The 46,493-nt window shown below is 73.0% G+C and carries 40 protein-coding genes and 1 pseudogene; 14 read left to right on the top strand and 27 right to left on the bottom strand.

All coding sequences use genetic code 11. The features are described from left to right. Window positions 1–193: 193 nt before the first annotated feature. Window positions 194–571: a nuclear transport factor 2 family protein gene (locus tag Q1K26_RS01170; protein ID WP_300007138.1), complete on the bottom strand. Its 378-nt coding sequence runs from the start codon at window positions 569–571 to the stop codon at window positions 194–196. Window positions 572–722: 151 nt separating this feature from the next. Between Q1K26_RS01170 and Q1K26_RS01165 the strand changes: the two genes are divergently transcribed. Continuing rightward, on the top strand, window positions 723–1,490 hold the full coding sequence (locus tag Q1K26_RS01165) for a glucose 1-dehydrogenase (RefSeq protein ID WP_300007136.1): 768 nt from the start codon (window positions 723–725) through the stop codon (window positions 1,488–1,490). On the opposite strand, the gene Q1K26_RS01160 is transcribed toward Q1K26_RS01165, so the two are convergent. Together Q1K26_RS01160 and Q1K26_RS01155 are read right to left on the bottom strand one after the other, a co-directional pair. Continuing rightward, window positions 1,477–3,228, bottom strand: coding sequence for an FAD-dependent monooxygenase (locus Q1K26_RS01160; protein WP_300007134.1), 1,752 nt, complete (start codon window positions 3,226–3,228; stop codon window positions 1,477–1,479). The genes Q1K26_RS01165 and Q1K26_RS01160 overlap by 14 nt on opposite strands. 7 nt (window positions 3,229–3,235) lie before the next feature. Beyond that, a complete protein-coding gene (locus tag Q1K26_RS01155) occupies window positions 3,236–4,171 on the bottom strand; it encodes a 3-carboxyethylcatechol 2,3-dioxygenase (RefSeq protein WP_300007132.1) in 936 nt (311 codons plus the stop codon). Between the two features lie 128 nt (window positions 4,172–4,299). On the opposite strand from Q1K26_RS01155, the gene Q1K26_RS01150 reads away from it, so the two are divergent. Beyond that, window positions 4,300–6,237: an AMP-binding protein gene (locus Q1K26_RS01150; RefSeq protein ID WP_300007129.1), complete on the top strand. Its 1,938-nt coding sequence runs from the start codon at window positions 4,300–4,302 to the stop codon at window positions 6,235–6,237. Window positions 6,238–6,339: 102 nt separating this feature from the next. On the opposite strand, the gene Q1K26_RS01145 is transcribed toward Q1K26_RS01150, so the two are convergent. Further along, on the bottom strand, window positions 6,340–7,398 hold the full coding sequence (locus Q1K26_RS01145; protein WP_300007127.1) for a hypothetical protein: 1,059 nt from the start codon (window positions 7,396–7,398) through the stop codon (window positions 6,340–6,342). Window positions 7,399–7,550: 152 nt separating this feature from the next. Here Q1K26_RS01145 and Q1K26_RS01140 point away from each other — a divergent pair, with 152 nt between their 5' ends. From Q1K26_RS01140 to Q1K26_RS01120, 5 genes are read left to right on the top strand one after another with little or no spacing between them, the layout of a single operon-like run. Beyond that, the gene (locus Q1K26_RS01140; RefSeq protein ID WP_300007125.1) at window positions 7,551–8,420 is read left to right on the top strand and encodes a TIGR03619 family F420-dependent LLM class oxidoreductase; all 870 of its coding nucleotides are present in this window, start codon (window positions 7,551–7,553) and stop codon (window positions 8,418–8,420) included. Window positions 8,421–8,423: 3 nt separating this feature from the next. Further along, complete coding sequence (locus Q1K26_RS01135) at window positions 8,424–9,512, top strand: Gfo/Idh/MocA family oxidoreductase (protein ID WP_300007123.1); 1,089 nt, start codon at window positions 8,424–8,426, stop codon at window positions 9,510–9,512. Next, window positions 9,512–10,165, top strand: a complete 654-nt coding sequence (locus tag Q1K26_RS01130) for a ThuA domain-containing protein (protein ID WP_300007121.1) — start codon at window positions 9,512–9,514, stop codon at window positions 10,163–10,165. Before Q1K26_RS01135 ends, Q1K26_RS01130 begins: the two co-directional genes overlap by 1 nt. A 4-nt stretch (window positions 10,166–10,169) precedes the next feature. Then, window positions 10,170–11,357, top strand: a complete 1,188-nt coding sequence (locus tag Q1K26_RS01125) for an MFS transporter (protein ID WP_363320398.1) — start codon at window positions 10,170–10,172, stop codon at window positions 11,355–11,357. A 35-nt stretch (window positions 11,358–11,392) separates the two neighbouring features. After that, a complete protein-coding gene (locus Q1K26_RS01120) occupies window positions 11,393–11,638 on the top strand; it encodes a hypothetical protein (protein WP_300007119.1) in 246 nt (81 codons plus the stop codon). A 161-nt stretch (window positions 11,639–11,799) separates the two neighbouring features. Here the strand turns inward: Q1K26_RS01120 and Q1K26_RS01115 are convergent, their stop codons facing one another. From Q1K26_RS01115 to Q1K26_RS01100, 4 genes are read right to left on the bottom strand one after another with little or no spacing between them, the layout of a single operon-like run. Beyond that, window positions 11,800–12,921: an epoxide hydrolase family protein gene (locus Q1K26_RS01115; protein WP_300007118.1), complete on the bottom strand. Its 1,122-nt coding sequence runs from the start codon at window positions 12,919–12,921 to the stop codon at window positions 11,800–11,802. Further along, complete coding sequence (locus Q1K26_RS01110; protein WP_300007116.1) at window positions 12,914–13,657, bottom strand: ABC transporter ATP-binding protein; 744 nt, start codon at window positions 13,655–13,657, stop codon at window positions 12,914–12,916. Before Q1K26_RS01110 ends, Q1K26_RS01115 begins: the two co-directional genes overlap by 8 nt. Beyond that, a complete protein-coding gene (locus tag Q1K26_RS01105) occupies window positions 13,630–14,478 on the bottom strand; it encodes an ABC transporter permease (protein ID WP_300007115.1) in 849 nt (282 codons plus the stop codon). The genes Q1K26_RS01110 and Q1K26_RS01105 overlap by 28 nt, the downstream gene beginning before the upstream one ends. After that, entirely contained in the window at window positions 14,475–15,494 is a 1,020-nt protein-coding gene (locus tag Q1K26_RS01100; protein WP_300007112.1) for an ABC transporter substrate-binding protein, read from the bottom strand. Before Q1K26_RS01100 ends, Q1K26_RS01105 begins: the two co-directional genes overlap by 4 nt. 118 nt (window positions 15,495–15,612) lie before the next feature. On the opposite strand from Q1K26_RS01100, the pseudogene Q1K26_RS28645 reads away from it, so the two are divergent. Continuing rightward, window positions 15,613–16,074: pseudogene (locus tag Q1K26_RS28645) on the top strand (hypothetical protein); the annotation flags it as partial. A 159-nt stretch (window positions 16,075–16,233) separates the two neighbouring features. Here the strand turns inward: Q1K26_RS28645 and Q1K26_RS01095 are convergent. Further along, window positions 16,234–17,001: an SDR family oxidoreductase gene (locus Q1K26_RS01095; protein WP_300007110.1), complete on the bottom strand. Its 768-nt coding sequence runs from the start codon at window positions 16,999–17,001 to the stop codon at window positions 16,234–16,236. A gap of 286 nt (window positions 17,002–17,287) precedes the next feature. On the opposite strand from Q1K26_RS01095, the gene Q1K26_RS01090 reads away from it, so the two are divergent. Next, on the top strand, window positions 17,288–17,539 hold the full coding sequence (locus Q1K26_RS01090) for a hypothetical protein (RefSeq protein ID WP_300007108.1): 252 nt from the start codon (window positions 17,288–17,290) through the stop codon (window positions 17,537–17,539). Window positions 17,540–17,705: 166 nt separating this feature from the next. Here the strand turns inward: Q1K26_RS01090 and Q1K26_RS01085 are convergent, their stop codons facing one another. The 11 genes from Q1K26_RS01085 to Q1K26_RS01035 form a co-directional block, all read right to left on the bottom strand. Then, the gene (locus tag Q1K26_RS01085) at window positions 17,706–18,176 is read right to left on the bottom strand and encodes a hypothetical protein (protein WP_300007107.1); all 471 of its coding nucleotides are present in this window, start codon (window positions 18,174–18,176) and stop codon (window positions 17,706–17,708) included. Continuing rightward, window positions 18,176–20,443, bottom strand: coding sequence for a molybdopterin-dependent oxidoreductase (locus Q1K26_RS01080; RefSeq protein WP_300007106.1), 2,268 nt, complete (start codon window positions 20,441–20,443; stop codon window positions 18,176–18,178). The genes Q1K26_RS01085 and Q1K26_RS01080 overlap by 1 nt, the downstream gene beginning before the upstream one ends. Window positions 20,444–20,556: 113 nt before the next feature. Then, on the bottom strand, window positions 20,557–22,200 hold the full coding sequence (locus tag Q1K26_RS01075) for a helix-turn-helix domain-containing protein (protein ID WP_300007105.1): 1,644 nt from the start codon (window positions 22,198–22,200) through the stop codon (window positions 20,557–20,559). Further along, a complete protein-coding gene (locus Q1K26_RS01070) occupies window positions 22,197–22,829 on the bottom strand; it encodes an MEDS domain-containing protein (RefSeq protein ID WP_300007104.1) in 633 nt (210 codons plus the stop codon). Before Q1K26_RS01070 ends, Q1K26_RS01075 begins: the two co-directional genes overlap by 4 nt. 20 nt (window positions 22,830–22,849) lie before the next feature. Continuing rightward, window positions 22,850–24,265 (bottom strand): aldehyde dehydrogenase family protein, encoded by a 1,416-nt coding sequence (locus tag Q1K26_RS01065; protein ID WP_300007103.1) that lies wholly within the window; start codon window positions 24,263–24,265, stop codon window positions 22,850–22,852. Further along, complete coding sequence (locus tag Q1K26_RS01060) at window positions 24,262–26,256, bottom strand: acetate--CoA ligase family protein (protein WP_300007101.1); 1,995 nt, start codon at window positions 26,254–26,256, stop codon at window positions 24,262–24,264. The genes Q1K26_RS01065 and Q1K26_RS01060 overlap by 4 nt, the downstream gene beginning before the upstream one ends. After that, window positions 26,244–27,113 carry a CoA-transferase gene (locus Q1K26_RS01055; protein WP_300007100.1) on the bottom strand — a complete coding sequence of 290 codons (870 nt, stop codon included), beginning with the start codon at window positions 27,111–27,113 and terminating at the stop codon, window positions 26,244–26,246. The genes Q1K26_RS01060 and Q1K26_RS01055 overlap by 13 nt, the downstream gene beginning before the upstream one ends. After that, window positions 27,110–28,015 (bottom strand): CoA-transferase, encoded by a 906-nt coding sequence (locus Q1K26_RS01050; protein WP_300007098.1) that lies wholly within the window; start codon window positions 28,013–28,015, stop codon window positions 27,110–27,112. Before Q1K26_RS01050 ends, Q1K26_RS01055 begins: the two co-directional genes overlap by 4 nt. Beyond that, complete coding sequence (locus Q1K26_RS01045; protein ID WP_300007096.1) at window positions 28,012–28,818, bottom strand: SDR family NAD(P)-dependent oxidoreductase; 807 nt, start codon at window positions 28,816–28,818, stop codon at window positions 28,012–28,014. The genes Q1K26_RS01050 and Q1K26_RS01045 overlap by 4 nt, the downstream gene beginning before the upstream one ends. Further along, window positions 28,803–29,516 carry an SDR family oxidoreductase gene (locus Q1K26_RS01040; protein WP_300007095.1) on the bottom strand — a complete coding sequence of 238 codons (714 nt, stop codon included), beginning with the start codon at window positions 29,514–29,516 and terminating at the stop codon, window positions 28,803–28,805. Before Q1K26_RS01040 ends, Q1K26_RS01045 begins: the two co-directional genes overlap by 16 nt. Before the next feature lie 23 nt (window positions 29,517–29,539). Next, window positions 29,540–30,853: an FAD-dependent oxidoreductase gene (locus Q1K26_RS01035; RefSeq protein ID WP_300007093.1), complete on the bottom strand. Its 1,314-nt coding sequence runs from the start codon at window positions 30,851–30,853 to the stop codon at window positions 29,540–29,542. A 119-nt stretch (window positions 30,854–30,972) separates the two neighbouring features. Between Q1K26_RS01035 and Q1K26_RS01030 the strand changes: the two genes are divergently transcribed. From Q1K26_RS01030 to Q1K26_RS01015, 4 genes are all read left to right on the top strand, one after another. Then, window positions 30,973–31,746: a phosphosulfolactate synthase gene (locus tag Q1K26_RS01030; protein WP_300007092.1), complete on the top strand. Its 774-nt coding sequence runs from the start codon at window positions 30,973–30,975 to the stop codon at window positions 31,744–31,746. Beyond that, complete coding sequence (locus Q1K26_RS01025; protein ID WP_300007091.1) at window positions 31,743–32,624, top strand: hypothetical protein; 882 nt, start codon at window positions 31,743–31,745, stop codon at window positions 32,622–32,624. Before Q1K26_RS01030 ends, Q1K26_RS01025 begins: the two co-directional genes overlap by 4 nt. Window positions 32,625–32,697: 73 nt before the next feature. Continuing rightward, entirely contained in the window at window positions 32,698–34,029 is a 1,332-nt protein-coding gene (locus Q1K26_RS01020; RefSeq protein ID WP_300007089.1) for an adenylosuccinate lyase family protein, read from the top strand. 11 nt (window positions 34,030–34,040) lie between these two features. After that, complete coding sequence (locus Q1K26_RS01015; RefSeq protein WP_300007087.1) at window positions 34,041–35,030, top strand: pyridoxal-phosphate dependent enzyme; 990 nt, start codon at window positions 34,041–34,043, stop codon at window positions 35,028–35,030. Between the two features lie 335 nt (window positions 35,031–35,365). Here the strand turns inward: Q1K26_RS01015 and Q1K26_RS01010 are convergent, their stop codons facing one another. From Q1K26_RS01010 to Q1K26_RS00990, 5 genes are all read right to left on the bottom strand, one after another. Next, complete coding sequence (locus Q1K26_RS01010; protein ID WP_300007085.1) at window positions 35,366–35,824, bottom strand: GNAT family N-acetyltransferase; 459 nt, start codon at window positions 35,822–35,824, stop codon at window positions 35,366–35,368. A 4-nt stretch (window positions 35,825–35,828) separates the two neighbouring features. Continuing rightward, on the bottom strand, window positions 35,829–37,220 hold the full coding sequence (locus tag Q1K26_RS01005) for a helix-turn-helix domain-containing protein (protein WP_300007083.1): 1,392 nt from the start codon (window positions 37,218–37,220) through the stop codon (window positions 35,829–35,831). Window positions 37,221–37,292: 72 nt separating this feature from the next. Further along, window positions 37,293–39,089, bottom strand: a complete 1,797-nt coding sequence (locus Q1K26_RS01000; RefSeq protein WP_300007082.1) for a helix-turn-helix domain-containing protein — start codon at window positions 39,087–39,089, stop codon at window positions 37,293–37,295. A gap of 55 nt (window positions 39,090–39,144) precedes the next feature. Next, on the bottom strand, window positions 39,145–41,967 hold the full coding sequence (locus Q1K26_RS00995) for an AAA family ATPase (protein WP_300007080.1): 2,823 nt from the start codon (window positions 41,965–41,967) through the stop codon (window positions 39,145–39,147). Then, window positions 41,964–42,800 (bottom strand): mycofactocin-coupled SDR family oxidoreductase, encoded by an 837-nt coding sequence (locus Q1K26_RS00990; RefSeq protein ID WP_300007079.1) that lies wholly within the window; start codon window positions 42,798–42,800, stop codon window positions 41,964–41,966. Before Q1K26_RS00990 ends, Q1K26_RS00995 begins: the two co-directional genes overlap by 4 nt. Before the next feature lie 259 nt (window positions 42,801–43,059). Here Q1K26_RS00990 and Q1K26_RS00985 point away from each other — a divergent pair, with 259 nt between their 5' ends. Next, on the top strand, window positions 43,060–43,971 hold the full coding sequence (locus Q1K26_RS00985) for a haloalkane dehalogenase (protein WP_300007077.1): 912 nt from the start codon (window positions 43,060–43,062) through the stop codon (window positions 43,969–43,971). Between the two features lie 53 nt (window positions 43,972–44,024). On the opposite strand, the gene Q1K26_RS00980 is transcribed toward Q1K26_RS00985, so the two are convergent. Together Q1K26_RS00980 and Q1K26_RS00975 are read right to left on the bottom strand one after the other, a co-directional pair. Then, window positions 44,025–45,095, bottom strand: a complete 1,071-nt coding sequence (locus Q1K26_RS00980) for a hypothetical protein (RefSeq protein ID WP_300007075.1) — start codon at window positions 45,093–45,095, stop codon at window positions 44,025–44,027. Between the two features lie 300 nt (window positions 45,096–45,395). Beyond that, on the bottom strand, window positions 45,396–46,439 hold the full coding sequence (locus tag Q1K26_RS00975; RefSeq protein WP_300007073.1) for a hypothetical protein: 1,044 nt from the start codon (window positions 46,437–46,439) through the stop codon (window positions 45,396–45,398). Window positions 46,440–46,493 lie beyond the last annotated feature (54 nt).

The raw sequence follows: 46,493 nt of genomic DNA, 5'->3' as shown, positions 1-46,493 counted from the left end.
TCGGACACGCGGGACCTCGGTGAGAGTCGATCTTTGGCGGACCGTCTCTTCTACCGAGGTCCCGCACCCAATCTGATCATCTCCGCACCCTCGGCGTGTCGCCCGAGCCGCCCGGCCCCGCTACTGGGAAAGGCTCATTGGCCCCGAGAGGGCCCATGTGCGCCGGTGAAAACATCCGCCCGGCGCTTTCCGATCAGGCGAAGAAGTCGTCGAACGCATCCTGCTCGAACGGGTTCTGCCAGACCTCGACGATCTTGCCGTCCCGAATGTGGTAGACGTTCATGTGGCGCCATTCCAGGCGCCGGTCCGCGCATTCCACCCGCATCGTGTAGATCCCGACGGCGTGCGCGTCGGAGCCCAGGACGTCGTGAGCCTCGATGGTCAGGGTGCCACCGGTCAGCTCCCGCACCCTCGCCCCGAACACGCCCCGCCCGTGCAGGTCACCCGCGAGCCTGCTGCGGCCGGGGACGTGCACCACCAGGTCGTCCGCCGCCACGTCGGCGAACGCGGCCGCATCGCCCGCGGCGATGGCGTCCAGCGCCACCCTGAGCACCTTCTCGTTGGCGTGCATGCGTTGTCCTCCGCCTCATCGGATTCCCGTCGCCGGGCAGCCTCGCCCACCGGGTCGGCTCCCGGCATCGGGTGGGCGGGGCAGTCCTGCCTGGCCGATTTCTCCCCGCGGGACGAAGACGACGGGTTCCGGCGCTTCCTACCCTGGCGCTGTGGAAGGCAGGTTGGCGGGCAGGGTCGCGCTGGTCACCGGCGCCGGATCCGGCATCGGGCTCGCTGCGGCGGAGCTGTTCGCGGCCGAGGGTGCCGCGGTGGCGGTGCTCGACGTCGACGGCGACGCGGCCGGGCGCACCGCGACCCGGATCGTCGCGGCCGGCGGTGAGGCCGTCGCGGTCGCGGCGGACGTGACGGTGGCCGCCGAGGTCGACGCGGCGGTCACGCGGACCGTGGGCGAGCTCGGGCGGCTCGACGTGCTCTACAACAACGCCGCGATCGACGTCGCGGGTTCCGTCGTCGACGGGGTGGAGGAGGACTGGGACCGCTGCCTCGCGGTGAACGCGCGGGGCGTGTTCCTGTGCTCGCGCGCCGCCGTCCCGCACCTGCCGGCCGGCGGCGCGGTCGTGAACCAGGCGTCGGTCGTCGCGCTGATCGGCGTGCGCGACCTCGCGGCCTACACCGCGTCGAAGGGCGCGGTGGTCGCGCTGACCCGGTCGATGGCCGTCGACCTGGCGCCGCGGGGGATCCGGGTCAACGCCATCTGCCCCGGCGCGGTCCACACCCCGATGCTGGACCTGGTGCTGGGCCGCCGCGGCCGCGGTGACGTCGGTGCCGGCATGGTCGCGACCCTTCCGAACTACCCGCTCGGCCGGGTGGGGCAGGTCGAGGACATCGCCGCGCTTGCCCTGTTCCTCGCGAGCGACGAGTCGGCGTTCCTGACCGGCTCGATCGTGACGGCCGACGGGGGCGTCACGGCGCGGTAGTCCCGAGAACACGACAGAGCGCGTTCTCGACCAGGTGTAGCGCCTCGTCCTCGTCCCACATCGCCTCGCCGTGCCGCCAGGCGACGTGGCCGTCGGGGCGGACGAGCAGCGCGCCGGCCTCGTGGATCTCCCGGATCCGCGCCCAGTCGCAGTACGGGTCGGCGGCCCCGCCACTGCCGATGACCACGCTGCTCAGGAACGGCAGGGCGAGCTTCCGCACCGCATGCGCCCAGGCGCCGCCGGCGAGGCCGGTGACGAGGCAGAACCTGCCCCTGCCCACGAGGTCGAGGGTCGAGACCCGGTGCCCGTTCCGGTCGACCAGCCAGCAGTGCGGGAGCTTCGCCCCCGGCCGGGTGCTGGGCTGCAGGTGGAGCTGCCGGTCACGCGGCCAGTGCTCCTCGCCGGCATCGGGGTCGGCGAGGACGGCCCCGGACGCGTAGCGCTGGTTGAGCTCGACGCCCTGGGCGTTGAACTCGTAGTTCTTCAGCTCCAGCGCCTCGGCCAGGGCTTCCCGGACGGCGACGCCCGCGGGGCCCGGGTCACGGAGCTTCGCGAGGCCCGCGGCGACGGGGTCCGCCTCGCCGGTGGTGCGGAAGCACTCGTTGAGCGGGCCGTAGTCCAGGCGGGACTGGTTCGCGCGGGCCACCACCTGTTGCCCGACCGGCACGCGTTCGAGCGAGTAGGAGTCCAGCAGCGACTCGTGGGCGCGGCCCTGGATCACGTACGCGAGCTTCCAGGCGAGGTTGAACGCGTCCTGGATGGACGTGTTGGAGCCCAGGCCGCTGCTCGGCGGGTGACGGTGGACGGCGTCGCCGCCGCAGAAGACCCGGCCCGAGGAGTAGGAGGTGGCGCAGGCCTGGTTGACGTACCAGGTCGACGTGGCCGCGACGTCGACCTCCAGGCCGGGGTCGCCGACCATGGCGCGAATCTTGGCCGTGACCGCGTCCTCCGCGAGGTCCGGCTCGCCGGCCGCGAGGTCGTAGCCCCAGCCGGCGATCCAGGTGTGCCACGGCCGCACGGCGCGCAGGATGCCCATGCCGATCTCGCCGACGCTGGTGCCGGGGGTCATGATCCAGTACAGGATGCTGGGCCGGTGCTCGACATGGCGGCGCAGGTCGGCGTGGAACAGCACGTAGGCGGTACCGGCGCGGGCGAGATGGCCCTCCAGTTCGAGGCCGAGGTCGGCCACGATCCGTGACCGGGCACCGTCGGCTCCGATGAGGTACCGGGCCCGGACGCGGTACTCCCGCCCGGACAGGCTGTCGCGCAGGTCGACGGTCACCCCGGCCCCGTCCTGGGTGTGCGCGAGGTACTCGGTGTCGAACGCGACCGTGGCGCCGCGCGCGGCGGCGTTCCCCAGGAGCACGGGTTCCAGATAGGTCTGGGGGATGTCCAACAGGGGGCACGGGCTGCCCTGGACGTACTCCCCGTGCCGGTCCTCACCGGTGCCCCACGTGCGCAGCCGTGCGATCTCCTCGCCCGCGAGGCTCGTGGCGAACGGTGTGTCGCCCATGAGCCCCCACGGGGTGGCGTACCGCGTCGCCTCCTCCTCCACACCGAGATCACGCAGCACCTCGACCGTGCGCTGGTTGGTGATGTGCGCGCGGGGCGTGGGGGCGAGCCAGCTCGACCGGGTGACCGCATGGACGCGGACGCCGTAGGTGGCCAGGGCCAGCGCCGCGGCGGACCCGGTCGGCCCCGTCCCCACGACGAGGACGTCGGTCTCGAAGTCGGTCATCGCTTCCTCAGCCGGTCAGCGCCGCAGTGGTGACGCCGAAACCGGCGATCCACTCCGGGATCGGGCGATAGAACGACGTCTCGACCCGGTACGGGCCGACCGCGCCGAGGGCGGCGTACGCGGCGATCCAGGTGCGGACCTCGTGGCCGGAACGGCCGGCGTGGGCCGTGACGTCCTCGTTCGACCAGCTGTCGATCTCCGCCCAGCCGGCTTCGGCGAGCAGGCCCATCAACCGCCGGTCCCAGTCCGGGTTGAGCGGGGTGAGCGTGGTCGTGCCGGCGGCGAAGTCCCGCCCCGCGGCGGAGACGCTCTGCTGGCGGACCTCCCGCTGTTCCCGCGTCGGGTTGCGCCCGGCGATCAGCCGCTCGGCCACCTCGGGCTGGGCCCCCTCCAGCCGCGGCACGGGTGGGTCGTGCGACAGGCCACCTGACCCGATCACCAGCACCCTGCGCCCCAGGCCTGCAGCCGCGCGGCCGAGCGCCGCGCCGAGCATCCGTGAGCGCGAGACCGGGCCGAGGGGCTCGGCGACGGAGTTGACGAACACCGGGACGAGCGGCACCGCGTCGATGCGGCCGAAGAGGATCTCCAGCGGCTGCGCGAACCCGTGGTCGACGTGCATCCGCTCCGAGCAGGCCAGGTCGATGCCCTCGGCCAGCACCCCGCGCAGCAGCGACATGGCGGCGTCCCGGTCCACCGGCAGCGGGCCGGCCGCGGTGCCCCAGTCCCCGACCGAGGTGGCGCCGGTGCCCAGGCAGAACGGCGGCATCAGGTCGTGGAAGAAGCCGTTGTAGTGGTCCGGCCCGAGCAGCAGCACCAGCTCGGGATCGAACCCGCCGATGAACCGCCGGGCCGCCGCGAACGCCTGCTCGACCGCGGCGGTCACCTCGTCGCCCGGGTCGTTCACACCCATCAGCGGCGAGTGGGACACCGTACACAGGGCCATGGCCGTCACCCGTCGAGTATTTCCCCGGCCCGCCGTGGGGAACTCCCCTCGGCGGGAGGAGACCGGGCCCGCGCTTCGTCCGTCCGGGACCAGGTGAACGGCCACCGACCTGCTTACTCTCGGCGGTCGTGAGCATCGAGGACGCCTGCTGGGAGCCGTCGGCCGCGGCCGTCGAGCACGCGAACGTGACCCGCCTGATGCGCCGGTTCGGGGCGGCGACCATCGGGGAGCTGCACGCGCGGTCGGTCGAGGATCCGGCCGCGTTCTGGCGGGCCGTGATCGACGACCTGTCCATCGCGTTCGTCCGGCCGCCGGAGACGATCCTCGACGTGTCCGCGGGCCCGGAGTGGGCCCGGTGGTTCACCGGCGGCCTGGTGAACGTCGCGCACGCCGGCGTCCACCGGCACGCCCACGGGGACCGGGCCGACCACCCCGCCGTGGACTGGGAGGGCGAGGACGGCACCAGCCGCCGGCTCACCTACCGGGAGCTGGACGGCCTGGTGCAGCGCCTCGCCGGTGGCCTGCACGCCCTCGGGTTGCGGGCCGGTGACCGGGTCGGGCTGTACCTGCCGATGATCCCCGAGGCGGTCGTGACGTTCCTGGCGTGCGCCTCGCTCGGGCTGGTCACGGTGCCGATCTTCAGCGGGTTCGCCGCGGACGCGGTGGCGACCCGATTGCGAGACGCGGGCGCCCGGGTGCTGGTCACTGCCGACGGCGTGCGGCGCCGCGGCAAGGAACACCCGATGAAGCAGCTCGCCGACGCCGCAGCCGACTCCGCAGGTGCACACACCGTGCTCGTGGTGCAGTGCCTCGACGTGCCCGTGCCGTGGCGCGCCGGCCGAGACCTGTGGTGGCACGACGTCGTCGCGTACGGGGTGCCGCGGGCGCCCGTCCCGCTGGACCCCGAGGCGCCGCTGCTGATCGCCTACACCTCCGGGACGACGGGCCGCCCGAAGGGCGTGGTGCACGTGCACGGCGGGTTCCTCGTCAAGGCTGTCGAGGAGTACGCCTACCAGCTCGACGTGCACGCCGAGGACCGCGTGCACTGGGTGACGGACATGGGCTGGATCGTGGGGCCGTGGCAGGCCACGGCGGTGCTCGCCCTCGGCGCGACACTCGTGCTGTACGAGGGCGCCCCGGACCACCCCGCGCCCGACCGGCTGTGGCGACTCGTCGAGGGCCAGGGCGTCACGATGCTCGGGCTCTCACCGACCCTGCTGCGCGCGCTGCGCGCCCACGGCGACTCCTGGCCCGGCGGGCACGATCTCTCCACGCTGCGGGTGCTGTGCTCGACGGGGGAGCCGATCGACCCCGACTCCCACCGCTGGCTCGCGGAGACGATCGGCGGCGGCCGCTGCCCGGTGATCAACATATCCGGGGGTACGGAGGTCGGCGCCTGCTTCCTGTCCCCGCACCCGGTGGCGCCGATGCGGCCCGTGAGCCTGCAAGGTCCCGCGCTCGGCATGGACGTCGACATCTGGGACGACGACGGGCACCCCGTCGGTCCGGGCGAGGTCGGGCACCTGGTGTGCAAGCAGCCGTGGCCCGCCATGACGCGCGGCTTCTGGAACGACCGGGAGCGGTACCTGGAGACCTACTGGAGCCGCTTCCCCGGCGTCTGGTTCCACGGCGACTGGGCCCGACGCGACGCCGACGGCCACTGGTACGTGCTCGGCCGCTCCGACGACACGATCAACGTCGCCGGCAAGCGGCTGGGGCCGGCCGAGGTCGAGTCGGTGCTCACCGCCCACGACGCCGTCGTCGAGGCGGCCGCCGTGGGCATGGACGACGAGCTCAAGGGCCAGGCCCTGTGGTGCTTCTGCGTGATCCACCCGGATCGCCCGGCCGACGAGGCCCTGCGGAAGGAGCTCCTCGACCTCGTCGTCGAGCGGCTGGGGAGCCCGTTCCGCCCGGGGGCGCTGCGGTTCGTGACGGCCCTGCCGAAGACGCGGTCGGCGAAGGTGATGCGCCGTGCGGTGCAGGCGGTCGCGGGCGGAACGGACCCCGGAGACCTGTCGTCCCTGGAGGACGAGACGACGCTGGACGCGATCCGAAACGCCCGCTGACGATGCCGCCGACCGCACACAGTTCGGAGTGACCGCACACAGGTTCTGCCATGTGCGGACCCCCGAAACTGTGTGCCGTGCCGGTCACCAGCGCAGCGCGCGCTAGCCGCGGCCCTCCAGGCGCGTGCGGGCCAGCGCGGCGCCCTGCACCATGGCCTCGACCTTCTTGCGGGCCGGCACCCGCTTTATGTTGCCCAGGCCGCAGTCCATCGTGACGCTGAGCCGTTCCGGGTCGACCACGCCGCTGTCGAGGACCCGCATGATGTCGTCGGCGACCTCCTCCGGCGTCTCGGTCACCGAGGACTTGACGTCGATCAACCCCACGCCGAGATCGAGGTCCTTCGGGAAGCCCTTGAGCGCGGGCAGGTCGGCGAACTGGCGGCGCTTGCACTCGATCTCGATCTGGTCGAACCCGGCGTCGAAGCCGAGCGGGAACATGTCCTTGCCCTTGTCGGCGAGCACCCCGGGGTTGCCGCCCTGGTTGCCGTAGCAGATGTGCCAGACCGTGTACGCGTCGACACCTTCGAGGGTTCGCCGCCACACCTCGAGGTGCCAGGGCTCCGGTTCGAAGTAGGGCCACGGCTCGTGCAGGGTGAACTGGTCGCAGCCCCGGCGGGACAGGTCGCGCAGCTCGTCGTTGTAGACCTCGGCCATCGCCATGGCCATCTTCTTCGGGTCCTGGTAGTAGTGGTCGGTGACCGCGACCGACTGGGTCAGCGGCCCGATGATGCCGAGCTTCACCGGCTTGGTGGCCCATTGCTTGACGGTGTCGAGCACCGGCCGCAGCATCGGCCGCACCCATTTGATGTCCCCGACCACGGTCGGGGCGTGGAACATCTTGTAGAGCTCGACGACAATCGGCTCGCCGTAGCGCTTGAAACCGGCAGCGCGGTGCGGCACGAACTGGAAGTGCTGGTGGTACTCGTAGTCGGTGTCGAACTCCTGGTACTGCTGGCCGTCGCTGACGATGTCGACGCCGGCCCGCTCCTGCTCCAGCACGGCCTGCGAGACGGCCATCTCGTAGAGCGTGCGCTTGTCGAAGTCGACGAAGTCGGGCTCCTCGAACTCGCCGAGTACCTTTCCGTGCAGGAAAGGTGCCCGCGGATAGGAGCCGATGATGGCGGTGGGGAAGAGAATGTCCTCGGTGCCGACGCGTACCATTTTTGTGCTCCTGTCTCGGCGTGGCCCAGCGAATGGCCGAGCGTAGGATTCGGCGCCGCACGCCGCGTCGCCTCGCGCGTACGAACCGGCCGCCGGATCCTGTCCTGCTCGGTCAGTGCGGACGCACCTGATCGTGGGCGAGGCTGCCCAGCATGAGGTTCGGTGTCGCGATCTTCGCAACCGGCGACGGGATGGACGTCACCGATATCGGCCGCGCCACCGAGGAGCGCGGCTTCGAATCGCTGTTCCTGCCCGAGCACACGCACATCCCCACGAGCAGGCTCAGCCCGTGGCGGGGCGGCGCAGAGTTGCCGCGGGAGTACAAGAGCACGCTCGACCCGTTCGTCGCGCTCGCCGCGGTGGCGGCCGTCACCGGATCGCTGCGGCTCGGGACCGGCGTGGCGCTCGTCGCGCAGCGCGACCCGATCCTGCTGGCCAAGGAGGTGGCCACCCTCGACGTGCTCTCCGGCGGCCGCGTGCTGCTCGGCGTCGGCGGGGGCTGGAACCTCGAGGAGATGCGCCACCACGGCACCGACCCGCGCACCCGCTGGACGCTGCTGCGGGAGCGCGTCCTCGCCATGCGCCAGATCTGGGGCAACGACGTCGCGGAGTTCCACGGTGCGCTCGTCGACCTCGACCCGCTCTGGCAGTGGCCCAAGCCCGTCCAGAAGCCCTGTCCGCCGGTGCTGGTCGGTGGCAACTCGCCGGGCACGCTGCGCCGGGTCCTCGACTACGGCGACGGCTGGATCCCGCTGTGGCGCGGCGACACGGCGGCGTTCGGGGCGCAGCTGCGCGAGCTGGGCCGCCTCGCCGCCGAGCGGGACGTGCCCCGGCCGTCGGTGACCGTGTTCGGTGCGCCCCCCGACGCGGCGACGCTCGACGTGCTGGCCGGGCTCGGCGTCGAGCGGTGCCTGTTCTGGCTGCCCACCGGGGGCCCGGCCGAGGTCGTGCCCGAGCTGGACCGGCTCGCCGCCCTGGTCGCGGGCCACCTGACCGCCGGCCGCCCGATCGGGGAGCGCTGAGCCGTGGACCGCGTCGGCGTCGGCGTCATCGGCTGCGGGTTCATCAGCGCCGCCTACCTCACCGCGGCCCGGTCGTTCCCGATCCTCGACGTGCGCGCCGTCGCCGACCGGGAGCCGGCGGCGGCGCGGGCCCGTGGCACGGAGTTCGGCGTGCCGGCGCGGAGCGTCGAGGACCTGCTGGCCGACCCGGCGATCGAGATCATCGTCAATCTGACGGTGCCCGCCGCCCACGTCGAGGTGGGGCTGCGCGCCGTCGCGGCCGGCAAGCACGTCCACTCGGAGAAGCCGTTGGGCGTCGAGGTGGCCCAGGCGCGGAAGCTCGTCGAGGCGGCGGAGGCGGCGGGGGTCCGGCTCGGCTGTGCCCCCGACACGTTCCTCGGCGGCGGGCACCAGACCGCCCGGATGCTCCTGGACGCCGGGGCGATCGGCCGCCCGCTCGCGGGCACGGCGTTCTGGATGGGGCCCGGTCACGAGCGCTGGCACCCGAACCCCGGCTTCTACTACCAGCGGGGCGGCGGCCCGATGCTCGACATGGGGCCGTACTACGTCACCGATCTGGTGAACCTGCTCGGCCCGGTGCGGCGCGTGGCCGGCGTGACAGCGAGGGCGCGGGACACCCGGCAGGTCATGAGCGGGCCGCTGGCGGGCTCGACGGTGCCGGTGGAGGTGGCGACGCACGTGGCCGGCACGTGCGAGTTCGTCTCCGGGGCCGTCGTCACGGTCGTGATGAGCTTCGACGTCGCCCGCCACCGGCACCGGCCGATCGAGCTGTACGGGACCGACGGCGCGCTGGCTGTGCCGGACCCGAACCGGTTCGGCGGCCGCATCGAGCTGGCCGCCGCAGCCGACGACTGGCACGAGGTCCCGACCGAGCACGGCTTCACCGACGGCGACCACCGCGGCATCGGCGTCGCCGACCTCGCTTACGCGCTGCGGTCGGGGCGGCCGCACAGGGCGAGCGGCGCGCTGGCGTTGCACGTGCTGGAGGTGCTGGAGGCGTTCGGCCGCTCGTCGGAGTCCGGTACCCACGTCGACATCGTCAGCCGGGTCGAGCGACCGGCCGTGATGGACCCGGACCGGCTGGAGGTGTGATGCGGGAGGCGCTGATCGTCTGGGGCGGGTGGAGCGGCCACGAACCGGAGCGCGGGGCGCACATCGTGGCCGGGATGCTGGCCGAGGAGGGGTTCGGCGTCCGGGTCGAGGAGGGCACCGAGGCGCTGGCCGACCCGGCCCTCGATGTGCTCAGCCTGATCGTCCCGGTGCACACGATGTCGACGATCGAACCCGAGGAGCTGGACAACCTCTGCCGGGCGGTCGAGGGCGGTGTGGGCCTGGGCGGCTACCACGGCTGCCTCTGCGACGCCTTCCGCGCGGCCACCCGCTACCAGTTCGTCTGCGGCGGACAGTTCGTCGCCCACCCCGGTGGGATCATCGACTACACGGTCACCGTGACGGCCCCGGACGACCCCGTCATGGCCGGGATCGGGGACTTCCCGTACCGCTCCGAGCAGTACTACATGCACGTCGACCCGTCGAACGAGGTGCTGGCGACCACCACGTTCACCGGCGAGCACGCGCCGTGGATCGACGGGGTGGTCATGCCCGTGGTGTGGAAGCGGCGCCACGGATCCGGCCGGGTCTTCTTCTCCTCGCTGGGGCACTTCGTGTCGGAGTTCGACGTGCCGCAGATGCGCACGATCCTGCGGCGCGGCCTGGTGTGGGCCGCCGCGGGAGACCGGACGTAGGCGGGTGGGGTCCGCGTCCGGCGGGAGCACGCCGCCGGCGACGGTGCCCGGCCGGTCCGCCCTGCGCACGCTCGCCCTCGCCTCCCTTCGTCAGCAGCTACGACCGCTTCGCGATGGCGCCGTTGCTGCTGGTGATCGCCGCCGACATGCGGGTGTCGCTGGGCTCGGTGGCGGCCGCGGCGGGTGGGTACTACCTGGCCTACGGGCTCACGCAGCCGGTCTGGGGTCTGCTGAGCGAGCGCGGGGCCGCGTCGCCACGATGCGGCTGGGCCTGCTCGGGGCCGCTGTCGCCGGGCTCGCCTCGGCGGCGGCCCCGGACCTCGGCACGTTGGCGGTCACCCGCGGCGTGACCGGGGGCTGCTTCTCCGCGGTGATCCCGGCCGCGCTGGTCTACGTCGGGGACTCCTGGCCCGCGGCGGACCGGCAGCGGCCGTTGAGCGACGTGCTGGCGGCGACCTCGCTCGGCACCACCGGCGGCACGCTGGGCGCCGGCCTGCTCGCCCAGTTCAGCACCTGGCGCGCGGCGTTCGCAGTGGCCGCGCTGGCGGGCGCCGGGTTGTGGGTGGCGTTGCGCCGCCTGCCCGAACCGGTCGGGCAGCGCTCGGCCGAGCGTCCGGCACGGCTCCTGCGCCGCGTGCTCACCACACCGTGGGCCCTCGTCGTGCTCGCGGTGGCGGCCGTCGAGGGCGTCGTCCTGGTGGGGGCGTTCGTCTACCTCGCGCCCGCTCTGCAGTCCACCGGGGTGGCGGTCGGGGTCGCCGGCGCGGTGGCCGGCGTCTTCGGCGTCGGGGTGCTGGGCGGGGCGCAGGTGGTGAAGGTGCTGGTCGGGCGGCTGACGGCGGCCCGGCTGCTCGCGATCGGCGGGATCTCGATCCTGCTCGGCTGGGCCGTGCTGGCGTTCGGGATCGGGGTCGGCACCGTGCTGGGCGCCGGGGTGCTGCTCGGCCTCGGCTGGGCGTTCTTCCACTCCACGATGCAGAGCTGGGCCACCGACGTGGTGCCCACCGCGCGGGCGACCGCGGTGTCGCTGTTCGTGGCGGCGCTGTTCGTCGGGGGCGCGGCCGGCACGGCGCTCGTCGCGCCGCTGGCCGACCGGCACGCCTTCGGGGCGATCTTCCTGATCGCGATGGTGCTGGCCGCGCCGCTGACGGCCGTGGCCGCTGGGGCCCGGTCCCGGTACGCGCGGCGCTGAGCACGCCGCACTGGTGCCGGGTCCGCAGGTGTGCTGTGCTCGCACCCATCGATCCCGTCGCCGCGGTCCGCCGGCGCGGCGCCGTCCTGCAGTCGGCCCGCGGCCCGACCGCGAGCCTGGCCGAGCTCGTCGCGGGCGGACCGATCCGGGGCAGCTGGTGGGCCCATCCCGACAGCCACGAGATCGTCGAGGCGATCAACCGGGCGCGTTCCTCGACGGTGATCGACGCTACCCGCCTGGTGCGGGGCAAGGTGACGCTCGTGCACCGCCGGCTCCGGTGACCGCTGGCCCGGCTCGCGGACCGGTTCGACCGCGGTGCCCTCGACGCGATCCGGGAGCACACGGCCTCGGGTGCGCGCCGCGTCACGATCCCCTCCGCCCCCGGACCGTGAGATGGCCACCAGGGCTGTCGGGCGGCCGCTGGATCGCGCTGGTTGCCATCTCACGCGGCGAAGAACTCCCGGAGGTCGGTGACCAGCAGCTCCGGCTGCTCCAGGGCGGCGAAGTGCCCGCCGCGGGGCATGTCGGTCCAGCGCACGAGGTCGTAGCGGCGCGCGGCCCAGCGTCGCGTGGTCTTGATGATCTCCTTCGGGAAGGCCGCGACCGCGGTGGGCACGCGCACCGGGCCGGGCGTCACCTTCCGGAAGCTCTCCCGGTAGAGCCGGGCCGACGAGGTGGCCGAGGCGGTGACCCAGTAGAGCATCACGTTGTCGATCAGCTCGTCGCGGCCGATCGCGTTCTCCGGGTGGCCGTCGCAGTCCGACCAGCTCCGGTACTTCTCCAGGATCCATGCCGCCTGCCCGGCGGGGGAGTCGGTCAGGCCGTAGCCGACGGTCTGCGGCCGGGTGCTCTGCAGGATCGAGTAGCCGATCTCGTCCGCGTCGTACCGGCGGCGGGCGTCGAGGGCCTCCCGGGCCGCGGCGTCGAGGCGGTCGGGATCGGCCAGGTCGGCCGGATCGGGCGGTGCGATCGGCATGGTGAGGTGGATGCCCGCGAGCCGGCCGGGGTGGCGTTCGCCCAGCGCCGAGGTGACGAACGCGCCCCAGTCCCCGCCGTGGGCGCCGAAGCGCGGGTAGCCCAGCCGATCCATCAGCGCGGCCCAGGCGTCCGCGATCCGCTCCACGCCCCAGCCCGTCTTCGGGGGCTTGCCGGAGAACCCGAACCCCGGCAGCGACGGGCACACGACGTGGAACGTCTCGCGCAGCGGCTCGATCACCCGCGCGAACTCGGTGACCGATCCCGGCCAGCCGTGCGTCAGCAGCAGCGGCAGCGCGCCGGGCGCCTCGGACCGGGCGTGTACGAAGTGGATGTCGATGCCGTCGATCGGGGTGGTGAACTGGTCGAAGCGGTTGAGGGCCGCCTCGCGGGCCCGCCAGTCGTACCCGTCGGCCCAGTAGGCGCAGAACTCCTGCAGGTAGCCCAGCGGGGTGCCGTGGCTCCAGTCGTCGACCGGTTCACGGTCGGGCCAGCGGGTGGCCCGCAACCGCCGCCGCAGGTCGTCGAGCACCTCGTCGGCCACATCGATACGGAAGGGGTCGACACGGAAGTCCCGGGTCTCACCCATCTCCCACCCCCAGTTCGGCGAGCAGCCGCGTCCGTAGCGCGAGCAGTTCGGGATGGGCGACGTCCCGCGGCCGTGGCACATCGATCCGCACCTCGTGCGCGATCGTCCCACCCGCCATCACCAGCACCCGGTCGCCGAGCAGCAGCGCCTCCCCGACGTCGTGGGTGACCAGCAGGACGGCCGGGCCGTGCCGCGCCCACAGGTCGGCCACCAGGCGCTGCGCCGTCAGGCGGGTCAGCGCGTCGAGCGCGCCGAACGGCTCGTCCAGTAGCAGCAGGTCGGGTTCCCGTACCAGCGCCCTGGCCAGCGACACCCGCTGCGCCTCGCCACCGGACAGCGTCCGCGGCCAGGCGTCCGCGAGGTGTGCGAGCCCGACCTCGGCCAGCGCGGCCTCCGCCCGACGGCGCCCGGCTTCCCGCGGCATCCCGAGGATCACGTTGCGCCACACTGTCTTCCACGGCAGCAGGCGCGGGGACTGGAAGGCGACGGCCCGGCGCGGGGTGACCAGGACGTCACCGTCGATCTCGGGGTCGAGACCGGCCAGGATGCGCAGCAGCGTGCTCTTGCCACAGCCGCTCTCGCCGAGCAGCGCCACGAACTCGCCGCGCGCGATCCGCAGGTGCAGCCCGTCGATGACCGCCCGGTCGCCGAAGCGCCGGTGGAGCCCGTGGACCTCGGCCGCCGGCTCCGCCGCGTCACCGGACACGGTCAGGTCCCGCTGAAGGCCTGCTGCCATGACAGGAGCCACCGTTCCAATCCTCGGACGATCACGTCCGCCGCCAGGCCGAGGAAGGCGTAGACGACGAGCCCGACGATGATGACGTCGGTCCGGTACGACTCCCGGGCCAGCGTGATGAGGTAACCGATGCCGGCCTGGGCGTTCACGGTCTCGCTGAACACCAGCGCCAGCCAGGCCGAACCGAGCGCCCAGCGCAGCCCGACGAGGGCGCTGGGCAGCGCCCCCGGCAGCATCACGTGCCGGATCAGGGCCGCCCGCCCCAGGCCCAGCGTCCGGGCCGCCTCCACGAGCGTCATGTCCACGGTGCGGATCCCGGCGTAGACGTTGAGGTAGAGCGGGAACGTCACCGCGAACGCGACGAGGGCGACCTTCGGGGCCTCGTCGATGCCGAACCAGATGATCAGCAGCGGGATCAGCCCGGGCCACGGGATCGTGCGCAGCATCTGCATCGGCGCGTCGAAGAGGTCCTCCGCGAAGCGGGACAAGCCCGTCGCGACGGCGAGCCCGACGCCGATCACCAGGCCGATCGCGAGACCGATCGCCACCCGCTGCAGGGAGATCAGCATCGCCTCCGGCAGCGTCCGGTCGGCGACGAGGTCCGCGAACGACGCGACGATCACCCAGGGTCCCGGGATCGCGGCCTCCGGGATCCACCCCTGCGCCGAACCCAGCGCCCAGACGCCGAGCAGGAGCACCAGTCCCAGGAGCTTCCGCGCCCCGCGCGGGGGCCCGTTCCGCCCCTGGGCCTGCGCGGTCACGCGGTGCGGACCGGCGGCCGGCGATCCCACCCGCACGGTGCCGGACGCGAGGTCTCTCATCCGCGGTCGAGCGTCGCGAGCGCGCCGGCGACGACCGTGTCGAACCCGGGGACCACGCGCTCCGCCACCGGGAACGGCGCCGTGATCTGACCCAGCTGCGCGAAGAAGTCGACCTCCTGCTGCCAGGTGGCGCGCACGCCGTCGTCGACGGGCACGAGCTGCCAGTCCTGGCGGTCGGCGGCAAGGCCGGCGGCGGCCGCGGGTACGCCGGTCAGCTCGGTGACCTGCCCCGCCCACTCGGCCTTGTGCTCGCCCACCCAGGCGAACGCGCGCACCACCCGCCCGGTGAGGTCCTCGATCGCCGCTCGTTTCGCCGGGTCCTGCACGGCCCCTGCCGCCGCGTAGTAGGCGCTGTCGGGGTTGATCACGTCCCCGAGCGGCTGGAGCGTGCGCCCGCCGTGCTCGGTCTCGACGACGGCGGCGTTCGGGTCCCACACCACGAAGGCGTCGACGCTCCCCGCGTTGAACGCGGCGAGCCCGTCGGTGGTGTTCAGGTTGACGACCTCGACGTCGGACCAGGCGAGGCCGGCCTCCTGCAGCGCCACGGCCAGCGGGTAGTGCGGGACCGTGTACAGCGGCATCGCGATCTTCTTGCCTCGCAGGTCGGCCACGGTGCGGATCGGCGAGTCCTCCTTGACGAGGATGCGGCTCTGTCCCGTCGCCGAGCTGCGCCCGCCCGCGAGGAGGACGACCGGGGCCCCGTTGGAGATCCCGAAGAACACCGGGACCTCGCCACCCCACGCCACGTCCACCCGGCCCGCCTTCATCGCCTCGATCAGCGGCGGCGCGGAGTCGAAGTCGGCGAACTCGAGCGCGTAGGGCGTGCCCTCGATCTCCCTGGACGCCGTGAGCAGGGTCTTGAGACAGGTCTTGCACGGGGACCCGACGACGATCGTGGTCGCGGAGCGGCCGCCGGCGTCGCCGTCGCCGCACGCGGTCGTCGAGACCAGCAGGGCGAGGAGCGACACGAACAGGGCCCACGTCGTCGGCCGGCGTCGTGGTGGACGTGTGTTCACGGAGGCTCCCCTGGATACAGGTGACTCGAACCAACCATGGATATCGCACCGTCACAGCGGGTCGCATTGCCCTAACGAGCCGAATCGACGGGTTGCGCCTGTCCGGTCCGGACGAACGATGGCGCTCGCCAAGGTGATCAACGCGGAGTTCAAGGACCTCGTCGCGCGGGGCGTGGACTGGATCCAGATCCATGAGCCGCTCACCTACTACGGCGAGGAGGCGTGGTTCATCGAGGTGCTCAACACCGCGTTCGAGGGCGTGGACGCGCACCGCATCTGGCGCATCTGCTACGGCAACCAGGGCGGCAACCCCGGCGTCGGGGGACCGCGCGGCCAGGACATGTTCCCGTTCGCCTTCGCGGCCGACGTCGACCAGATCCACATCGAGACGATGCGACGCGGCAGCGGGGACCTGCGGCACCTGAAGGACCTGCCCGCGCACATGAGCCTCGGCCTCGGCGTCATCGACGTGAAGTCGATGGTGATCGAGGACCCGCGCGCCGTTGCCGACCGGCTCGTGGAGGCGGCACAGTACGTGCCTGCGGAGCGGATCGCGGTCAGCACCGACTGCGGGCTGCTCAACCCTCAAGCGCGAGCACGCGGCGCGCAAGCTCGACGCGCTGGTCGAAGGAACGCGGATCGCCCGGGGGATCCTCTCCGGGAGCTGAGCAGTGCGGCCGCGGGAGGCAGCAGTCGGACCTGCTTCCCGCGGCCGGCTCCTACCGTGCCGAGTGGAGATTCAGAGGGCCGTCCACCCGCCGTCGACGACCAGCGCGGCGCCCGTCATGTAGCTCAGGCGGTCGGAGGCCAGCAGCGCGATGGCGTCGGCGAGGTCCTCGGGCTGCGCGACGCGGCCGATCGGGATGGCCCCCTCCACCTTCTCGCGCAGCTCGGGGACGTCGAGGCGCCACTGTGTCATCGGGGTCTGCACGAACCCGGGACAGACGGCGTTGGAGCGGATCCCGGCGTGGGCGTAGTCGACCCCGAGCGACTTCGCGAACATCAGCGCGGCGCCCTTGGACGCCGTGTAGGCGCAGCGGGCGGGGAACACGACCTGGCCCGCGATCGATGCCGTCGTGATCACGTGCCCGGATCCCTGCGCGATCATCACCGGCAGCGCGGCGCGCGAGCACAGGAACGGCCCGCGCGAGTTGATCGCGTGGACGCGGTCCCACTCCTCGATCGGCGTCTCGTGGCAGATCGTCGCCGCCGGCCCGCCGCTGATGCCGGCGTTGTTGACGAGCACGTCGATCCGGCCGAAGGTCGCGACGATCGTCGCGAAGGCCTGCTCGACCTGCTCGGCGTCGGAGACGTCGGCCACCAGGCCCAGCCCAGTGGAGCCCGCCGCGGCCTTCGCCGCGTCGCCGTCGAGGTCGAGCACGGCCAGGGTGAATCCGTCGGCGAGGAGCCGGGCGCAGGTGGCCCTGCCGATACCGGACGCACCACCGGTGACGACCGCAACCCGCTCCCGGGGATCCGTCGAGACCGTCGATTCCGCATCAGTCATTCTGCTGCCACCAGATTCCACTCAGGGCCGCCTCGCGCGGCGCCGGACACCCGTGGACGGTATGGCCGGCGTCGGGCCGGCAGGCACGTCCGCACCGGACAGAGATCCGGCTGCTGTTCGACCGTGACCGACGAGGCCGCCCGGGACGGTGGGGTCCGGGCATCGCCCTGGGCTCGTCGCGCGGGTTTGTCCCGGCCGGAGTAACCCGTGGGTCGAGCCTGTCCCCTCAAAGACGAATCTCCCTTGGGGGCCGCCGGTAGGGTCCGTCGGACGAAGGGGCGCCCGGATGAGCATCCAAGCTGACACTGCCGACCGCTACGTCGAGCTCTCGCTCGAGTCAGCACTGCTGCGGGTCGCCGACCATGTCGGTGTGTTGGGACGCCGAACGCGACGCGTTCGTGGCCCGCTGGTCTCGGCAGCGCTGGCCGCGGGTTGCGGCCTGATCTATGTCTGTGACGGCCGCTCGCCCAAGCGGGTGGCCGCGGGGCTGGCGGCCGGCCGCGCGGACCGGGTTCGCCGCAGTGCCGTGGGCCCGTGAGCCGGCCGCCGCGTTCGCCCGGCTCACCTCGCCGCCCGTCCCCACTGGTTGAACTCCCATCTCGACACGACGACTGGCAGGGGCCACCGGCAGAACAGCGGGCCGGCTACCTCGCCCTGCCCGCCCACCGGAACGGCACAACGAAGATCAACCCGCTCAATCACAATCACCGGGGCGAGTTCTCTGTCGGATGGGCGATCAAGGCCAAGGACCGGGTCCGGCCGCCAGTGCGGAGCCCACATGTCACCTTCCACACCGCATGGGCGATCTTCACCTGGCTCGGGCTCCCGCTCGACGCCGGGCAGGTGAATCTCGCCTCGGCCCGCGCGCACGCGCCAAGCTCCCCGCAGCTGGCGATCGCCGAGGCAGGCGCCGCATTGGCGGAGTTCGACCGGGTGGGCGCCACGGTGCTTGCCGACACGGCCGCTGCCCTGCTGCGGTCACCCGGCGTGGCGCGGCGCAGCGTCCCGCGCAGCGGCGCCGAGCTGAGGCGCGAGCAGGAGGTGATGCACCTGGTGCCCAGCGGTTGTTCATCAGCCGCAAGACCGCCGCGCATCACGTCAGCAGCGTGCTGGGCAAGCTCGGCCACCGGAACCGGGCCGAGGCCGTCGCCCACGTCGCACGTCTCGCGGATCATCACCGATCCTCATCAGCGGCGATGGCGGGCGGCTCGCCTGGCCACCTCTCGATCTCGACGAGCGCGCGGCTCCCCGCGCACCCCTGCGACAGCCGCGACGACCCCGTGTCGCGGGTCAGCACGTTGACGTTGCCTGCCGAGCACAGGAGGGGCTCGACCCCGGCGACGGGGGACAGCCACGACCCGGTCGCCATCTGCACCACCCCCGCCGCGATGTCGGGGTCCACGACCACCCCGCCCACGCACGCGCCACGATCGTTGAACACCCGCACGAGATCGCCGTCGGAGAGGCCGCGTCGCCCGGCGTCGAGGGGGTGGATCCGGACCGGTTCCCGGCCGTCCACCTTGGACGCCGCGCTGTGCGGGCCGAAGTCGAGCTGGCTGTGCAGCCGGGACGCGGGATTGTTGGCGAGCAGCACGAGGGGGTACCGCGCCGCGCGGGCTGATCCGTGCCATTCCTCGGGTTCGAGCCAGGCGGGGTGGCCGGGGCAGTCCGCATAGCGATAAGAGGCGACGACCTCGGAGTGCAGCTCGATCCGCCCGCTCGGCGTCGCGAGGGGGTGGCCGGCAGGATCCCGGCGGAAGTCGGCGAGCAGGATGCTCGGCGCCGGCACCGCGACGTCCACCCGGCCCGCCGCCCAGAAGGCGTCGAAATCGGGGACCGGCCGTCCGTCCCGCCAGCCGTCGTAGAGGTGCCGCAGCCACTCGGCGGCGCTGCGCCCCTCCGTATAGGCCTTCTCGGTGCCGAGGATCGCGGCGAGATCGGAGAACGTCGCGTAGTCGTCCCTGGCCAGCTCGTACGGCGCGGCGCAGGCGCGCATGGCGGTGAGGAACGGGTCGGTGCGCGACGAGCCGATGTCGTCACGCTCAAGGGTGACGGTTGCGGGCAGCACGATGTCGGCGTGCTGGGCAGCCGGCGTCCAGTACTGCTCGTGGACGACGACCGTCGAGGGCCGTCGCCACGCCTCGCGCAGCCGAGCGAGGTGCTGGTGGTGGTGGAACGGGTTGCCGCCGCACCAGTAGACGAGCTCGATCTCCGGGTAGCGCCGCCGTTCGCCGTTGTACTCGTACGCGCCGCCCGGATCGAGGAGCATGTCCGCGATCCGGGCGACCGGGATGTATTCGCGCACCGGGTTGACGCCTTGCGGGAGCGTGGGCAACGGGCTCTTGTGGGCGGGAAATCCGTTGTCACCAACCGATCCGTAGCCGTGGCCGAAGCCGCCACCCGGGAGCCCGATCTGTCCGATCAGCGCAGCCAGCAGCACGCCGGCCCAGATGGGCTGCTCGCCGAACTCGGCCCGTTGCAGCGAGAAGGTGACGGTCACCATCGTCCGCCTCGACGCCATGGCGCGGGCCAGCGCCGTGATCTCGTCCGCCTCGACGCCGCACAGCGCCGCCGCCCATCGTGGCGACTTCGGGACGCCGTCGGACGCACCGGTCAGGTAGGGCAGCACCCGGTCCAGCCCGGTGCAGTGCGACGCGACGAAGGCGGCGTCGTGGAGGTTCTCGGTGACGAGCACGTGGCACAGCGCCAGCATGAGTGCGGTGTCGGTGCCCGGACGGGCCGGCAGCCAGCGGGACGGGAGATGCGCGGGCAGGTCCCGGCGGTCCGGCCCGATCAGGACGAACTCCGCGCCGCGCGCGGCCATCGCCCGCAGGTGCCCGTCGGTGTCGTGCCGGGTGACGCCCCCCGGCGCAACGGCGGTGTTCTTCGCGGGCACCCCGCCGAAGCAGACCATCAGCTCGGTGTGGGCGGCGAGCAGCGGCCAGCTCGTCAGCGACCGCAGGATCTCCGGGCCCGCGCCGAGCACATGCGGCAGGAGGACCTCGGACGTGCCCGCGCTGTAGGTGTTGACCGATGCGACGTAGCCACCGAGCGAGTTGAGGAACCGGTGGACCTGGCCCTGCGCGTGATGGAACCGCCCGGCGCTCGACCAGCCGTAGGACCCGCCGAACACCGCTTCCGGCCCGCGGCCGCCGTACACCCTCCGCAGCTCCGCCGACAGGCGGTCGAGGACCTCGTCCCAGCCCACCGCGACGAACGCCTCGTCACCGCGGCGCGGATCGGGCCCGGGGCCGCGCTCCAGCCAGCCCCTGCGCACCATGGGCGAGGCGACGCGGAGGCGATGGCGCAGCGACCCGACAAGGTTGCCGAGCAACGGCGATGGAGCCGGATCGAGCTCGGACCCCCGCGCCGAGACGACCTCGCCGCGCGCATCCACGGCAGGGGTGAACGCGCCCCAGTGCGACATGTGACCGGGGGGCACCTATGCAGAGCCCCTTCGGCGCGCGCGTTCTGCGACGCACGCGCGCGTAGCTGCGCGCGCGTGGGAGACACGATGCGCGCGCGGGCCCGCCGCGACGCCGGGAAGTGCGCGCATCAGCCGCAGCGCAGCACGCCGAGCGTGGCCCATGCCCGCGTCGCCAGCTGCAGGTTGAACCACGTCTCGGGATCCCCCAGGTCAAGGCCGCCGATCTGGCGGATCCGCTGCAGCCGGTACTTCAACGTGTTGCGGTGCACGATCAGCGCCTTCGCGGTGAGCTCGTAGCTGCCGCCCAGCTTGAGGTAGTGCGACAGGGTGCGCACCAGCTCGGAGCCCCGCTGCTCGTCGTAGTCCAGCAGCTTGCCGAGCCAGTGCTGCACGAACCGCTCCACCTCGCCGAGGTCCTCGATCCCGACGAGCAGGCGGTACACGCCGAGGTCGTCGAAGCGGATGGCCCGGTCGTCCCACTCGGCCTGTGCCGGCAGCCGCAGCGCGAGCTTGGCCTGCTGGTAGGAGCGGGGGAACTCGGCCACCCGCTCGCAGCACTCGCCGACGCCGAGCCGGGCCCGGCCACCACCCAGCTCGCGCATGACCGACTTGCGCAGGCTCTCCCAGTCGGCCTCGCAGTCGGCGAGCAGCACCACGTCCGCGCCGCGCGCCACCAGCAGCGTCCCGGCGGGTTCGTCGCGCGCCGCGCGCCGCACGGCCTGGAAGAAGGTGTCGGTGTCGCGGGTGCGGCCCCGGCCCTCGATGACGACGACGCGGTGCGGGCGTTGCAGGTCGTAGCCCAGCGCCATGGCGCGCGCGAGGCCGCTGTCCTCGTCGGTGCCGTTGAGCAGCTCGTCCACCAGGTCGCGGCGCAGCCGCAGCTCGCTCTCGGCGAGGCTACGCACCCTGGCCAGCTCCATCGCGAGGATCGTGGCGCCGTGTTCGAGCGCCATCAGCGCCGGTTCGCCCGCGGTGCGCTGCGGGTCGATCAGCACGATGGCCCCGAGGGCGTCGCCCTGGGGGTGCGCCAGCGCCAGTACCCGGCCGCCGTCCCGGATCGGGCGGGCCTCCCGCTTCGCGCGGCTCAGCAGCTGGTCCCGGCGGACCGTGGCGTCCTTGGGATACGGGTCGGGCCGGTTCGGTCCGGCCCACGCCTGCAGGTTCCCGTAGCGGTCCTCGATCGCCACCTGCAGCCCGGTGAGCTCGTGGACGGCCCGCGCGATGCCCTCGCTGCCCTCGCCCGACACCGCGACCGCGGTGAGCCGGGTGTGGATGTTCATGCTGTGCTGGAGCCGCTCGTTGAGCGCCGACAGCTCGGCGGCCGTGGCCAGCTCCTGGGCGTGCAGCCGCCGGTTGGCCAGCGCGCCACCGGTCTGCTGGGCCAGCGCCCTGAGCAGGAACTGCTCCTCGTTGGACGGCTCGCGGGCCGCCCCGATGAGCAGATGACCCAGGTGGCCGGCGAGGCTGCTCAGCGGGTAGGCCCATGCCCATCCGGTGTCGGGCAGCTCGATGCGCCCGCCGGTGGCCCCGACCAGCGCGAGCTGCGCCGTCTGTCGGGGCGGGACGGCTTGTCTCGACGGACCACCGCACCGACCGGCGAGCTCGACGGCGACGACATTGCACCGTGCCAGCGACGGGGCCGCCGTGGCAGCCAGCTCCAGGATCTGCTGCTCGTCGGCGCCCTCGGTCATCAGTTTGCCGAGCACGAGCAGGCTGCGCAGGCTCGACAGCAGGTCGCGGTCGAGCTGGGCAGGGGCGTCGGCCACCGTCATGGGTGCCCGGCCGTCGGGTGGGTCGCCAGGTACTCGTCGGGCTCGACGTACCAGGGGTTGTCCAGCAACTGGCCGCTGAGCAGGACCTTCGGGTGGGTCCGCATGATGTCGAGCAGGATCTCCCCGTTGGAGAACTTCTCCAGGTCGTAGAGGCACAGGACCACCTGCGGGTAGCGGGGCAGGAAGTCGTTGAGCCGGGCCTCGTAGGCCAGCAGGTGCTCGACGCCGGGCAGGTCGCGCAGCGCCCACGTCATCTCGCCGACGGCACGGACGAAGCCGAAACCGTCGCGGCGCACGGCGCCCCCGACCGCGTCCTCCCAGAAGCCGATCATCCGGTCGATGGCGAAGTAGCCGCCGGACAGGTACGTCGACTCCGAGCGCATCGGCTCCAACTGCCCGGTGGCGAGCGAGACGTCCACGTCCAGCTCCTCGGCGAGCGCGCGGACCGTCTCGTCCGCGCCGGGGTCGTCGGTGACGCAGATGCACTTGTCACCGGCGAGCAGCCCCTCGCGCAGGTAGGGCACCAGCAGCTCGTCGCGCTGTGTGGCCCCGCGGTAGAACGCGCAGATGTGGTCGCCGGGCGCGAGGTTCACCCCGGGCAGACCCATGGCCATCGACGTCATCGTCATGTGCCGTCTCCCGCCTCGGACTACTGACCGTACCGCTGGACATGGCCCGCGAACAGGGCGTCGGCATCGATCACCCGGGGCGTGATCGGCCGTGACACCCAGGTCAGGTTCACGAAGTGCCGCGCGTTGATGTTCTCGGTCGTGATCGTGCCGCCCCAGGTCCCGCAGCTGAGGCTCAGCGTGAACGGCAGCCCGTTGCGCGCGCTGCCCGCGCCCTCGTTGAGGTTCTGGTTCACCAGGACCCTGGCGGTGCGGGTGCCCTGCGCGAGCGCGTCGACGGCCTTGTCGGAGGAGGTGTGGATGCCACAGGTGTGGCCGAGGCCCTGGTAGCCGGTGATGTCGTTGACCAGGTCGACGGCGGCGTCGATACCGCCGGTGTACCGGTACAGCGCCAGCACCACCGACAGCTTCTCCCCGCTGAACGGGTGCTCCGGGCCCACCCCGTCCTCCTCGACGACGAGGAACGTGGTGCCGTCGGGGACCTCGAAGCCGGCCAGCCCCGCGATGTGCGCCGCGGGCTTGGCGATCACGGCCATGCAGGGGATCTCGCCGCCGTCGGGCCACATCGCCGCCTGCAGCGCCACCTTCTGCACGGGCGTGCACACGTGGCCGCCCTGGCTCGCCAGCTTGCCCCGCAGCTCGTCGTACACCGTGTCCTGGACGATCACGGAGTTGTCGGCCAGGCAGCTCGTGGCGTGGTCGAACGTCTTGGCCACGACGATGCACGCGGCCGCGTCGGCGATGTCGCCGGTCTCGTCCACGACGTGCACGCAGTTGCCCACGCCCACCCCGAAGGCAGGCGTCCCCGAGCTGTAGGCGGCCTTGACCATCCCCGCCCCGCCGGTGGCGACGATCAGGTCGGCCAGCTGCATCAGCGCCTGGGTCGCGGCGATCTTGGGCTGCGGCAGCACCTGGATGAGGTCGGCGGGGGCGCCGACCTGCTCACAAGCCGCCCGCATCAGGTCGACGACCGCGCGGGTGGTGCCCGCGCTGCGCGGGTGCGCGGCGAACACCACCGCGTTGCGCCCCGCGAGCGCCCACAGCGCCTTGACCGGCGGCGTCGCGTCCGGGCCCGTCGTCGGGATCAGCGCGGCGACCACGCCCACCGGCTTCGCGATCTTGACGAGACCCCGCACCGGGTCCTCCTCGACGACCCCGACGGTCGGGGTGTTGCGCAGGTCGGTGAGCACGCCGAGCACCCGGCGCTCGATCTTGATGACCTTGTCGTCGTAGTTGCCGAACCCGGCCTCGTCGACGGCGAGCCGGGCGAGCTGCTCGGCGCGGTCCTTGCGGGCCACCGAGTAGGCGACGGCTGTGGTGAGTTCGTGCACCTGCTCGGCGGTGTAGTCGTTCACGGCCGCTTGCGCGGCGCGGGCCCGGTCGACCACGGCGGCGACCTCGGTGGCGATGTCGGTAACGGTGGCGGTGTCGGTCATGGTGTCCCATCCCTCGTGATCTTCCAGTCGACGGCGATCGCGCCGTCCTGCGTTGCGAGCGCCGGGTTGAGGTCGAGCTCGGCCACGTCGTCGGCGGCGAGCAGTAGGTTCCCCGCCCCCACCACGACGTCGGCGAGCGCGTCGAGATCCACCGGGGGAGCGCCGCGGGCGCCGGCCAGCAGCGGGAACCCGCGCAGGCCCGCCAGGAGGTCCCTCGCCTCCAGCCGGCCCAAGGGCGCCAGCGCGAACGCGACGTCGGCCAGCACCTCCACCCAGATCCCGCCGAGGCCGACCATGACCACCGGGCCGAACACCGGGTCGCGCATCGCGCCGACCGCGACCTCGACGCCGCTGAGCTGGGGTTGGACCAGCACCGGCCCCATGGCGAGCAGATCAGTGGCGGCGGCGCGCACCTGGTCGGGATCGGCGAGGCCAAGCCGGACACCGCCGAGCTCGGTCCGGTGCGCGGCGGCGGCAACCTTGACCACGACCGGGTACGACGTGGCCGCGTCCACTGCCTCGTCGACGGTTCGGCACAGGGTCGAGGTGGCCGTGCGGACCCCGAAGGCGGCGAGCACCTCGGCGGCGCCCGCCGGGTCCGTCGGCGTCGGTGTGGTCCGGCGCTGCGGAACGGGCGGCGGGGGCGCGGTCCGTTCCCGCGCCATGGCGTAGCGATGGGCGTGCCCGACGGCCCGCGCGGTGCGGGCGGGCCACTCGAAGCAGGGCACCCCCGCCTCCTGGAGCAGGTCGGCGTTCGGCCGGGCATCCCGTGGAGCGACCCAGCAGACGTGCACCGGCACCCCGACGGCGTCGTCGTGCAGCGCGAGCACGACGTCGCGCAGCGCCTCCGCGGTGGGCGTGTCCATCGCGGCGCGCTGCAGCAGCACCGGGATCACCACGTCGACCTCCCCGGAGCGGGCGAGCAGGTCGGTGAGCCCGGGGTAGAGCTCGGCGTAGCGCGACCACACCGGCGTCACGTCCACCGGGTTCACCGCGCTGGCGAACGCCGGCAGCATGTCCCGGATCTTGTCCTGCAGCGGCGCCGACAGCGCGGGCACCGTCAGGCCCTCGTCGGCGAGCAGGTCGGCCAGCTCCACGCCGACCCCCCCGGAGTTGGTGACGATCCCGACCCGGGCGCCTGCGGGCAGCGGCTGGCCGTCCAGTGCCCTGGCGACGTCGAGCAGCTCCTGCCCCGACCGCACCTCGACGATGCCGGCCTGCCGGAACACCCCGTGCCACACCGCCTCCGAGCCGGCCAGCGCCGCGGTGTGCGACGCCGCCGCCCGCGCCCCGGCCTCCGACCGGCCCGTCTTGGCCACGATCACCGGCTTGTCCGGGGTGGTGAGCCGGGCCCGCTCGACGAACGCGCGCCCGTCGACGAGGGACTCCAGCAGGAAGCACAGCGTCTCCGACGCGGGGTCGTCCGCCAGCTCGGTGAGCAGCTCGGCGATCGTCACGTCACATGTGTTGCCGGGTGCGAGGATCTTGGCGAACCGGGCGCGCTCGTCGACGGCCAGCGCGTAGATCGCCATGCCGTATGCACCGGACTGGCTGACCAGGCTGATCCCGCCGCCGCCACGGGGCAGCCCGGCCGCCATCGAGGCGTTGAGCGGCAGGTCGCAGTTCTGGATGCCGAAGCAGTTCGGCCCGATGATCCGAACGGAACCCGCCGCCGCCACCAACTCGGCCTGCAGCGCCACGCCGTCGGCCCCGGTCTCGGCGAACCCGCCCGAGAGCACGACCATCGCGCCGACGCCCTTCGCCGCGGCGTCGGCCGCTACCGCGGGCACCGCGTGGGCCGGCACCGCGACAACCGCCAGGTCGATCTCGCCCTCGACGTCGAGCAGCGAGCCGCCACCGCGCACCGGCACGACCTCGCCGGGGAAGGACTCCAGGTTGCGTGCCAGCAGGTTGCCGAGCGTGCCCGCCCGGTCCGACGCGCCGACGAGCGCCACCCGTCGGGGGGAGAACAGCGCGTTCAGCAGGCGCATGCCGACCCCTGGTCGCCGGGGTGGAAGCGGCGCTTCAGCTCGTCGGGGCCGAACTCGAGCAGTCGCACGCCGATCGGGTCGACGGACCGCACAGCCGCGAGCTCGGCGGTGCTCGGCGGGTGCAGCAGGCCGTGGGTCAGCTCGACACGCAGCTCGAATCCGGTGGCGTCCGCGACGTCCTGCACGGTGACGTCCGGCCAGGTCGCGCGCAGCCGGGCGTGCCCCCTCTTGTCGTAGTCCAAGATACCCAGCTCGGTGATCAGCCACTGCGGGCCGCCGCCGGTGTAGCCGAGCTCGGCGCGGGATCCCGACGGCGTCACGTGGCCGATGTCGGTGAGGAAGTCGAGCTTGGGTACCAGGGTGCGCCCGGACCGGTGCTTCGTCGTCCACAGCGTGAGCGCCCCGATGGTGGCCGAGATGTTGCAGCCACCACCCCCGCCACCCAGCTTGATCTTCGGCTTGGCCCCGTTCTCCGTCATCACCGATCCGATCGCGGTGACGTTGGTGTTGCCGTAGCCGTCGATCTGCCCGCCGGAGAGGAACATCCGGTCCACCGCGCCCCGGCAGGCGGCGTCGAAGAACTCCTCGAACCGCATCCGGTAGACGGCGTCGCGGTGCAGCGCCAGGTCGTTGCTGGTGGGCGGGATGAACGCAGGGTCGGGGTTGACGGCGTAGGTGGCGCCCTCCACCAGCAGGCTGTCGCGGGCGTGGGTGCGCTTGGCCACGTGCATCGCCACCTGCGCGCACGGGCTCGCGAACCCGTGGAAGACCACCTCTCGGTCGCGGATGGTGCGGGCCAGCGCCACCACGAACCACTCGTCGATGGACCAGCTGCCGTCACGATCATGGCATGTCATCGGAACAGCTCCTGCCAGTCCGACGCGGAGATCGACCAGCCGACCAGGCGTTCCGGGTCGACGTCGTGGCGGTAGGCGTCCTCACCCGTGTGCACGTAGCGGTCGAGGTAGGCGGTGAGCTCGCCGCCCCCTGCGCTCGCGGCCGCGATGTAGGCCGCGAGGTGTGGCCGGTCGTAGGCGTATCCGGGATAGCAGGACGAGGGGTGCGCCCCGTAGGGCACCTCCGCCACGGCGGCGACCAGGTGCGCCGGGACGACCACCCCGGCGGCGGCGATCTCGTCGGTGGTCACCATCCGGTCCACCGTTGCGACGACCATCGCGGAGGCCGACGCGAAGCGCTCGTCGAGGACGTAGGGCTGGTCGAGGTGCAGGTTCCCGTGCCGGTCGCCCAGCGGGGCGTGGATCAGCGCGACGTCCGGCGCCAGCGGCGGCACGGCCACCAGCTCCTCGTCGGTGAACGGGCAGCGCACCCGGCCGTACTCGCCGTGCAGCACCCCGATGTCGGTGCCCTTCACCCCGCGGACCGGCAGGAACGGCAGGCCCATCTCGGCGGCGCGCAGCTGGGCCAGGATCGTGACACAGCAGCTCTCCCGCACTTCGATGGTCCCGCCCTCGGCGGCCCGCCGGTACGCGGGCGCGAGCCCCAGGTCCTGCTCGAAGCCCACGTAGCTCTCCTCGCACACCTTCACCGCACCCGCCGCGATCAGCAGGTCGACGTCGACGCTGTGCGCGGACCCGACCAGGTGCAGGTCGCGACGGCCCTGCCGGATCAGCTCGCGCACCATTGCCATCGGCAACCGCGAGCACAGGCCTCCGCCGAGCGCGACCAGCGCCCCGTCGGTGACGAACGAAGCGGCCTCGGCCAGCGAAGCCCGCTTGTGCGGCGTGAGGTGGAAGGTCATTGCGCGGTCATCCCGCCGTCGGCCGTCACGACCGCCCCCGTCATGAAGCTCGCCTCGTCGCTGGCCAGGAACAGGGCGACGTTCGCGATCTCCTCGGGCGTGCCGAGGCGGCCGATCGGGTACTTGACCAGCGTCTTCGCGAGCCCGGCTGCCATGTCCCCGTCGCCGCGGGCGCGCAGCATCGGCTCCATCAGCGGGGTGAAGACGGTGCCGGGGCAGATCACGTTGACGCGCACCCGGCGCGGGGCGAGGTCGACGGCCATCGACCGGGTCAGCGCGATCACCGCGCCCTTCGCCGCGCAATAGGCGGCGAAGTTCGGCACGCCGACCAGCCCCGCGACCGATCCCTGGTTGATGATCGAGGCGGTCTCGCCCTCGGCGGGGTCCATGTGACGCAGCGCCGCGCGGGAGCACAGGAACGTGCCCTTGGCGTTCACCGCGAAGCTGAGGTCCCAGTTGTCCTCCTCGGCGACCGCGACCGACCCGCGGCTGTCCACGCCGGCGTTGTTGTAGAGGACGTCGAGGCGCCCGAACTCCGTCACCGCACGGGTGACGGCCTCCTCCACCTGCGCCGCGTTGGAGACGTCGGCGGCCAGCGCGATCGCCTGCCCGTCCTGCTTCGCGATGAGCGCCGCGGTCTCCGCGGCCGCCTCCTCGCGCAGGTCGAGCACGGCCACCGCCGCGCCCTCGGCGGCGAACCGCAGGGCCGACGCCTGCCCGATGCCGGAGCCCCCGCCCGTCACGAGCGCGACCTTGCCGGCCAGCCGTCCGATACCCGTACCAGTCATCACAGTGCCGTCCATCCGCCGTCGACGATGAGTGCGTGGCCGTTCATGTAGCCGAGCCGCCCGGAGGCCAGGACGCTGATGGCGTCGGCGATGTCGGTGGGCTGGGCCACCCGGCCGAGCGGGATGTTTCCCTCGACCTTCGCGCGCAGCTCCGGGACGTCGAGGCGCCACTGTGTCATGGGGGTCTCGACGAAGCCGGGACAGACCGCGTTGGAGCGGATCCCGGCCTGCGCGTAGTCCACCGCGAGGGACTTCGCGAACATCAGCGCCGCGCCCTTCGACGCGGTGTACGCGCAGCGGCCGGGGAACACGATCATGCCCGCCACCGACGCCACCGTGATCACGTGTCCCGACCCCTGCGCGAGCATCACCGGCAGCGCCGCCCGGGAGCACAGGAACGGGCCGCGGGAGTTGATCGCGTGCACCCGGTCCCAGTCCGCCACGGGCGTCTCGTGACAGATCGTCGCTGCTGGCCCGCCGTTGATGCCGGCGTTGTTGACCAGCACGTCGATCCGTCCGAAGGCCGCGACGATCTCGGCGAAGGTGCGCTCGACGGCGTCGGCGTCGGAGACGTCGGCCTCGTAGCCGGTGCCGTCCGCCCCGGCCGCGGCCTTGGCGGCGTCGACGTCGAGGTCCAGCACGGCGAGGGTGAACCCGTCGGCCGCCAGCCGGGAGCAGGTCGCGAGACCGATCCCGGACCCGCCCCCTGTCACGACCGCTATCCGCTCGTGGGCATTCATACAGGTACCGCCAGCTCCTGTTGGGCCGCCTGCGCGGCGACGATCAGTGGGTCGTAGACCGGTGAGTAGGGGGGTGCGTATGACAGGTCGAAGGCGACGAGGTCGTCCACCGACAGCTCGGCGTGCAGCGCCGCGGCCACCACGTCGACGCGCTTGGCGGCGCCCTCCCGGCCCACGAGCTGGGCGCCGAGCAGGCGGCCGCCCGCCTCGTGCACCAGCCGGACGTGCAGCGGCTGCATCCCCGGGTAGTACTTCGCGCGGCTGCGGCTCACCACGTCGGTTGCGGTCGCGGCCAGCCCGGCGGCCTGCGCCTCGGCCAGCGTCAGGCCGGTGCGGGCCACCTCGAGCTCGAAGACCTTCACCACCGCCGTCCCGACGACGCCGGCGAACGTGGCGTCGCCGCCCGCCGCGACCGTCCCGGCGACGCGCCCGGTCTTGTTCGCCGCGGGCCCCAGCGGCACGAACGCGGGCCCGCCGAGCACCCGGTGGTACGGGGCCACGCAGTCACCGGCCGCCCAGACACCGGGCAGGCTCGTGGCCATCCGGTCGTCTACCAGCAGGGCCCGGCCCGGCCCGGTGAGCGCACCGGCGTCTCCCGCGACCGTCGACGCGGGCCGCACCCCGGCGCACACCACGACGACGTCGAATCCCGGCTCTGCCAGCAGTTCCGCGACGTCGACGCCCAGCCGCAGCTCGACGTGCTCGCGGGTGTGCTTCTCGACGATCGCGGCGACCGGCTCGTCCAGGTTGGGCAGCACGCGGTCGAGCCGCTCGGCGACGGTCACGCGGCAGCCCCTGGCATGCAGCGCCTCGGCCAGCTCCAGCCCGATGTAGCCGGCGCCGACGACGAGCGCGGTGCCCACCGCGCCTGCGTCCAGAAGCGTGCGCAGGGCGATCGCGTCCTCCATGGTCCGGACGGTGAAGGTGGGCCGGTCACCGAGCCCCGGCAGCGGCGGGACGCCGGGCACCCCGCCTGCGGCCACCACCAGCGCGGAGTAGCCGATCTCCCGGTCCTGCCCCTCGTGGTGGTACCGCACGACGCGCTGCTCGACGTCGAGCGCGAGGGCCTGCGCGTGCAACCGCAGGTCGAGGCGGCGGCGCTCGCGGAAGTACTCCGGCGGGTAGGACAGCAGGTCCTGCGGCCGATTCACCAGGCCCGACAGGTAGTACGGCAGCCCGCACATCCCGTACGCCGCCCAGCCGGTGGCCTCCAGAACGACGATCTCGAGGCCGCGATCGACACGGCGCGCAGCGGACGCCGCCGACATTCCCGCGGCGCCGCCGCCGAGCACCACGAGCCTGCTGGTCACGAGCGGAAAGCTACGGTTCGAGGGTGTGCGGGGACACGTCCGTTGCTGACAAAGTCGGGGTCGGCGTTGGTCCTCGGAGGACGAGGCCGTCAACCGCCACGCACCGTAGATTTTCGACGATGTGGGACTCTCCCGATTTCCTGCGGTTGCCGGTCCGGGCCGCGAAGCCACGCTCGACCGGCGTCACGCACGTCCTGGACAAGGGTGCGCCGCCGGTCGTGATCGAGGGCCTGCTGGCCTCGGCCGCAGACCACATCGACGTGGTGAAGATCGGGTGGGGGATCGGCTACGTCGACCGGGCCTTCAAGCTGCGGTTGGCCGCCTACCAGAGCGCGGACATCCAGGTCTGCCTCGGCGGCACCATGCTCGAGATCGCGGTGGCCCAGGGTGAGCTCCCGGCGCTCGTCCGGTGGGCGGCCGCCCACGGCATCGACGCGCTGGAGGTCTCCAACGGGCTGGGCTGGATGGCGCCGGGCGTGCAGCGGGCGCTGGTGGCCGAGCTGGCCGCGGACTTCACCGTGCTGGCCGAGGCGGGCGTCAAGGACGCCGCAGTCCCGGTGGCCGCCGCCGAGTGGGCGGAGGAGATGAACGCCGACCTCGCCGCGGGCGCCAGGTGGGTCGTCGCCGAGGGGCGGGAGTCCGGCACCGTCGGCATCTACGAACCCGACGGCTCGGTCCGCTCCGCGTTCGTCGAGGACCTCGTCGGGTCGGTCGACCTCGCCCGGGTGATCTTCGAGACCCCGTCGAAGACGCAGCAGTCCTGGTTCATCCGCCGCTTCGGGCCGGACGTCAACCTGGGCAACATCGCCGTGGACGACGTGCTGCCCCTGGAGACGCTGCGCCTCGGGCTCCGCGCCGACACGGCAATTCGACCATCAGCGGTGCGACCATGACGTCCGTGGACCCGATCCCCGAAGCAGGCCCCAACACCCGCGCGCACCCCTACCGCGGGCTGTCGGTGCAGGAGGTCGACGTCCCGCTGACCGAGCGGGCGATCCTGGCTCACCTCGACGGCCGGGAGGTCTACCGCCGCACCGACTACCTCGCCCTGCGCAGCGGCGGAGCCACGGCGCTCGTCGAGGTGCGCAAGGCGAGCCTGGAGCCGCTGTTCTCCCCGGTGGTGGCCGCCCGGCTGATCTCCGGCCCGGACGCGACGGCGTGGGTCGAGGACCCCGGCGTCGACGTCGGCAACGCCACCGCGCTCGCCGGGGCCGCGGTGCCGGGCATGCCCACCACGGTGGTGCTCGGCCGCTTCGAGCACGTCAACTTCATCCACCGCCCGCAGCCGATCCGGGTCCGGGTCACCGAGGTCGTCCCGCCCGAGCCCGCGAAGCTGCTCGCGCAGGCCCGCCAGGCCGTCGAGTTCGACGAGGACCTGCCGCCGATCGAACTGGTGCTCGACGCCGTCCGTGTCGAGGAGGTTGCCGCGGCCAACCCGTCCGCGGACTACCTGCTGCCCTGCCGGGGGTCGGGCGCCGACCTCGGCGGCGGCTCGTCGGTGGCCTACCTGGACACTCGCCCCGCCGAGCGCGCCGACTGGCTGCTGATCGGCTGCGAGCGCTCGCTGCAGTTCCACCGCCACTTCTACGGCGACGAGCCACCGCGCGTCGACCTGTGCCCGCGCAAGCGTTCCGCACCCGACGACGGGCTCACGCTCACGAAGTGCTGCCTGATCGAACGGGGCCTGGAGGTCGACGACCGCACCGCGGTGGTGCCGTGGGGTGCCAACCTCGACGAGGTGCGCGAGGGCCTGCGAAAGTTGCTCCTGTGAGCGAGCTGGCGAGCTCACCATTCAACACAGTGGTCCCACGAACGTGGCCGACGAGCGCCAGCGAGGAGGACTCGTGAGTTCACACCTGGCCGACTCGACCGTGTACGGCCACCTGTGGACCACCCCCGAGCTGCACGCACTGTTCGACGACACCGGCCGCACCCGCTCGTGGCTCGCGATCCTGGTGGCGCTGGCCCACGCGCAGGCCGACCTCGGGCTCGTGCCGGCCGACGCCGCGCGCGAGATCGAGGCGCACGCGCTGGTGGAGCAGCTCGACCTCGACGAGGTGGGCGCGCAGACCAGGGCCACCGGGCACTCCACGCTCGGCCTGATCCGCTGCCTGCGCGAGATCCTCCCGGAGTCCGCCCGCGAGTGGGTGTACTTCGGGGCCACCGTCCAGGACGTGAGCGACACCTGGTTCGGGCTGACCATGCGCGCGGTCGCCGACGTCGTCGGGCGGGACCTGGCCAGGTGCGAGGCGGCCGCGGTGGACCTGGCCCGGCGGCACCGCGACACCGTGATGTGCGGGCGCACCCACGGCCAGCCCGGGCTGCCCATCACGTTCGGGTTCAAGGCCGCCGTCTGGGCCTCCGAGCTGGCCCGGCACCGGGAGCGCCTGGCCCAGGCGCGGCCCCGGTGCGAGGTGGCGCAGCTCGGCGGGGCGCTGGGCACGATGGACTTCTGGGGCGATCCGGCGCTGGCGCTGCTCGACGGGTTCGCAGCCCGGCTGGGGCTCGCCGCGCCAGACGTGCCGTGGCTCACCGCCCGCGACCGCGTGGCGGAGTTCCTTGGCCTGCTCGCCATGGTCACCGGCACGCTGGCCAAGATCGGCAACGAGATCTTCGAGCTGCAACGCCCGGAGATCGGCGAGGTGGCCGAGCCGTTCACCGAGGGCACCGTCGGCTCGATCACGATGCCGCACAAGCGCAACCCGGAGATCTCCGAGCACCTCGACACGCTGGCCCGGATCGTCCGGGCCGACGCCGGCGTCGCCGTCGAGGGCATGGTCGCCCTGCACGAGCGCGACGGGCGCGGCTGGAAGGCGGAGTGGCTGGTGCTGCCCGAGGCGTGCCAGCTCACCGGGGCGGCGCTCGCGTTCACCGCCCGGCTGCTGGAGGGGTTGCAGGTCGACGCCGAGCGGATGCGCGCCAACCTCGACACCCACCGCGGCTACCTGCTCTCGGAGCCGCTGATGGTCGCGCTCGCGCAGCGCGTCGGCAAGCACACGGCGCACGAGGTGGTCTACGCCGCGGCGATGGCCGTCCGCACCGGCGGCGGCGACCTCGGTGAGCGGCTGCTCGCCGAAGGGCTGCTGGACGAGACGGAGGTCGCCGCGGCGTCCGACCCGGCGCGCGCCCTCGGCGCCGCCACCGCGTTCGTCGACCGCGTGGTCGGCAAGCAGTGACAGGGCCGGCAGTGACAGGGCCGGCAGGGACCGGGCCCGCGGCGACCGGACTGCTCGCCCAGCCCCGGATCCGGCTGGGCACCTTCCCCACGCCGCTGCAGCCCGCTCCCCGGCTGTCGGCCGAGATCGGAGTGGAGGTCTGGCTCAAGCGCGACGACCTCACCGGCCTCGGGCTGGGTGGCAACAAGGTCCGCGGGCTGGAGTTCCTGCTCGCCGACGCGGAGCTGACGGGTTGCGACCACCTCGTGACCGGCGGCGGGCCGGGCTCGAACTGGGCGATGCTCGCCGCGCTGGCCGCCCGCACCCGCGGCCTGGACACCGTGCTGGTCTGCTACGGCGACCCGGTGCCGCCCGTGGGGAACATGGTGCTGGCCGAGATGGCGGGCGCGCAGATCCGGTTCACCGGCGACCATGACCGCGCGTCGGTCGACCGGGGCGTCGACGAGGTCGCCGCCGAGCTCCGCGCGCAGGGGGCCACGCCGTACCCGCTCGGGCGGGGCGGCGCGACGGCCGTCGGGGCGCTGGGCTACGTCGCGGCCGCGCAGGAGCTCGCCGTTCAGCTCGCCGGCTTCGGGCTGGCGCCCGCCCAGCTGTGGCTGGCCACCGGATCCTGCGGCACCCAGGCCGGGCTGTGGGCGGGCGCAGAATGGCAGGCGCTGGACGCCGAGGTGGTCGGCGTCACCGTCAGCAGGTCGGTGGACGAGTGCGTGCCCCGCATCGCCGCGCTCGCCCGCGAGACGGCGGAGCGGATCGGCGTCCCGCCGCCGGCCGGTACTCCGTCCGTGCTCGGGGGCCACATCGGACCGGGCTACGGCTACCGCTCCCGCGAGGGCGACGCCGCGGCGCAGCTGGTGGCCCGCACCGAGGGCGTGTTCCTGGATCCGGTGTTCGCGGCCAAGGCGATGGCCGGGCTGCTGTCCGCCGCCGGCCGCGGGGAGGTGGCGGGCCCGGTGGTGTTCCTGGTGACCGGTGGCGCCCCCACCCTGTTCACCGCGGTCTAGCTTGAACGCGGAGGCGGCCGGCCCCGTCGCGCCCTCGCGCGCCGACTGTGCCCTCGCGCGCTGAGTGACTTCCCGCGCGCCGACTGTGCCCTTGCGCGCTGAGTGACTTCCCGCGCGCCCCCGGGAGCGCGCGAGGCGCCAGACAGCGCGCGAGTCACCATCCCGCGTGCGAGACCCGGCGTGGCGAGCGAGGGTGCCGGGGGCGCGCGGATGCCGGTGGCCGCCGTGGTTTGCGCGCTCGCTGTGCCCTCGCGCGCTCCCGGGGCGCGCGAGGGCCCATCCGGCGCGCGAGGCCCTACCCGGCGCGCGAAGTCGCATCCGGCGCGTGGCCGCCGTCAGAGGCGCTTCTCCGCCCAGTAGACCGCGATGTGGTTGGTGTTGTACCTCGGGATCTCCATGTAGCCGGTCGCCTCGAACAACAAGCGGCTGTGCTTCTGCTCCGGGCCCGCATCCAGCCGCACCCGCTCGTAGCCCAGCGCCCGGCCCGCGTCCTCCAGCGACGCCAGCAACGCGCGACCGACCCCGCGCGAGCGCGCGTCGGGCACCACGTACATCCGCTTGATCTCGCAGAGCCCCCCGTCCAGGCGGCGCAGGCCGCCGATCGCGATGGCGCGCTCTCCGTCGTACCCGAAGAGGAACGCGCCGTCGGGGGGCACCATCTCGTCGGGGCTCGTCACCGAGCCGGGGCGCACGACCCGGCCCGGGTACTGCGTGTCGAGCAGGTCGTTGAGCTCGGACATCAGCTCGCGGCCGGGCGACTCGTCGGACCGGCCGGGACGGAACTGGACAGCCATGGCGTCATCGTGGCGCATCGCCCCGGCACGTGACGAGACCGGAGCGGACTCCGGCCGATTCCGTCGGCACCGCGCCCCCCGCGGCGAAGGCTTTGTGCAGGCGCAACGCGAGCTCGATCTCGAAGGCCGAGTCGTGGTCGTCGAGCCGGTCGCCGAGGGTCTCCCGGATGACGCGCATCCGGTACTTCATCGACGACGGGCTCAGGTGCAGCAGCTGGGCGGCCTCGGTCGGGCTACCGCCGCAGACGAGGTAGGCGTGCAGGGTGTCGACCATCTCGCCGCCGAACCGGGGATTGTCCATCAGGTTCCCGAGCACCCGGCGGATGAAGTGGCCCAGCCGGGGCCCCCATCCGGATCCGAGCGCGCCGGCCACGACGCCCAGCTCGTCGACGAGTGCGACGTCGTCGAGGCACAGCCCGGGAGCCGGCGCCGCCTGCAGGTCGGCGAGCCACCGGGTCGTCCGGTAGGAGTCGCGCAGGCCGGCACCGCGGACTTCCGGCATCCCGACCACCACCCGGCAGCGCAGCGGGGCCAGTCCGTCGAGCACCCGCCGCCAGGCCATCGCGTGCACCCGCGGGCCGGCCTCCGGCGACTCGGGATACAGGCACACGGCGCGGTCCCCGACGTGGGCCGAGCGGCCGGCGGCGAGCAGCGGTTCCCCGCTGATCCGGTGCTCCAGGCAGGTGACGAGCTCGCCTCCGGCGTCCCCGCTCACCGGGGTGACGATCGCCGTCCGGTACCGCACCTGATCGCGGACCGCGTCGGGCCGCAGTGGAGGATCCTCGTCGGACAGGCAGGCGAACAGCGCGGCCTGCAGCTCCGCCGCCGCCGCCCGCCGGATCGCGTCGCGACCCAGCAGCGCCAGCGCGAGCAGGTCGTGGACGATCCGCCACACCGGCGCGTCGAGCCCGTCGCCGGGAACGGGCCGGTGGAAGACGAGCACGCCGAGCCGGTGGGTCCCCGCGGAGATCACGAGCTCGCGATCGGCGTGCGGGCCGTTGGCCGTCCAGCGCCAGTTCCGGGACGCCACGTCGGTGACCCCACCTGCCGGGCCCGGGACCCTCGGCTCCCCGGCCGCGAGCACGCCGCGGTCGGGTCCGAGCAGCACGGTCGGGCAGCCGGCGACGGTGGCCACCACCGCGACGGCCCCGGCGAGGTCGTCGCTGCCGACCGAGCGGGCCAGCTCGCTGCACACCGAGGCCAGGTCGACGGCCCCGGTCTCGGGGGCGCCGGCCGACGCGTGGAGCACCGGGCGGGGTCGGGTGGTCGTCTCGCTGTCGGCCCCCGCGCCCAGCACGACCCTGACGACGAGCTGCACCTCTTCGGCCGGGTGCATCGCAGGTACCAGCGGCTCGCGGATCTCGAACCTGCTGACGGGCAGCGTGGGAAGGCTCATGGGCAGACGGTAGGTCCGCAGGAGCGGGCGGGGACCGTCCGATTTTGGTACGGCATCGGGCCGGCGACGGCCTCAGAGCACCACCCGCTCCGGGTCGATGCCGTAGTGGCGGATCTTGCGATACAGGCTGGACCGGGACATCCCGAGGACGAGCGCGGCCCGGGTCTTGTTCGCGTCCGCGTCTCGCAGGGCATGGATGATCGCGTCCCGTTCGAGGAGCTCGAGACTGCCGAGGTTGCGGCGCGGCATCGCGGAGCCCAGGTCGGCCAGGTCCATCGGCGTGATGTCATGGGTCCGGCCCTCGCCGAGCAGGCGGATCAGCAGGGCGTCCAGCTCGCGGACGTTGCCCGGCCACGGATGCCGCATGAGCAGCCGCAACGCGTTCGGGGTCAGCCGGGGACGGAGCGGGCCGGGCGCGTGTCGCCGGATCAGGGCATCCGCGATCCCGGCGATGTCCTCGGGTCGCCCGCGCAGCGGAGGCAGCGTGACCACCTGGGTGCGCAGCCGGTCCTCCAGCGCCCGGTGCACGGGCCGGTCGCCCGGGATCGCCGTGGAGATGACCAGCGGGGGGTCCTCGGCGAGGTCGAGCAGGTCGCACAGGGCCGCCGAGGCGGGTTCACCGAGCCGGTCGATGTGGGCGAGCACGATCGTGCTCGGTCCCGGGCCGACGGCCGCGAGGGCGCGGCGCAACCAGTCTCCGGTGCCGAGGACGCCTTCCATGGTGCCCGGCAGCACGGTGCACGTGGACTCGGGTCGCATGCTGTGGTGGAGATGGCGGGCCAGCGCCATCTTGCCGGTACCCGGTTCGCCCTCGATCCGAATGGGGGTCCGCGGGTCGAGCCGGGCACAGCGCTGCGCCACCCGGCGCCAGGCGTCGCTGGTACCGGCCAGTCCGGCCGCGGCCAGCCCGGCGCAGCTCGCTGTCGTGTTCCGGCCCGGCTGGCCCGACCGCCGCCGGGTGGTCGCGCCCGCGTCGATCTCGATGAGCAGCCCGGCGACCTTGAGCCCGGCCAGGACAGGGCGGCAGCGGGCCACCGCGGTCCGCCCCTTCGAGAACGACATCTCCCGCACGACCTCACCGGAGGACAGCGAGGTCATGTCGCCCTGTTCCAGCAGGACGGCCTGGTCGACGCCGTCCAGCCAGGGCGCCGCGGACGCGTTGGCCATCATGAACTGGTCGGTCAGCGCGATCAGGGGGCGGGTGGTCTCGCGGTTGCGGGCGAGGAAGGCCCGAAGGACCGACCGTTCGGAGTCCGAGACCCGCTCGAAGAGCTCGCGCTCGATCTGCGCGCCGAGGTCGATCACCGTGGGCAGCAGCAGCGAGTTCGCGTCGGTGGTCGGGCAGGCCAGGTCCAGCACGCCCTCCAGCCGTCCGCTGAGCGGGTGCCGGATCGGCACGCCGACGCAGGTGAGCTGGTGCAGCGCGGCGACGTAGTGCTCGGACCCGGCGACCTCGACGGGTTGCATCTCCTCCAGCACGGTACCGATCCCGTTGGTGCCGGCCACCTCCTCGTCCAGCACGAAACCCCGATCGATCGACGAGGCGGTGAGGTGGCGCTCGAGGCTGGGATCGCCGACCCACCGGCCGACGATCCGCGCCCGCCGGTCCGCGAGGACGATGCAGACGTTCGTTCCCGGCAGGCTCATCGCGAACCGGTTGAGCACAGGCTCGGCGGCCGACACCAGCCGGGACTTGGCGTCGGTCGGCAGCCAGGGGAAGTCGGCGTCGTCGGGGGCCACCCGCGAGAGCTGGCTGCGCCGCCAGGACGCGGCGATGTTCGGACGGACGTCGCTCGGCTCCCGGCCCGACTCCAGGAAGCCCTCCCAGGCCTGCCGGACAGAGGCGCTGCGCTCATCGCTCATGGCCATCTCATCACCTCGAGCCGGCACCCCCTCGTGCCCGGCAGCCACACTGTCGTCGGTCTCAGCTGTTCAGGCAACGGGTCAGCGCATCCGGGATGTCGTCGATCCCCGGCACCGGGACGCACTCGCCGTGCCCGGCCGCCGCGAGCCGTCCGCAGGCCTGCAGCCGGGCCTGCGCCGTGGCCGTCGCGAGCACGTGCAGGCGCGGGAAGCGCCGCGCGACGGTCGCCGGATCCCCGCCGTGGTTGCTCACCCCGTCGGTGACCAGGATGCCGATCTTGTCCCGCGCCCGGGACGGTTCGAGCAGGCGAAGGCCGGTCACCAGCCCGAGCGAGATGTCGGTGAGCCCCTCCGGGCGGACGGCGAGCACATCCTCGACGACCCGGGTCACCGGTTGCGGGTTCTCGACCGAGGTGACGACGGCGACCCGGCTCCAGAACAGCACCGTCGCGAGGTCGTCCCGCCCGGCGGTCGCCGCCGCGGCCGACGCGGCGGCCAGCGCCGCCCGGATGAGCGGGGCGCCGCGCATCGAGCCGCTCACGTCGAGCATCAGCGCGACGCCGCGGCGGCCCGCGGAGCGTTCCTGCACCCAGATGTCCTCGTGGCCGGGGTAGGGGTTGGCGGCGAGCTCCTCGAGGCTGCGGTCCAGGTCGAGGTCGTCGGACTGGAAGCGGAACCGGGCAGGTCGCAGCGTGCCGGTGCCGCGCCTGCCCCGGGTTTGCCGGGCGCGCCGCACGACGATCTGCATCGCCAGCCGGTGGACCAGCGCGGGATCGATACCGGCGAGGCGGCGGCGGTGGTGCCGCCGGGTCGCCCGCCCGGCGGAACCCGTGACGAGGTCGGTGAGGTCATCGAGCTCCTGGTCGGTGAGGGCCGTCCCTCCCGGTGGGAGGGTGTTCCCCGGGTCCGTCGACCCCGCGGTGTCCCCGGCCACCGAGCGGGACACCTGCGCCGCGCCGCCGGCCCCGGCGCCCGGCTCGCCGGGGGACCGGCGGGACGGCTCGACCGTCCGGTCCGGCCCGGCGTCGCGCACCCACGCCGGCCGGGTGCCCCGCCGGACGATCGCCGAGGGCAGCGCCACCGCTGCCGCCGAGCCGGCCGCGGCGGCCACCCGCACGACGGCCTCGTCCTCCCAGATCTCGCGGATCACGTCCTCGGCGCTGCGCCCGCCCGCGTCCCGGACGGCGACCCGGCCCGAGAGCGCGACCAGTGCCGCGCGGATCACCACGTCGAGCGAGGCGGGGTCGCGGTCGCGCAGGTCGACGTCCTCGAGCCGGGCGAGCTGCCGGGCCACCGCCGCGAGATCGATCGACCCCCGAACCGAGGCGCCCCGGACCAGGTCGGGGTGCTCGCGGGTGGCGCGCCCGACGGTCACCGCCATCCCGACCAGCCACGCGGGCGTGGCCGGATCGTGGCGGCGCAGAATGGTCCGCTCCTCCTCGGCCCGCTGCTGGTGAAGGCGCAGCCGCACCAGCCGCTCGGCGAACGCCCGGCCGAGCGGGTGGGTGCCACCTGGGTCGCCGTCGTTGGCCGTGGCCACCAGGCCGAAGCCGGGTGCGGCGCCCACCTCGCCCACCCTGGGCACCGCGATGCGCCGCTCGTCGAGCGGCCCGAGGAGCAGGTCGAGCATCCCCGGGGGCATCCGGTTGGCCTCCTCGACGTGCAGCAGCCAGCCCCGGCGCATGGCGACGAGCAGCGGTCCGTCCACGAAGCCCGCGGCGTCGAAGCCGCGGCGCATCACGTGCGCGGGGTCGTGGTGGCCCAGCAGCGCGCCCGCGGTGATCGCCGCACTGCCCTCGACGACGAGCATCCGGCGTTCGAGCGCCGCGGCCACGTCCCGGACCAGCAGCGACTTCCCGGTGCCCGCCGGGCCCTCGACGAGCAGGTCACGCCCGGCCCGCAGTCCGGCGACGAGCATGCGGCGCTCGGCCCGGCGGCCGACCAGCGGCACCGGCGCGGACCCTGGCATCACCGGACCCGGCCGGACACGAGCTCGGTGATGACGTCCTCCGGCGTGCGCTCGGCCGCATCCACCACCGCGATCTTGCTGGACAGGGCGAGGCGGGCGGCGTCGAGCAGCACCGCGTCCACGTCCGGGCGCTCGAAGGGCAGGGCGCCGATCGCGGCGAGCTGCCGGGCGACCAGCACGAGATCGATCGCGCCCCCGCACCGAGGAACCCGTTCGCAGGTCGGGGTGCTCGCGGCTGGCCCGCACCAGCTCGACGGCGAGCGCCACGACGTCCGAGGACGGCGCGCAGCCGGTGCGCAGTGCGACGATCTCCCGCTCCTCGGCCGCGGACTGGTAGCCGACTGCGAGGCGACAGAGCCGGTCGTAGATCGAGACGCTGACCCTGGACGTCCCCACGTTGTCGAACGGGTTCATCGCCACGACCAGCCGGAAGGAGTCCAGCGCCGGGATCCGCCCGACCCTCGGCACGGTCAGCTCCCGCTCGGCCATCGCGGTGAGCATGGCGTTGAGGGTGTCCTCCGGGACCCGGTTGAACTCCTCGATGTAGAGGAACCCGCCGCGCGCCATGGCGTCGGGCAGCGGGCCTGCCACGAAGTCCTCGGGCCGGTAGCCGTGCCGCAGCACCCGGGCCGGGTCGTGGTAGCCGATCAGCTTCTGCGGGGTGAGGTCGGCGTTGCCCTCGACGAACACCAGCGGGATGCCGTAGTGGCCGGTGATCGCCCGCAGGATCGTGGACTTGCTGGTGCCCGGCGGGCCCTCCAGCAGCAGGTCGCGCCCGGCGGCCAGCACGGCCAGCACGCTGCGCACCTGCTCCTCGCGGCCCACGACCAGGTCGCGGACTGCGAGGTAGCGCTGCGTGATGTCGAGGCCGTCGCCGGGGTCCGACGTGCGGGCCTCGGCCGGGATCGTCCTCACGCGGTGTTGAACGCGTTCCAGCCCGCCGACACGTGCAGGGCCTCGCCGGTGATGTAGCGGGCCTCGGCGGAGGCCAGGAACATCATCGCGTTGGAGATGTCGATCGCCTCGATCCACGGCACCGGCACGGCGTTGAGCGAGGTGAACCCGGGGATGACGTCCTCGCGGCTCGGGCGCTCGACCCCGGGTGCGAACAGCGCGTAGAACGGCTCGTTGTGGATCATGTCGGTGTCCACGTTGGTTGGGCAGACGCAATTGACGGTCACACCGCTCGCGGCCACCTCCCGGGCCACCGACTTCACCAGGCCGATCACGCCCCATTTCGCGGCGCAGTAGTGCGCGACGGTCGGCAGGCCGGTGCGGCCCGCCATCGAGGACGTGGCGATGATCCGCCCCGATCCCTGGGCGACCATGTGCGGGATGACCGCCCGCATCGCCTTGAACACGCCCATGAGGTCGGTGTCGACCACGTCGCTCAACTGCTCGTCGGTCATCTCGGCGACCGGGGTCAGCGACAGCACGCCGGCGTTGGCGAGCAGGACGTCCACGCGGCCCAGCTCGGTCACCGCCTGATCGACCGCGGCGTTGATCTCCTCGGTGCTCCGCACGTCGGCGGTGACTGCCAGGCAGCGCTGGTCGAGCTTCTCCACCATCCGGGCGGTCTCGTCGAGATCGGCCCGCGTGCCCATCGTGTGCGGGATCGACCCGATCTGCCGGGCGATGTCGCAGACGACGATGTCGGCGCCCTCCTTGGCGAAGGCCAGCGCGTGCGACCGTCCCTGACCCTTCGCGCCGCCCGTCACGAAAACGACCTTGTCGTCGAAGCGTCCCATCAGTCCCGTCCCATCTCTGCGGCCCCGGATCGGTTGCGGCAGCCATCGTCGCCGTCGCCCCGCGCGCGCCCCACATCCCGGCGGGGCCAATCCCGGCGGCCGTTGAGCCCGCTGGGTCCGGTACCCGGAGCGGCCCGCGCCCGGCGGCCGCGAGCGGTCCGCGCGCGGCGGCGGTTGATCCCGGGAGGCCGAGCGGCGCTGCGCCATGGCCCTCGCCGGGGGTCGCCGACCGGGCCGCGCGCTGCCTAGCGTCGGGCCGATGGACGTGCTGAGAACCCCTGATGAGCGCTTCGCGGAGCTGCCCGACTACCCGTTCGTCCCGCACTACGTCGGGATCGGAGCGGGCGACGCGCTGCGCATGCACTACGTGGACGAGGGACCCCGCTCCGGGCCGGTGGTGCTGCTGCTGCACGGCGAGCCCACCTGGTCCTATCTCTACCGGCACACGGTCCCGGAGCTGGTCGCGGCCGGCCTGCGCGCGGTCGTGCCGGACCTCGTCGGGTTCGGCCGCTCCGACAAGCCTGGCGGCACCGCGGACTACACCTACCAGTCACATGTGGACTGGCTCGCGGAGTTCGTCGCCCGGGTGGGTATCGCGGGGGCCACCGTGGTCGGGCAGGACTGGGGAGGGCTGCTGGGGCTTCGGCTGGTGGCGCAGTCACCAGGTTTCGCGTCGTCCTACGTGGCCTGCAACCACGGCTTCCCGACCGGTGACATGGAGCCCAACGACGCGTTCCGCTCGTGGCTGGAGTACTCCCAGTCGGTGCCCGAGCTGCCGGTCGGCGAGATCGTCCTGAACGGCTGCGCGACCGATCCCGGGGACCGGGTCCGCGCCACCTACGACGCCCCGTATCCCGACGAGAGCCACAAGGCGGGGGCACGGGTGTTCCCGGTGCTGGTGCCGATCCGGCCCGACGACCCGGCCTCGGACGCGGTCCGTGCCGCCCGTGGGGTGCTGTCGGGCTGGGAGCGGCCGTTCCTCACCGTCTGGGGCGAGCAGGACGCCGTCACCCGCGGTGCCGACGAGATGTTCCACGCGCTGGTTCCCGGGGCGAAGGGGCAGCAGCACGTGCGCCTCGACGCCGGGCACAACCTGCCCGAGGACGCGGGCGCCGAGCTGGGCCGGATCGTCGCGGACTTCGCGCTGAGCGTGGCGGGTGCCCGTCGCTGACCTGCGAAGGGCCCGTCCACGCCGGCGGATCACACGGCGTGGACGGGCCTGCCTCAGCTGCCGATCAGCGCGTCTCGGACCATCTGCGTGCCTTTCACCATCGACTGGAGCTTGCGCTTCGCGACGATGTGCTTGATCCCGGTGAGCGTGCAGTCGTTGAACACCGACAGCCGCTCCGGTGGCACGACCGTCAACACCTTCCGGATGCCCTCGGCCACCTGCTCGGGGGTCTCGACCACCAGGCTCTTGCCGTTGATCACGCCGACGCCGAAGGCCTTGTCGGCCGGGATGGATTCGATCGCCTTGATGTCGAGGTCGCTGAAGCCGTGGCTGGCCATCTCGTACTGGATCTGGTCGCAGTCCAGGTCCCACAGCCAGGGGAACAGCTTGGCCCCGCGCATCTCGATCACGCCGGGCTGACCCTCCAGCTGGCCGTAGCAGATGTGCACCACCTTGAAGGCCTCCACACCCTCGAACGCGATGTTGATCGCCTCGATCACCCAGTCGGCCGGGTCGAAGAACGTCAGGACCTCGGCGAACTGCACCATCTCGGCGCCGCGGGCTACCATGTCCTTCAGCTCGACGTTCAGCGCGCGGGCCAGGTCGTTCGCCAACGCCTTGATGTCCCCGTAGTGGTGGTCGGTGATCATCGCGGCCATCGTGGCCGGCCCGACCGCGGCCTGGATCTTGTTCGGCTTGTCGGTCTGCTCGACCACCGCCTCGACCATCGGCTTGAAGATCGGCCGTCGCCAGCCGATCGGCCCGACGCACGTGGGCTTGTAGATCGGCAGCTCGTGGAACTCGCCTGCGTTGATCCGGTCGCCGTAGGGCACGAAGCCCTCCAGGCGGTCGAGGTAGTAGTGGAAGATCTCGCCCTGCTCGTAGTCGCTCTCCATCTCGTAGTGCTGGCAACCGTCGGTGACGATGTCGAGCCCGGCGTCGGTCATGTCCTTGATCGCCAGTGCCACGGCGTTGCGGTAGAGCGCTCTGGTCTCGAAGTCGGGGAACTCCGGGGAATGCACGCCCCCGATCGGGAACACCTTGCCGCGCAGGAACTGCGGTCTCGGGTACGACCCGACGATCGTGGTGGGCAGCAACACGTCCTCACCGCGCACGTTCACCATCTCTGCCTCCTGGAGTTGGTCCTGCCGGCAGACGGTAGGAACGGCGCGGGCGGCCGTCACGGCATCGCGGGGGCCAACCGTAGGAGCAATGTGGCTCGCCGGGGCCAGGCGGGGACGGCCCGGGACGCCGGGGCGGGACGCGGCCGGATCGGCGGGGACGGGTAGCCCGCCGGGGATCACCATCGCGCCGGGCTGGTCTCGCGGGGGCACCCGCGTGACGGAGGGCCACGGCGCCGTCGTCGCGCAGCGCAAGCCGGTCGCGGGAGCCCCGTCCGTGGCCCTCCGCGACCGGCCCGCTCGCTACGCCAGCCGCTCGCGGGCGATCCGGGTGCCCTCGACGAGCGCCGCGAGCTTGAGCTGGGCGTGCTCGAGCTTGAGGTTCAGCATGCCGCAGTCGGTGCTGACACAGATCCGCTCGGCGGGCACGTGGCGGGACGCCTCCACGAGACGGTCGGCGACGGCCTCGGGTGTCTCGATCACCATCGACTTCACGTCGATGACGCCGACGCCGAGGTTCATGTTGCTGGGGAGGCCCTTGAGGTACTGCAGGTCGCCGGGGCCCCGCCGCATCGTCTCCAGGTGGATCTGGTCGACGTCGGCCTCGAACGCGAACGGGAACATGTCCCGGCCGCGAGGCTCGCCGACACCGGGGTTGCCGCCCTGGTTGCCGTAACAGATGTGCCAGATCCGGTGCGCCTCCACGCCCTCGAACGCGGTGTTGATCACCTCGATGAACCAGGGTTCCTCCCCGTAGTAGGTGAGCGGCTCGTGGATCTGGATCCAGTCCACGCCGCGGGACACCAGGTTCTTGAACTCCGCGTTGAAGGCCTTCGCGATGTCCATCGCGAGCGGCTTCACGTCGCCGTAGTGCTTGTCCGTGCAGGCGAACGCGAAGAAGAGCGGGCCCTGAACGGCGATCTTGAGCGGCTGGTCGCCGGCCGCGAACCGGGCGACGTCGGCGGCCGGGCCGTACACCGGACGCACCCATTCGACGCTGTCGACGATCGCCGGGGCGTGGAACTTCTTGTAGAGCTCGATCACGATGGGGTCACCCCAGCGTTTCACGCCCTTGAGGTGGTGTCCCCAGAAGTGGAAGACCTGCCCGTACTCGTGGTTGGTCTCGGACTCGAAGTACTGCTGACCGTCACAGATCACGTCGATACCGGCGCGGCGCTGATCGTCCACGCAGAGCCGGACCGCGTCGGTGAAGCTCTCCTTGGTCCGGTAGTCGATGAAGTCGGGCTCGTCGTACTCGCCGAACACCTTCCCGGTCAGCCAGTTGGGGCGCGGATAGGACCCCACCATGGTCGTAGGAAGGAGAATGTCCTGGTCACGGACCTGCATGAGATGCTCCCTTCACGTTCATCGGCAACGGGTCGAGCGTAGGAACGACCCATC

Source organism: Pseudonocardia sp. (assembly GCF_029263155.1).
Taxonomy (GTDB): Bacteria; Actinomycetota; Actinomycetes; order Mycobacteriales; family Pseudonocardiaceae; genus Pseudonocardia.
Note: the sequence above shows the minus strand (reverse complement) of the source record. Positions and strands in the feature narration are given on the sequence as shown.

Bases quoted from the DNA above. Each gene is read 5' to 3' on its own strand.
- Q1K26_RS01170 (WP_300007138.1), bottom strand. From the start codon at position 571: ATGCACGCCAACGAGAAGGTGCTCAGGGTGGCGCTGGACGCCATCGCC.
- Q1K26_RS01160 (WP_300007134.1), bottom strand. From the start codon at position 3,228: ATGACCGACTTCGAGACCGACGTCCTCGTCGTGGGGACGGGGCCGACC.
- Q1K26_RS01065 (WP_300007103.1), bottom strand. From the start codon at position 24,265: ATGACCGACACCGCCACCGTTACCGACATCGCCACCGAGGTCGCCGCC.
- Q1K26_RS01105 (WP_300007115.1), bottom strand. From the start codon at position 14,478: ATGAGAGACCTCGCGTCCGGCACCGTGCGGGTGGGATCGCCGGCCGCC.
- Q1K26_RS00985 (WP_300007077.1), top strand. From the start codon at position 43,060: ATGGACGTGCTGAGAACCCCTGATGAGCGCTTCGCGGAGCTGCCCGAC.
- Q1K26_RS01030 (WP_300007092.1), top strand. From the start codon at position 30,973: ATGTGGGACTCTCCCGATTTCCTGCGGTTGCCGGTCCGGGCCGCGAAG.
- Q1K26_RS01155 (WP_300007132.1), bottom strand. From the start codon at position 4,171: ATGGCCCTGTGTACGGTGTCCCACTCGCCGCTGATGGGTGTGAACGAC.
- Q1K26_RS01070 (WP_300007104.1), bottom strand. From the start codon at position 22,829: ATGACGATGACGTCGATGGCCATGGGTCTGCCCGGGGTGAACCTCGCG.
- Q1K26_RS01055 (WP_300007100.1), bottom strand. From the start codon at position 27,113: ATGACATGCCATGATCGTGACGGCAGCTGGTCCATCGACGAGTGGTTC.
- Q1K26_RS01045 (WP_300007096.1), bottom strand. From the start codon at position 28,818: ATGGACGGCACTGTGATGACTGGTACGGGTATCGGACGGCTGGCCGGC.
- Q1K26_RS01000 (WP_300007082.1), bottom strand. From the start codon at position 39,089: ATGGCCATGAGCGATGAGCGCAGCGCCTCTGTCCGGCAGGCCTGGGAG.
- Q1K26_RS00990 (WP_300007079.1), bottom strand. From the start codon at position 42,800: ATGGGACGCTTCGACGACAAGGTCGTTTTCGTGACGGGCGGCGCGAAG.
- Q1K26_RS01075 (WP_300007105.1), bottom strand. From the start codon at position 22,200: ATGACGGTGGCCGACGCCCCTGCCCAGCTCGACCGCGACCTGCTGTCG.
- Q1K26_RS01085 (WP_300007107.1), bottom strand. From the start codon at position 18,176: ATGATCCGCGAGACGTGCGACGTGGGCGACGGCCTCGGCCCGGTTCCG.
- Q1K26_RS01130 (WP_300007121.1), top strand. From the start codon at position 9,512: ATGCGGGAGGCGCTGATCGTCTGGGGCGGGTGGAGCGGCCACGAACCG.
- Q1K26_RS01095 (WP_300007110.1), bottom strand. From the start codon at position 17,001: ATGACTGATGCGGAATCGACGGTCTCGACGGATCCCCGGGAGCGGGTT.
- Q1K26_RS01090 (WP_300007108.1), top strand. From the start codon at position 17,288: ATGAGCATCCAAGCTGACACTGCCGACCGCTACGTCGAGCTCTCGCTC.
- Q1K26_RS01115 (WP_300007118.1), bottom strand. From the start codon at position 12,921: ATGGGTGAGACCCGGGACTTCCGTGTCGACCCCTTCCGTATCGATGTG.
- Q1K26_RS01005 (WP_300007083.1), bottom strand. From the start codon at position 37,220: ATGAGCCTTCCCACGCTGCCCGTCAGCAGGTTCGAGATCCGCGAGCCG.
- Q1K26_RS01140 (WP_300007125.1), top strand. From the start codon at position 7,551: ATGAGGTTCGGTGTCGCGATCTTCGCAACCGGCGACGGGATGGACGTC.
- Q1K26_RS01050 (WP_300007098.1), bottom strand. From the start codon at position 28,015: ATGACCTTCCACCTCACGCCGCACAAGCGGGCTTCGCTGGCCGAGGCC.
- Q1K26_RS01060 (WP_300007101.1), bottom strand. From the start codon at position 26,256: ATGCGCCTGCTGAACGCGCTGTTCTCCCCCCGACGGGTGGCGCTCGTC.
- Q1K26_RS00975 (WP_300007073.1), bottom strand. From the start codon at position 46,439: ATGCAGGTCCGTGACCAGGACATTCTCCTTCCTACGACCATGGTGGGG.
- Q1K26_RS01025 (WP_300007091.1), top strand. From the start codon at position 31,743: ATGACGTCCGTGGACCCGATCCCCGAAGCAGGCCCCAACACCCGCGCG.
- Q1K26_RS01010 (WP_300007085.1), bottom strand. From the start codon at position 35,824: ATGGCTGTCCAGTTCCGTCCCGGCCGGTCCGACGAGTCGCCCGGCCGC.
- Q1K26_RS01110 (WP_300007116.1), bottom strand. From the start codon at position 13,657: ATGGCAGCAGGCCTTCAGCGGGACCTGACCGTGTCCGGTGACGCGGCG.
- Q1K26_RS00980 (WP_300007075.1), bottom strand. From the start codon at position 45,095: ATGGTGAACGTGCGCGGTGAGGACGTGTTGCTGCCCACCACGATCGTC.
- Q1K26_RS01145 (WP_300007127.1), bottom strand. From the start codon at position 7,398: ATGGTACGCGTCGGCACCGAGGACATTCTCTTCCCCACCGCCATCATC.